This window comes from Streptomyces sp. H27-D2 (genome assembly GCF_035828615.1).
Classification (GTDB): domain Bacteria; phylum Actinomycetota; class Actinomycetes; order Streptomycetales; family Streptomycetaceae; genus Streptomyces.
On sequence record NZ_JAYMZR010000042.1, the window covers coordinates 1 to 57,027 of the forward strand.

Here is a 57,027-nt window from a genome sequence, read left to right on the forward strand (position 1 = left end):
GGCCCGAGGGGGGATGGCCCGAGGGGTGGGGATCTCCGGGACGAGCGTCGGCCAGGGTGGGCGGGGCGGTGGCTGCGGTCCGGCCGGGGGCAGGGCTCGCGCCGGCCCCGTTCCGGTCGGCCCCGCCCCGTTCCGGCCGGCGCTGACCGACCGGCCCCGCCCCGGCCGACAGCCCCCCGCCTCGACCGGCGAGCCCCGCCCCGCCCCGACCAGCCCCGATGCCCGGCTGAGAGATACTGGCGGGTGTGGCGAAGGGAAGCCGTGCGGCGAAAGAGAACCGCGGGGCGAAGGACAAGCGGCTCAGTGGCGGCGCGGCGGGGAAGAGCGGCCCCACGGCGGGGAAGCAGGGGCGCGCCCGTGGCGGCGGCCGGGAGACGGTGACGGCGGACGTCGACGGCGGGCTCGCCGAACTCCGGCCCGACCGTGACCGCCCGCAGGGCTGGTCGCTGCTGATCGACGGCGCGCCGCAGTCCCATGTGGACCTCGACGACCCCGGCTACCTCGACTTCGCCTACCAGCGCAGGCTCGGCCATGTCATCGACGTGGTGGCCCCGGCCGGCCGGCCGATCCAGGTCGTGCACCTCGGCGGCGGCGCTTTCACCCTCGCCCGCTACACCGCCGCGGGCCGCCCCCGCTCCACCCAGCAGATCCTCGAACTCGACGCCGCCCTCGTCCAGCTGGTCCGGCGCGAGCTGCCGTTGGACACCGGCTGGCGCATCAAGGTGCGGAGCGCGGACGCGCGGGCCGGGCTGGCCAAGGTGCCGGACGGCTGGGCGGACCTGATCATCGCGGACGTGTTCAGCGGCGCCCGCACCCCCGCGCATCTGACCAGCGGCGAGTTCCTGACCGAGGTACGGCGCGCGCTGCGCCCCGGCGGGATGTACGCGGCGAACCTCGCGGACGGGCCGCCGCTCGCGCATCTACGGGCTCAGATCGCCACGGCCCGTACGGTCTTCCCCGAACTCGGCCTGATCGCCGACCCCGCCGTGCTGCGCGGCCGGCGCTTCGGCAACGCCGTACTGGTGGCCGGAGACCGGGAACTGCCGCTGGCCGAACTGACCCGGCGGGCCGCCACCGACCCGCACCCCGCGCGGGTGGAGCACGGCCGGGCGCTGCTGGACTTCACGGGGGGCGCGGCAGCGGTGACGGACGCGAGTGCGACGGCGTCGCCGGCTCCGCCCGCCGACGTGTTCGAGTGAGCTGGGGGTCGGCTCCGGCCGGCCCTGGTGGCTCCAGTCCCTGCGGAGGCCCTGCGGAAAGCCCTTGCGGATCCGGTCCCCGTGGCTCCAGTCCCCGCGGATCTAATCCTTGTGGACTTCGACGACCGGCTCGTGGCCGTTCCACGTGCAGAACACCGAGACGCTCGCCGCGCCGCCGGTGAAGGTCACGCGAATCCACTGGTCCTGCTTCCAGACCTGCATCTGCCAGCCGTGATTCGGCGTGGCGGAGACCAGCCCCGCGGAGGTCCGCCCGAGGTCGAAGGTGACCCGGCCGCCCGCCACCGTGGTGGTCTTCACGCTGCTCGACGGGGGCTGCGGAGCGGTGCCCGGCGGGGCCTTCGGGGTGTTGCCGGTGGCACCGGGCGAGTCGCCGGAGTTCTTCGGCTCGCGGGACTTCGAGGGCGTGGCGGACAATGACGGCTTCGAGCGGTGCGTGGAGGAGACCCGGGGTTCGGCGCCGCCGTCGGGCTCGGTCCGCGAGGGCGCGTCGTCGGATATGGGGAGCGCGCGCGGCGGGTCGTACGCCGTACCGGCCATCACCGTGTGGACGCCGAACCACGACAGCGTGACCGCCGCGCCGGTGGCCAGCGTCCAAGCCGCGGCATGGACCAGTGCTCGTTGCATCCGGCCCATACTGCCCCACGCGTACCGCCCCCGTACCGTCTCCGCACGCGACTTGTACCTCATGCGCACTGTGCGAGCGAGACAGGACCCGGGTCTCCCGAATGGCGTACGGTGCCGCCCATGGCAAGTGTGCTGGTGGTCGAGGACGACCAATTCGTACGCTCCGCCCTCATCAGGCACCTGACCGAGGCATCCCACACCGTGCGCAGCGTGGGCACCGCGCTGGAGGCGCTGCGCGAGGTGGCCCACGTCGGATTCGACGTGGTGATCCTCGACCTCGGGCTGCCGGACCTGGATGGGGCCGAGGCGCTCAAGATGCTGCGCGGAATCACCGACGTGCCGGTGATTATCGCCACCGCGCGGGACGACGAGACGGAGATCGTCAAGCTCCTCAACGACGGCGCGGACGACTACCTCGTCAAACCGTTCTCCGTCGAGCACCTCTCCGCCCGGATGGCCGCCGTACTGCGCCGCTCGCGCGCCGCCGCCGGCGCGGAGCCGCCGTCCCGGACGCTCAGGGTCGGCGAGCTGCTCGTCGACCCGCTGCGGCGGCAGGCCCAGCTGGACGGCGCGGCCCTCGACCTCACCCGGCGCGAATTCGACCTGCTCGCCTACCTCGCCGGGCGGCCCGGCGTCGTCGTGCCGCGCCGGGAGCTGCTCGCCGAGGTCTGGCAGCAGTCGTACGGCGACGACCAGACCATCGACGTGCACCTGTCCTGGCTGCGCCGCAAGCTCGGCGAGACCGCCGCCCGGCCGCGCTATCTGCACACGCTGCGCGGCGTCGGCGTCAAGCTGGAGCCGCCCATGGCGCAGCCGCCGCTGATGGAGATGCCGCACGCGGGGCTTCCGCACGCAGGGCATCCACACGCAGGCCATCCGCACGCAGGGCTTCCACACCCGGGCTCGTCCGCATGAGATCGGCGTGAGATGGGCCCTGGTGAAGGTGTGCCTCGCCGTCACCGCCATGGTCGTCATCGCCTTCGCCGTCCCGCTGGGACTCGTCGTCAAGGAGATGGCCGGCGACCGGGCGTTCTCGAACGCCGAGCGGCAGGCCGCCGCCATCGGGCCGGTGCTCGCGATCACCACCGACCGCGAGAAGCTGACCCGCGCCGTCGCCAGCACGGCGGCGGGCGCGAGCGGCATGGCCGTCCATGTGCCGGGCGCCACGGAGGGCGAGGAGGCGGTCGAGATCGGCAACCGCCGCTCCTCGGACCGCGATCTGGCCACCGCCTCCCGCCGGGCCTCGATCGCGCCGGTCCCCGGCGGCTTCGCGCTGCTCCAGCCGACCGCCATCGCCTCCGGCCAGGTCGCGGTCGTCGAGGTGTACGTGCCCGACGACGCGGTCACCAACGGCGTGGCCACCGCCTGGCTGGTGCTGGCCGGCGTCGGCCTCGCGCTGATCGTCGGGTCGGTCGCCACCGCGGACCGGCTCGGCACCCGTATGGTGCGCCCCGCCGAGCAACTGGCCGGGGCCGCGCACGCGCTGGGCACCGGGAAGCTCGGGGTACGGGTTCCCGAGGAGGGCCCGACCGAACTGCGCTCGGCCGCCGTCGCCTTCAACTCCATGGCCGACCAGGTCGTCCAACTCCTCGCCAACGAACGCGAGCTGGCCGCCGACCTCTCCCACCGGCTGCGCACCCCGCTGACCGTGCTGCGGCTCAACGCCGCCTCGCTCGGCGACGGCCCCACCGCCGACCAGACCCGCGCGGCCGTCGCGCAACTGGAGCGCGAGGTCGACCAGATCATCCGCACCGCGCGCGAGCAGCGGACGCACAACCAGCCCGCGGCGGCAGCGGCGGCGGCCGGCTGCGACGTCTCCGAGGTGATCCGTCAGCGGATGGACTTCTGGTCGGCGCTGGCCGAGGACGAGGGGCGCGCGGTACGGCTCGCCGGGGTCGACCGGCCGGTACGGGTGCCCGTAGCGCGGCCCGAACTCGCCGCCGCCCTCGACGCGATGCTCGGCAACGTCTTCCGGCACACCCCGGAGGGCACCGCCTTCGCGGTGGACGTGCACAACGGCGAGGACGCGGTGATCGTGCTCGTCTCGGACGCGGGCCGCGGCATCGCCGACCCGGCCGCCGCGCTGCGCCGCGGGCACGGCGACGGCGGTCCCGGCTCCACCGGTCTCGGTCTCGACATCGTGCGCCGGGTGGCGGAGTCCACCGGCGGGGACGTGCGCATCGGGCGCTCGATGCTCGGCGGCACGGAGGTACGGGTCTGGCTCGGCCTCGACGGCGGGCCGGCCCTGGCCGGCGAGCGGCGGCGCGGCCACCGCGGGGTGGTCAGGCGACGCCGGCGTAAAACGACTGTCTGAAGCGCCGCTGAAGCGCCTGCTGAAGCGACGGTCCGAAGCCCGCCCCGGCCGCTCTGCGCCGCCCACCATTAATCGGCTCCCATGGCCCGCTTAAGAGCGCCATAAGAACTCCGCAAGCCGCACCGATCAAGCGTTTTGTCCGCTCCGGGGTCGCTAGCGTGCTGCTGCACCCACCCCCACAGGATTGAGGCAGTCAGCGATGACGTTCCAGGCCGAAGCCAGCGAAGCCCCGGCAGTCGAGCCGGGCGCCCACCGCCGCCGTCCGCGCGCCAAGGTGAAGCTCATCGGCGCCGCGGTGGCCGCGGTCGTCGTCGCGGGCGGCGCGTTCACCCTCGCGACTTCGGCGCAGGCCGGGCCGGAGAAGGCGAAGCCGGCCGCGAAGCCCGCCGCGGGCAAGGGTTCGGCGGCGACGGCCGGGTTCGCCCCGTACGTCGACACCTCGCTCGCCCCCTCCTACGACATGCTCGGCACCGCGAAGGCGACCGGCGTCAAGGAGTTCAACCTCGCCTTCGTCACCTCCGGCGGCGGCTGCACCCCGAAGTGGGGTGGCGTCACGGAGCTCGGCGACGGCGCGGTGGCCCAGCAGATATCCAAGCTGCGCGAGGCGGGCGGCGATGTGCGGGTGTCGTTCGGCGGCGCGGCCGGCTCCGAGCTCGGCCTCGCCTGTAAGTCCGCGGCGGAGCTGGAGAAGGCGTACGCCAAGGTCGTCGACCGGTTCAAGCTGACCAAGGTGGACTTCGACATCGAGGGCGGCGCCCTCCCGGACACCGCGGCCAACACCCGCCGCGCCCAGGCCATCGCGGGGTTGCAGAAGAGCCACAGCGGCCTGAACGCCTCCTTCACGCTGCCGGTGATGCCCGAAGGGCTGACCCAGGACGGCGTCAACCTGCTCGCCGACGCCAAGAAGAACGGCGTGAAGGTCTCCGCCGTCAACATCATGGCGATGGACTACGGGCCCGCGTACGCAGGCGACATGGGCCAGTACGCGATCGACGCCGCGACCGCGACGCACAAGCAGCTCAAGAGCGCGCTCGGGCTGGGGGACGCGGCGGCCTGGAAGGCGGTCGCCGTCACGCCGATGATCGGCGTCAACGACGTCAACGTCGAGATCTTCAAGGTCGACGACGCCAAGCAGCTGGTGAAGTTCGCCGCGTCGAAGAAGCTGGGCCGGCTGTCGATGTGGTCGGGCACCCGCGACAAGCAGTGCGCGGGCGGCGCCAACAATCAGGCGTCCCCCGTCTGCAGCAGCATCGTCCAGGGCTCGCTGGACTTCACCAAGGCATTCGGCGCCTACAAGGGCTGATCAGGACCATTTCCGACCCCCGCACAGGCGCGCCCCGGCCGGTCCACCCTCACCCTGGCCGGGGCGCGCCCCCTTCTGACTCCGCCCCCTCTCACTCCTGCGCGCCCCCCGGCCGCGGCTCCGGCAGCTCGCCCGTACGCGCCACCTCGGCATACCAGCGGGCGCTCGACTTGAGGGTGCGGGTCTGCGTCGCGTAGTCCACGTAGACCGCGCCGAAGCGCTTCTCGTAGCCGTACGCCCACTCGAAGTTGTCCATCAGGGACCAGAGGAAGTAGCCGCGCAGGTCGACGCCGTCCTCGATCGCGCGGCGCGCGGCGGACAGATGGGCGTGCAGATAGGCGATGCGCTCCGGGTCGTGCACCGCGCCGTCCGCGTCCGGCTCGTCCGCGTAGGCCGCGCCGTTCTCGGTGATGTAGAGCGGCACGCCGGGCGCCTCCTCGCTGAATCGCCGCAGCAGGTCGTAGAGCCCGCTGGGGTCGACCGACCAGCCCATCGCGGTCGGTTCGCCCGGCGGCTGGTGGAAGGCGATGTGCTCGGCGGCCGGCCAGGGAGAGTGCTCGCTGGCCCCGTGCCCGTCCCGGCGCGGGGGCTCGTTGTCAGTGGTGGCTGATACCAATGAAGGCGTGTAGTAGTTGATGCCGAGCGCGTCGAGGGGGTGCTTGATGACGGCCAGGTCGTTGTCGTGCACGAAGGACCAGTCGGTCAGCTCCGCCGTGTCCTTCAGCAGATCCTTCGGATACCGGCCGTGCAGGATCGGGTCGGTGAAGATACGGGTCGCGAGCGCGTCGATGCGCCGGGCCGCGTCGGCGTCCCGCGGCGATGCCGAACGGGGGCGTACGGCGGCCGGGTTGAGGCTGATACCGATCCCGGCGCGGGCGGGCAGCGTGGCGCGCAGCGCCTGAGCGCCCAGCCCGTGCGCGAGGTTGAGGTGATGGGCGGCGCGCAGCGCGGCGAGGGGGTCCGTACGGCCCGGCGCGTGCACCCCGGAGCCGTAGCCGAGGAAGGCGCTGCACCAGGGCTCGTTGAGCGTCGTCCACATCTCGACGCGGTCCCCGAGCGCCTCGCCGACGATCCTGGCGTACTCGGCGAACCGCTCGGCGGTCTCCCGCTGCGGCCAGCCGCCCGCCGCCTCCAACTCCTGCGGCAGGTCCCAGTGGTAGAGCGTCAGCATCGGCTGGATGCCGTGCGTGAGCAGCTCGTCCACCAGCGAGCGGTAGAAGTCGAGGCCGCGCTGCACGGCGGGACCCCGCCCGGTGGGCTGCACCCGAGGCCAGGAGACCGAGAAGCGGTAGGAGCCGAGCCCGAGGCCGGCCATCAGCCGGACGTCCTCGCGCCAGCGGTGGTAGTGGTCGATGGCCACGTCCCCGTTGTGGCCGCCGGCCACCTTGCCGGGGGTGTGGGAGAACGTGTCCCAGATGGACGGGGTCCGGCCGTCCTCCCGGGCGGCCCCCTCGATCTGGTAGGCGGCGGTCGCGGAGCCCCACAGGAAGCCGGGAGGAAAGCGGTGGGGCGCGGTTGCCTCCTGCGGGGCGGCCAGGGGGTCGGGGCTGGAATCGGCAGTGGGGCCGTTCGCGTGGGTGGACAAGGCGCCGGGGACGGGATGGGGGTTGGCGTTGGGGTCGGTATGGGGATTGGCCTGGGGGTTGGTCAGGGAAGTGGTCATGGAAGCGCTCCTGAATTGCGTCGGATCGCAGCGGAGGACCCGCGGCGGCGGGGCGGTCGCGGGCGATCGGGATAAAGAGTCGCGGGACGTCGCGAAGGCGGCGGGCATGGCCGGCCTGGCGGGCGTGCGCGCCGGAGGGGCCGGCCTCGGGTCAGCCCTTGACCGCCCCCTGCATGATCCCGCCCACGATCTGCTTGCCGAAGACCGTGAAGGCGAGCAGCAGCGGCAGCGTGCCGAGCAGCGCGCCGGCCATGATCACCGACTGGTCGGGGATATAGCCGCGGCCGAGTCCGGTCAGCGCGACCTGGACGGTCGGGTTGCCGTTCTGGGTCAAGGCGATGATGGGCCAGAAGAAGTCGTTCCACGCCTGCACGAAGGTGAGCATGCCCAGCACCGCCATCGCCGGTCTGGCCGCGGGGAACACGATGTGCCAGATGATCCGCAGGCTGCTCGCCCCGTCCATCCTGGCGGCCTCGACCAGCTCCGTCGGCAGCGCCTCGGTCAGGTACTGCCGCATGAAGAAGACACCGAAGGCGCTGACCAGGGTGGGCAGGATGACCGCCTGGAGCTGGTCGGTCCACTCCAGCTCGGCGATGGTCATGAACAGCGGCACGACGCTGAGCTGCGGCGGCACCATCATCGTGCCGATGGTGAGCACCAGCAGGATGTTCTTGAACCGGAACCGCAGCTTGGCGAAGGCGAATCCGGCGATGGTGGTGAACAGCACCGTGCCGGCCGCGATGGTGCCCGCCACGATGGTCGTGTTGAGCAGCGCCATGCCCATGTTGGCGTCGGTCCACGCCGTTTCGAGGTTCTTGAAGAGGTTCCCGCCGAACCAGAAGGGCGGCGGGGTCTGGGCGAGCCGGGTGTTGTCGCGGGAGGCCGCGACGGCCGTCCACAGCAGCGGGAAGAGCGAGCCCGCGGCGAAGAGGATCAGCACGGCGTACGTCACCCTGCCGCCGTGCAGGTGCCTGCCGGCGCGCTCACCGGTGCGCCTACCGGCACGTTCGCTGGTCATGCCGTCTCCTCACTGGCTTTTGCGCAGCCGTCGGGTCACCGCGTAGTTGACCGCGGCGATCAGCAGCAGGATCAGGAGCATCGTCCAGGCGATGGCGGAGGCCCGGCCCAGATGGAGGTTGGTCCAGCCCTGTTCGTACATGTAGAGGCCCAGCGTCTGGTACTGGTGGTCGCCGCCGCCGGTCGCTCCGCCGGAGCCGCCGAACAGCAGGGGTTCACCGAAGAGCTGGGTCGCGCCGATGGTCGAGACGACGACCGTGAAGAGGATCGTCGGCCGCAGCGAGGGGATCGTGACGTGGATGAACTGCTGCCATCGCGAGGCGCCGTCCAGCGCCGCCGACTCGTACAGGTCCGCCGGCACGGCCTGCATCGCGGCGAGGTAGATGAGCGTGTTGTAGCCCGTCCAGCGCCAGATCACGATGGTGGAGACCGCGAGCTGGGAGGTCCAGGCGCCGTTCTCCCAGTCGACGTTGTCGATGCCGACCAGGCCGAGGGCCCAGTTGATCATCCCGTAGTCGCGTCCGAAGAGCAGCACGAAGACCAGCGTCGCGGCGGCCACCGAGGTCGCGTACGGGGTGAGGATCGCGACCCGGAAGAACATGCTGCCGCGCAGCCGGTAGTTGAGCAGATGGGCCAGCCCGAGCGCCATCATCAGCTGCGGCACGGTGGAGATCACCCCGATGGTGAAGGTGTTGCCCAGCGCGTTCCAGAAGAAGTCGTCGTCCAGCAGCCGGGAGTAGTTGTGCAGCCCCGCCCACTCCATGTCGTTGGGAGCGGTCAGCTCCACCCGGTGCAGGGAGGCCCAGCCGGTGTAGATCAGCGGGAACAGCCCGAAGGCGGCGAAGAAGACGAAGAAGGGCGAGACGAAGAGGTACGGGCTCCAGCGCACGTCCCGCCGGTAGCGGCGGCTGCGCCGTTCCCGGCGGCGGTCCTCGGCGGCGCTGCCTCGGGGCGGTGGGGGCGGGGCCGCGCCCCCCGGGTGCTCGGAGGGCGCGGCGGTGCCGGACTGCCGGGCCATCCGGATCACTGGTCCAGCGCGTTGTCGATGGTCTTGACCGCTGCCTTCCAGCCCTCATCGGGTGACTTGCCCTGCTGGTCCACCTGGAGCAGGCCGATGTCGGTGAGGTTCTGCTGGATCGCCAGGTCCTTCGGACCGAGGATCTGGGTCGGGATGCCCTTCGCGGCGGCCGAGAAGATGTCACCGATCGGCGCGTTGTCGAAGTACGGGTGCTTGGCGTCGGCCACGGCCGGCAGGTCGTACGCGGCCGACGCGCTCGGCCAGCTGCCGCGCTTCTCGAACAGCTTCGCCTGCTGTTCGGGCGCGGTCAGCCAGGCGGCCAGCTTCACGGCCTCCTCCTTGTTCTTCGCGCCCTGCGGCACGCCGAGGAAGGAGCCGCCCCAGTTGCCGGGCTTGGGCGCGGCGGCGACGTCCCACTTGCCCTTGCCCTTGGCGCCGGCCTTGCTCTGGATATAGCCGAGCATCCACGGCGGGCAGGAGACGGTGGCGAACTTGCCGTTCGCGTACGCCTGGTCCCAGGACTTCTGGAACTGCTGGAGTCTGGCGGTCAGCTTGCCGGTCGCGGCCTTGGTCGCGATGCCCCAGGCGTCCTTGACGGCGGGGCTCTCCTTGTAGATGACCTTGCCGCTCTTGTCGTAGTAGCGCTCCGCGCTGCTGGAGATGACCGCGTTGAAGACGCCGCCGGCCGAGTCGACGAACGAGGTGCCCGAGGGCCCCTTGTCCATGTAGTCCTTGCCGGTGTCGAGGTACTTCTGCCAGTCGCCGGCCCACAGCTTGCCGACCGCCGCACGGCCGGTCGGCAGCCCCGCCTTCTTGAACAGGTCCTTTCGATAGCAGATCGCCATCGGCCCGATGTCGGTGCCGAGCCCGATGGTCCGGCCGTCCCCGGTGGTCGCCTGCTGCCATTTCCAGTCGATGAAGTCGGACTTCCGCACGCCGTCCGCCTTCGAGAGATCGACGAACTTGCCGGCCTGCTTCTCGGTGATCTCGGCGATGTTGTTGACCTCGATGCCCTGGATGTCGGCCAGGCCGCTGCCCGCCGCGAGGTGGGTCAACAACTGCGGGTAGTAGTTCTCGTTCCGCTCGATCACCGTCTGCTTGATGCTGATGTCCGGGTGGAGCTTCTCGTACTCCTTGTACAGCCCGGCCTCCTGGAGGCCGAAGGTGCCGAAGAGCCCGACCGTGACGGTGGTCTTTCCCTTGCCGCCACCCGCGCCGGACGACCCGGCGGCGTCGGAGTCGTCGCCGTCGTCGGCGCAACCGGCGAGGAGACCGGTGCCGAGTGCGGCGATGGCCGCGAAGGCCACCACCCTGCGGGACGTACGGGTTCTGCTGCGCATTGAGTCCTCCAAGTGCCCTGCTGCCAGGGGCCCTGATGACGGGTGCCGGGGAGACCCGGCCGTGGCTGGGGAATGTGCGGTGTACGGGTATCGCCGGCCTCGGGCCGGGCGGGTAGCGTGCGGGATGTGTACACGCCCAGTACTGTGGGAGCGCTCCCACCTTCGATGTGTTGAAGAGTTGCGGCTGGCTCGGGGAGTGTCAAGGCTACGGACGCCGCAACTTGCCCCGGGTCCCCTGTTGTTGAATGGCGCGACCGATGATGTGACGGATCGACGCGACTGGACGGCATGGCCGCATGACGCGACGGGTGATCGACGAAGGCTGGAGGCGGACATGGCGGTGAGCGGACGGCACGGCGGCAGGCCCACCCTGGAAGAGGTGGCGGCCCGCGCGGGCGTCGGCCGCGGGACCGCGTCCCGCGTGATCAACGGATCGCCGCGGGTCAGCGAGACGACCAGGGCGGCCGTCGAACAGGCCGTGGCCGAGCTGGGGTACGTGCCGAACCGGGCGGCCCGCGCGCTGGCGGCCAACCGTACCGACTCCATCGCGCTGGTGATCCCGGAGCCCGAGACCCGGCTGTTCGCCGAGCCCTACTTCTCCGGCATCATCCGCGGTGTCGGCGCGGAACTCGCCGACACCGAGATGCAGTTGCTGCTCACCCTGATCGGCACCCCGAAGGAGCGCCGGCGGCTCGCGGACTACCTCGGCGCGCACCGCGTAGACGGCGTCCTGCTGGTCTCCGTGCACGCCGACGACCCGCTGCCCGACCTGCTGGCCCGCATCGGGATGCCCGCGGTGCTCAGTGGCCGCCGCTCCGGCCACGAGCCCGTCCCGTACGTCGACTCGGACAACGTCGGCGGCGCGCGGACGGCCGTGCGGCACCTCATCGAGCGGGGCCGCCGTGAGGTCGCCACGATCACCGGCCCGCTGGACATGTACGTCGCCCAATGCCGCCTCGACGGCTACCGCCTGGCCCGCTCCGCCGCCGGACACGCCCCCGACGAACAGCTCGTCGCCCACGCCGACTTCACCGAGGAGGGCGGCCGGCGCGCGATGCGCGAGCTGCTGGAGCGGCGGCCGGGCGTGGACGCGGTCTTCGCCGCCTCCGACGTGATGGCCTCGGGCGCCCGCCAGGTGCTGCGCGAGAGCGGCCGCCGGGTGCCGGAGGACATCGCGCTCGTCGGCTTCGACGACTCGGCGGTGGCCCGGCACATGGACCCGCCGCTGACGAGCGTCCGGCAGCCGATCGAGGAGATGGGGCGCGCGATGGCCCGCGTGCTCCTGTCGGAGATATCCGCGCGCCGGGCGCCGGGGGCGGTGGCTGAGGCCGTGCCTGGGGCTGCGGTTACGGCCGGGGCCGGTGCTGCGGCGAGCCGTGCGGACAGCTCGCGGCTCGTCCTCCCCACGGAACTGATCTGCCGGGCGTCATCCTGATCGGAGCCCCGCCCGGTCGCGGCCCCCCTCAGCCCCCTCCACCGGCCGCGCCAGCCACGCTGTCCGCTCCGGCAGCCCGGACCGACGAGACGTAGCGGCCGGGCGTGATGCCCAGATGCCGCGAGAAGTGCCGGCTCAGGTGCGCCTGATCGTAGAACCCGGCCTCGGCGGCGACCTCCGCCGGCCGTCGGCCTTCCAACAGCAGCCGCCGGGCCCGGTCGACGCGCCTGCCGGTCAGGTAGGTGTGCGGCGGGAGTCCGTACGTCTGCTTGAAGCTGCGGATCAGGTGGGTGGGGTGGGCCTGCAGGATCGCGGTCGCCTCGCGCAGTGACATGCCGGCCGTGATCCGGGCGTCCAACAGCTCCCTGAGCTCCGCCGCGAGCCGCCCGGCCCCTCGGCCCGGCACGGCGGGCAACGCGTCGGCGAGCCGCACGAGCAGCCGCTCGCGGATGAACGCCAGCCGGGATTCGGCCTCGAACGCGTCTTCCTCATGCCCGAGAGCGGTGTGCAGCCGGTCGATCCGGCCGCGCAGCAGCGCGTCGTCCAGCACGGGCGCGCCGACGGCCGTCCCGACCAGCGACCCGGGCAGCACCGCCGCGTCGAGATACAGCACGCGCTTGCGGAACCCGGCCGGGGTGACGGTCCGCCCGTCGTGCGAGACGCCGGGAGGCAGCAGCAGGGTGCTGCGGGCCCCGGTGGCGCCGTGCCGGCGGCGGTCGAGCGCGAAGTCGACGCAGCCGTCGTCGACGATCATCAGCGTCCAGGTGTCATGGGTGTGCGCCGGATAGGCGTGGCCGACGAAGTGGGCGTGAAAGACCTCGGCGACCCCCGCGACTTGCGGTCGCCAGGCGGTGATCCGCGATCGTGATCGCTCTTCCGGCATGTCAGGAACGTACAAGACCGGGCGGATGCGGTCGCGGCAGAGTCATGCCGGTGGACCGGGAAACCGGCAACTCCTCGGTGTGCAGCGTCTGTCAGCGCCACCTGATGCCTGTCGGCACCCCTTCGGAAGGACCCGCATGACCCTAGGCACGCCTGCTGTCCCCGCCGCAGCTTCGTCCATCAACCTCGCCGAGAGACTGTCGCGGTTCAGCGAGCTCTGGATGCCCAAGAAGATCGCCGATCTCAACGACTACGAAGTGAAGATCACCAAGCTGAAGGGCGAGTTCATCTGGCACACCCACGAGGACACGGACGAACTCTTCATCGTCATCAGCGGTCTGCTGACCATCCAACTGCGTGACGGTGACGTCACTCTCGCGCCGGGTGAGCTGTACGTCGTCCCGAGAGGCGTGGAGCACTGCCCGAGGGCGGACGAGGAGACCGCGATTCTGCTGCTGGAGCCTGCCGGGGTCGCCAACACGGGTGATGCGGGCGGAGAACGGACTGCGGTGCTTGAGACGTTGCGTTGAGGGGGCCGGTCGTGGGCCTGCCCCCGTGGGCCTCGGCCGGGCGCTCAGGCCCGGACAGCGCGGGGCGATGCGGGCTTCGGGGTTGAGCGCGGCCCCCGAGACGAAAGCCAGGGCCTGGGTGATGATCCGGTCGGCCACCTCGATGGACAAGCCGGGGTTGTTGTCACGGACGGTTGCGGTGATTACGTCGAACTCTTCCGCGGTCAGTAGCGTTCGGGGGGCTCGGATGCTCATGGGTTCTCTTCGGGTGGGTGGCTGCCGCTACGTGGCTGGGGTAGGGCGCTGACGGCCTCAGGGCAGCCCGTCAGCGCACAGTCCGGCCGGCCGGGAGACTCAGCCACAGCAGGGCCGCGAGGCCGGCGCTGAGCACGAGTGCGCAGCCGTCACGCATCGGGGTGCTGTTCGAGGAGCCAGCGGCAGTCGCGGGCGAGCTGGTGGACCTGGCGCTGTGCGGAGAACAGCCCTGCGCCGAGGCCGTGGCCGACCTGGCGGCGGATGCCGCCCAGGCGGGCGCGGTGCCGGTACCATTCCCTGCCGCCGTGCCACATCCGGTCGACCTTCGCTTCGACCTCGGGGAGCAGCAGGTGGATGTGGTCGCGCAGCAGTTGCTCCAGTTCGGCGAGTTCCTCGCAGCGGAGCGGGGCGCTGCGCTCGGTCAGGCTGTGACTGATCGTCTTCTGAATGGCGTCCCGGTCGTGCCGGCCCGCGCCGCCGATGTCGATCACGCCCTCGGCAGACAGCCATGTCGGACGGATGGGCCGCTCTGCGTCGCTGCTCCACCTGGTCATGACCAGGACGGTAGAGATGGGCGCGGATCAGCCGCCAGGAAGTTGCGGGAAGTTGCGGAGAATCAGCCCAGCGAGTCGATCGCAGCCGTGATCAGCCTCCGCGCCCTCTCGCCGTAGACCGCCATCTGAGACATGCGCTCGAAGGTCTTGATGTACGCGGCGATCTCGCTGGGCTGTGTCACCGTCACCTTGGCCGTCAACAACTCGACGTGCACGCGCTGCGTGTCGAAGATGGTGAAGGTCTCCAGCGTCCACATCCGGCGCGGTGCCCGCCGGGGGAGAACGCCCAAGGACACCGAGGGCAGCGCCATATCGGCCAAGAGGTAGCCCAACTGGCCAGCCATGACCGTGGTGTTGCCGAACAGTCGGTAGAGGATGTCCTCCTCGATGAGCAGCGCGAACCGGTGGTCGCCTTCGCGGATGACGTGGGAGCGTGCGACCCGCGCGGCTGCTGCCTGAGCGGAGCCGTCCGGTGTTTGCTGGAACTCGCTGATCATGGTCAGCGGAGCGGCCGCGTACTCCTGGCTGGGCGAGGCCGGGCACCACGTTGGAGCGGTAGACGCGGAACTGCCGGGTCTGCTCGATAGGGGAACGAAGTCCTCCTGCGCCTTGCGCATCCCGGCCCGGTGCAGCTGCCGCCATTCCACGTACATCGAGTCAGCCGTACGGGAGGCCGCGATCAGATCCTCGATCTGGCCCTCGGCGCCGCACGCCGTGCACCACGCCCGGATGTCGTCATCGGACGGCGTGGCTCTGGCGTTCTCGATGCGGGAGGACTTCGCGGGATGCCAGCCACACCGCTGGGCGGCCTCGGGCCCGGTCGGCCGAGCGTCCAAGCGTGCCTCGCGCAGCCGGCGGGCGACGGCCTTGCGGGCTTCCTGGACGCTGGACGAGGGGGACAGGGGCATGGGTGGCTATCTGACCCTGCCCGACCGTGAGGCCGACAAGGGGCGAGGGTGCGTGGCGGGCGGCTCGACCAAATTCTTGAACTGGGCGACGCTTGCCTCGTCGCCGAACTTCGGGCTCTGCCGCTGTCCTTTGCGGCCCGTGGACCCGTCGGACCTGCCGGTCGGCCGTGCGGTTGGACATGAAGAAGGCCCGGCCTGCGTTCGCAGGCCGGGCCTTGATCACTTGGGGTGAGTAACGGGACTTGAACCCGCGACTTCCTGGACCACAACCAGGTGCTCTACCAGCTGAGCTATACCCACCATGTTCGATGTTGTGCGCACCGACGAGGAAAAGTGTACAGGGTCCGCGGGGGTGCTCGCGCCCGGTTTTCCCTGGCCGCTTTTTGGTCGGTGGCGGGGGTGGGAAAGGGGGAGCGAGCGGGGCCGCTAGTGCCCTCCCGGCAAGCTTTGCCCCGTCGCGCCGCCCAGCACGCACGCTCGCGGCGTTGGCCAAAAGCCCTGGTAGCTCCTCCCCCAAGGACTCCGACAAGCTCCGTCCAGGGGGGACCCCCACCAAGGACTTCCGGCCGCCTTGCGATCGCACGCACTGGACGACGCTCCTTACCGGGCAAACATTGCCGGTCGCGGCACTAGCCGGCCGGGAGCGCGTGTTTCGCCGCGATCGCCTTGGCCGTGTCGGAGTCGGGGCCGGGCTGCGGGACGAAGACCGCTTCGCGGTAGTACCGCAGCTCGGCGATGCTGTCCTTGATGTCGGCGAGTGCCCGGTGATTGCCGTTTTTGTCCGGGCTGTTGAAGTACGCCCGGGGGAACCAGCGCCGGGCCAGTTCCTTCACCGAGGAGACGTCGACGATCCGGTAGTGCAGGTAGCCCTCCAGGGACGGCATGTCCCGGAAGAGGAAGCCGCGGTCGGTGCTGACCGAGTTCCCGCACAGCGGGGCCTTGCCCGGCTCCTTCACCTGCTCGCGGACGTACGCCAGCACCTGCCGCTCGGCGTCCTCCAGTGTCGTGCCGCCCTCCAGCTCGTCGAGCAGCCCGGAGGCGGTGTGCATGGCGCGCACCACGTCGGGCATGGTGGTGAGCGCTTCGGCGGGGGGCCGGATGACGATGTCGACCCCCTCGCCCAGCACATTCAGCTCAGAGTCGGTCACGAGAGCGGCCACCTCGATGAGCGCGTCGTCGGTCAGCGAGAGACCGGTCATCTCGCAGTCGATCCAAACCATGCGGTCGTTCATGCGTCTCACCCTACGGGGCGCTCTCGCTGGCCGGGCAGCACAGGGCGTCCCGGAGCGCGTCCGCCCTGATCGGGCGAGCGTGGAGCGTACGGGTCGGTGTCCGGCCGTCCGGCCTCGCCGAGCGATTTCGCCCCGGTGGGACCGGCCGGTGTGACGGACCCCGCGGGACCGGCGCTCCCGGCGGGTCCGACGGACCCGGGCAGCCCCATGGCGCCGCTGACGCCCCCGACAGCGGTGATCGCCGCTGCGGCCGTCGTCGCGCGCTCGCCACGCTCCGGCGGCCCGGTCTGCGGCCTGCGGGCGCGGTAGGCGGCCCGGTAGGCGGCCGGGGAGGAGCCGAGCTGGCGGCGGAAGTGGCCGCGCAGCGCGACGGGCGAGCGGAAGCCGCAGCGGCCCGCGACCTCGTCGACCGAGTAGTCGGAGGTCTCCAGCAGCCGCTGCGCTTGCAGCACCCGCTGGGTGATCAGCCACTGCAGCGGCGCGCTGCCGGTGAGCGAGCGGAACCGCCGGTCGAAGGTGCGGCGGCTCATATAGGCGCGGGCGGCCAGAATCTCCACGTCGAACTGCTCGTGGAGATGCTCCAGCGCCCAGGCGACGACCTCGGCCAGCGGGTCGGCGCCGATCTCTTCCGGTAATGACCGGTCGAGATAGCGCTCCTGGCCGCCGTTGCGCCGGGGCGGTACGACCAGCCGGCGGGCCAACGCGTTGGCGGCGTCGGCGCCGTGGTCGGTCCGTACGACGTGCAGGCACAGGTCAATGCCCGCGGCCGTACCGGCCGAGGTGAGCACGTCGCCGTCGTCCACGAAGAGCTCTCGCGGGTCCACATGGACGGACGGGTAGCGCTTGGCGAGCGTCGGCGCGTACATCCAGTGCGTGGTCGCGGGGCGGCCGTCGAGCAGTCCGGCGGCCGCGAGCACGAAGGCGCCGGTGCACAGACCGACGATCCTGGCGCCCTCTTCATGGGCGCGCCGCAGCGCGTCCAGCGCGGCGCTGGGTGGTGGTTGGGTGATGGACCGCCAGGCGGGCACAACAACGGTGCCTGCCCTGGCCAGCGCCTCCAAACCATAGGGTGCGGAGAGTTCCAGCCCACCGGTGGTGCGCAGTGGTGAATCTTCGCCCGCGCACACGAGTAGTCGGTAGCGTGGGACGCCGGCGTCCTGGCGGTCGATGCCGAAGACGGAGAGCGGGATGGAACTCTCAAAAATAGGGCCGCCGCTGAAAAGCAGTACCGCGACAATTTCGCGGCGGCGGCGCGCGGAGAGTTTGCGCCCGGTCTCTGGTGCGGCAGTGGCGTCCTGGCTCATGGCACTAAGCCCCCCTCGGTCGTCTCGCCCTCTCGGTCCTGCACGTTTCCCCCGCCGTGATATCCAAGATCGAATCTACTGTGTTCCATGAGGTCGGCGTGACAAGTTCACCACCCGGCGCTATGTCGACATGACAACTTGGCGTGAAGCATTCGATCACGAAGCGTTCCACTCGTAGGCCCTGCTGGGAAGTACGCCTATCGCCCATGCCCGTTCCCCGTAGGGTGCACACGCCCGCAGCGCTCCTTTCCTCCCTGGTCCAGCGAGGATTGAGCGTCGCGTTTGCCAAGGGATGTTCCCGAGCCTGAAGTTGGCCGAAAAGGGACCGCGATCAGGCGTGTGAGCCCCTCACTCGCCCGGCGTGCGGTCCTCGTGACGCCGTCCGCCCCTGTGCGCTCCCGGGCAGGCTCCCTCCCGGTGGCCGCCGTGGGGTAGGCGCCGCGCGTCCGGGATGCGGGCTCCGGCGCGCTCGGACCGGCACAGCAGCGCGCGGCAGGCGGTGGTCACGGCGGCGAGCCCGAGGGCGACGGCCGACGCGGCTCCGACCGGCGATCCCCAGATGACCACGGCGAGCGGAAGCAGTCCGCAGCTGAATGCTCCCCAGCGCACCCCGTCGCTCACCGGGGCGGTGTGGGCGGTCGATGGTCCGTTCACGGCGTACTCCTTCCGGGTGGGCAGGTAGGACAACGCCGTCCGCGCCGCCGGGACACTGTGCGGCGGCGGAAGAGGTGCGTACGGGCGTACGCCGGGAGGGCGCGTGGGGGCATTGCGCTACCGGCGCGGCTCCGGCATGCTCCGTGGAGGCTCTGGGCAGGCGGGGAGTGCCGCCGTACCCTTGTGGGTAGGGCATTGGGAAGATGATTCCCGGTCGCATCCAAGAGCTGTGATCAGCCCGCAGGTACCCGCTCAGCCAACCGCACGATCCAGCCCACTGCCGTTCCCTCCGCAAGAGGACCTCCTTCGCCGAGAAATCGATGGCCGGTCACGAAATCCCAGAACCTGCGGACCGCAAGCAAGTCGCCGATCCGAGCGCGACTCCCGATGCGGCGACTCAGACACGCCATGCGTGCGATCCGGCGTTCCGCCACGGCGTCGTCGTCGGCTTCGACGGCTCGACGTCGAGCGAGCGGGCGCTGGCCTACGCGATCGGCATGGCCCTGCGCTCCGGCTCCGGCCTGATCATCGTCCATGTGGCCAACCGGCTGCCGACGACGGTCTGGGCGGGCTGCGAGCCCCCGGTCTTCGTGGACGTTCCCGATCACCGCACCGAGGTGCTGGGTCTGGAGCTGGCCTGTGCGGACTATCTCGCCGAGGTGCCCTGGATCCTGGTCGAGCGGGGCGGCGACATCTGCCACGAGTTGGAGGAGGTCGGCCGGGAGTACTCGGCCGACGCGATCGTGGTGGGCTCCACGCACGGGCTGGTCGGCCGGATCTTCGGCTCGGTCGCCGGGCGGCTGGCGCGGCGGGCGCAGCGGCCGGTGGTCGTCATCCCCTAGCGCGGCCTGCGGTCCTTACCGGGCGGCGCGTTCCGAACGTGATCCGCGTGCGCTCCGCAGTCTCGCGGGCACGTTCCGCGCATCTCAGGGTCACATTCCGGCCGCCCCCGTTTGTTTCTACTTTGGCAAGTCGTTGACGGGTCGCCGACGGACTTCTCCGGATTTCTGATGAAGCCTCAACAATCCCGTCGGTGCGCGCAGTCGATAAATCTACCCGCACGTAGGAAGTGGATTGGGCATTTATGACGGGTAGACACCAGTTACGGGCCGCCCGACGTGCTGCCGTCCGGGAGGTGACGGTTCCCGTACGGCAGCTGCGCAGCCGGCGTAATGGGCGACGCCGGCTCAGGGGAGGCGGTCTCCCACGCATGTGGTGGCAAGCGTGGGAGCACCGCCCTCCGGCCCGTCAGCGGCGCCGGTGTTCCCGATCGCGATCGTTCGGCACGGCGGCCCCCCGGCTCCCGGACGGCCGCCGCGGGACGGCTATTCGACCGTGACGGACTTCGCGAGGTTGCGCGGCTTGTCGATGTCGCGGCCCAGGGCCAGCGCCGAGTGGTAGGCGAGCAGTTGCAGCGGGATGCCCATCAGGATCGGGTCGAGCTCGACCTCGTTCTTCGGCACCAGCAGCGTGTGGTCGGCCTTCTCCTGCACCTGGTGCGCGACGGCGAGGATGCGGCCGCTGCGGGCCTTGATCTCCTCCAGCGTCGCGCGGTTCTTGTCCAGCAGGTCGTCGTCCGGCACGATCGCGACGGTCGGCACGTCGGGCTCGATCAGCGCGAGCGGCCCGTGCTTGAGCTCCGAGGCGGGGTACGCCTCCGCGTGCACGTAGCTGACCTCCTTGAGCTTCAAGGACGCCTCGCGGGCCACCGGGTAGCCGCGCACCCGGCCGACGAACATCATGCTCTTGGCGTTCGCGTACTCGGCGGCCAGCTTGGCGATCTCGTCCTCGCCGCGCAGCACCTCGGCGATCTGCGCGGGCAGCTTGCGCAGCCCGGCGATGATGCGCTTGCCGTCGGCCACCGACAGGTCGCGGATGCGGCCCAGGTGCAGGGCGAGCAGCGCGAAGGCGACAGCGGTGTTGGTGAAGCACTTGGTCGACACGACGCAGACCTCGGGGCCCGCGTGCACGTACACGCCGCCGTCCGTGGCGCGCGCGATGGCGCTGCCGACGACGTTCACCACGCCCAGCACGCGAGCGCCCTTGCGCTTCAGCTCCTGAACGGCCGCGAGCGTGTCGTAGGTCTCGCCGGACTGGCTGACGACGATGTACAGGGTCTCCGGGTCCACCACCGGGTTGCGGTAGCGGAACTCGCTCGCGGGCTCCGCGTCGGCGGGGATGCGGGCCAGCTCCTCGATGAGCTGCGCGCCGATCTGGCCCGCGTGATAGGCCGAGCCGCAGCCGAGGATCTTGACCCGGCGCACCCCGCGCGCCTCGCGGGCGTCGAGGTTGAGCCCGCCCAGGTGCACGGTCGCGAACCGGTCGTCGATGCGCCCGCGCAGCACGCGGTCCACGGCGTCCGCCTGCTCGCAGATCTCCTTGTGCATGTACGTGTCGTGGCCGCCCATGTCGTACGACTCGGCCGCCCACTCCACGGTGGTCGGCGAGGCGGAGGTGCGGCTGCCCTCGGTGGTGTACGTGCGGTAGTCGTCGGCCTTCAGCGTCGCCATCTCGCCGTCGTCCAGGGTGACGACCTGGCGGGTGTGGCTGACCAGGGCGGCGACGTCCGAGGCGATGAACATCTCGTGCTCGCCGATGCCCAGCACCACGGGGGAGCCGTTACGGGCGGCGACGATGCGGTCGGGGAAGTCGGCGTGCAGCACGGCGATGCCGTAGGTGCCCTCGACGCCGGTCAGCGCTTGGCGGACCTTCGCCTCCAGGGTGTCGGCCGTCGAGCGTCCGATGAGGTGGGCGAGCACCTCGGAGTCGGTCTCGGAGGCGAACTCGACGCCGTCGGCCTCCAGTTTGGCGCGCAGCTCCGAGGCGTTGTCGATGATGCCGTTGTGGACGATCGCGACCTTGCCGTCCGCGTCCAGGTGCGGGTGCGCGTTCTCGTCGTTGGGGGCGCCGTGGGTGGCCCAGCGGGTGTGCGCGATGCCGGTGGTGCCCGCGAAGCGCTTCGGCAGCCGGGCCTCCAGGTCACGGACCCGGCCCTTGGCCTTGGCGATCTTCAGGCCGCCCGACTTGCCGCCGGCGTGCAGCGCGATGCCGGCCGAGTCGTAGCCGCGGTACTCCAGCCGCTGCAAGCCCTCCAGCAGCAGTGGCGCGACATCCCGCTTGCCGATGTATCCAACGATTCCGCACATGTCTGAGGCCCTCCCGGGCGGTAGTCGTTCAGTGCTCAGTCGTTCAGTCGTTCAGTCGTTCAGTGCTCAGGCGTGGACGAGGTGCCCGGCGGGCCTGGGGTCCGGCGCGGGCGGTGTGCTCAGCCGTAGACGACGCGGCGCAGTTGCCGCAGCGAGAGATCCGGCGGCGCCACCGCGCGGTGCGGCAGCTCGGCCGCGATCCGCTCGAAGATGTCCGCGTTGACCAGCCCGCCGGACTGGAGCTCGCGGTGGCGGCGGCGGATGAACTCCTCGGTCGTCTCGTCGAAGTACGCCAGCACGTCCAGCACCACCCGGGCGGCCTCGCCGCGCTGCAGCGGCGTGCTGCGCATCAGATGGTCGATGAGGTCCTCATGGGACGAGCGGCGATCGGGCACCCGTCGATATTGCGGCGAGCGCGGGGTTTTTTGCAAGAATCCTGCCCGATATCGGGCAGGATTCGGCCGGAAGGGGCCTGTCTGCGTCTTCGGCGAGGGATGCGGCGAGTCCCGGCAGGGATAACAGTGGTCTACACCTTGACGGCCCTTGGGGCGCACGGTACTCAAGGTAAGCATTCGGTCGCTCCATGCCATGTGTCGCTCCATGCCGGCTCTGGTCATGTCTCGCACGAAGCACGCCGAAGGGAAGTTACGTGAAACGACGCAGACTCCTCTGTTCCCTGCTGCTGGTCTCGGCAGCGGGCCTCAGCACCGTCGCCGCCGCGCCCGCCGAGGAGGTTCCGGCCGACGACGCCGCCGCCTCCCACGCCGCGCCCGGCATCCGGCCGGCCGCCCCCGGCCCGCTCGGCCGGGTGGTGCCCGCACCGGCCTCGGTGAAGCCCGGCGGCAGCTCGTACACGATCAGCGGCAGCACCCCGATCCGGATCTCCGGCGACTCCGGCCGGGCCCGCGGCGTCGGCGACTACCTGGCGGGCCTGCTGCGCCCCGCCACCGGCTACGACCTGCCGGTGACCACCCGGGCCGGCGACGACGGCATCCTGCTCAAGCTCGGCGGGCAGCGCGCGCTCGGCGCCGAGGGATACCAGCTCGCCGTGCGCCGCGGCTCCGTCTCGATCACCGCGAACAAACCCGCCGGGCTCTTCCACGGCGTGCAGACGCTGCGCCAGCTGCTGCCCGCCTCGATAGAGCGGGAGAGCCGCCAACGCGGGCCCTGGACGCTGCCCGGCGGTTCGATAGCGGACTCGCCGCGCTACGGCTACCGCGGCGCGATGCTCGACGTCTCACGGCACTTCTTCAGCGTCGCCAAGGTCAAGCGCTATATCGACCAGCTCGCGCTGTACAAGGTCAACAAGCTGCACCTGCACCTCTCGGACGACCAGGGCTGGCGTATCGCCATCGACTCCTGGCCCCGGCTGACGACGTACGGCGGCAGCACCCAGGTCGGCGGCGGGCACGGCGGCTACTACACCAAGGGCGACTACCGGGAGATCCTGCGGTACGCCGCCGACCGCTATCTGGAGGTCGTGCCCGAGATCGACATGCCGGGCCACACCAACGCGGCGCTGGCCTCGTACGCCCAGCTGAACTGCGACGGGATCGCGCCGCCCCTCTACACCGGCACCGAGGTCGGCTTCAGCTCGTTCTGTGTGCCGAAGGCGATCACCTACGACTTCGTGGACGACGTGATCCGCGAACTGGCCGCCATGACGCCCGGCAAATATCTGCACATCGGCGGCGACGAGGCGCACTCGACCAGCCATGCGGACTACGTGAAGTTCATGGACCGGGTGCAGCCCGTGGTCGCGAAGTACGGCAAGACCGCGATCGGCTGGCACCAGCTGACCGGCGCCCACCCGGCCAAGGGCACGGTCGCGCAGTACTGGGGCCTGAACGGCAAGGAGAAGGAGGTCGCGGACGCGGCCAAGGCGGGCACCCCGCTGATCCTCTCGCCCGCCAACCGCGCGTACCTCGACATGAAATACACCAAGGACACCCCGCTGGGGCTGGACTGGGCGGGCCTGGTCGAGGTCAAGCAGTCGTACGACTGGAACCCGGCCGCCTACATCGAGGGCGCGCCCGCCTCCGCGGTGCTCGGCGTCGAGGCGCCGCTGTGGTCGGAGACCCTCTCGACCAGCGCCCACATCGAGTTCATGGCCTTCCCGCGGCTCCCGGGCATCGCGGAACTGGGCTGGTCGCCGCAGTCGACGCACGACTGGGATGCCTACAAGGTACGGCTCGCGACGCAGGGGCCGCGGTGGGATGCGATGGGCATGGACTACTACCGCTCGCCGCAGGTGCCTTGGCCGGCTGAGTAGCCGGCGTCGGGCGGGTCGGGTCTGTTGCGGTGACCGGCAGGGTTCTTTCCCCCCGGGGGAGACGCCCACCGGGGTTGCGCGCCCTTCGGGCTGCGCTGTCCTCAATCGCTGGGGGAGGGCTGAATTTTCAGCCCGTCCGGCGATTGAGGACACCCCCGTCCAGGGGCTGAGGACACCCGTCCACCTAGCTGTGGGCACACCCTCCACCGGGCCGGTGCCCCGGTCACGCCAGTGCGACCCGCACTAGAGCCCCAGCTCTCGTGCGATAAGCATCCGCTGCACCTCACTCGTGCCCTCGCCGATTTCGAGGATCTTGGAGTCCCGCCACATGCGGGCGACCGGGTACTCGTTCATGAAGCCGTAGCCGCCGTGGATCTGGGTGGCCTCGCGGGCGTTGTCCACCGCGATCGTGGATGAGTAGAGCTTCGCGAGCGCCGCCTGCTTCTTGAACGGCTCGCCGAGGACCAGCCGGGAGGCCGCGTCGCGCCAGGAGACGCGGGCGGTGTGGGCGCGCATCTCCATGTCGGCGATCTTGAACTGGATCGCCTGGTTGTCGCCGATCGGCCTGCCGAACGCCTTCCGGGTCTTCGCGTACGACAGGGACTCGTCGACGCAGCCCTGGGCGAGGCCGGTGGCCAGGGCGGAGATGGCCACCCGGCCCTCGTCGAGAATGCGCAGGAACTGGGCGTAGCCGCGGCCCTCCTCGCCGAGCAGGTTGGCGGCGGGCACCCGGCAGTCGGCGAAGGACAGCTCGCGGGTGTCCGAGGAGTTCCATCCGACCTTGGAGTACGGGGCGGCGACGGTGAAGCCGGGGGCGCCGGACGGCACGATGATCGTGGAGATCTTCGGGCGGCCGTCGGGCTTGCGGCCGGTGACGGCGGTGACGGTGACCAGGCCGGTGATGTCCGTGCCGGAGTTGGTGATGAAGCACTTGGAGCCGTTGATCACCCACTCGTCCGTCGCCTCGTCCAGCCGGGCGGTGGTGCGGGTGCCGCCGGCGTCCGAGCCGCACTCGGGCTCGGTCAGGCCGAACGCGCCGAGCACCTCGCCCGCGCACATCCGGGGCAGCCACTCGCGCTTCTGCTCCTCGGTGCCGAAGCGGAAGATCGGCATCGCGCCGAGCGAGACGCCCGCTTCGAGGGTGATCGCGACCGAGGAGTCCACCCGCGCGAGCTCTTCGAGGACCAGGCCGAGCGCGAGATAGTCGCCGCCCATGCCGCCGTACTCCTCGGGGAAGGGCAGCCCGAAGAGGCCCATCCGGCCCATCTCGGAGACGATCTCGTAGGGGAACTCGTGGCGCTCGTAGAGGTCGCCGATCTTGGGGGCGATGACGTCGTGGGCGAACTCCTGCACCGTGCGGCGGAGTTCCTCGTGCTCGGGGGACAGGCGGTGGTCGAGCGGCATGACTAGGACTCCTCGTGGGACAGCGCGCGTACGGTGCGGGAGGGGCTGGGGCGGCCCAGCCGGCCGGCCATCCAGACGCTGGTGGCGGTGAGCAGGCCGAGGTCGACTCCGGTCTCGATGCCGAGGCCATGGAGCATCCACACCAGGTCCTCGGTGGCGAGGTTGCCGGTGGCGCTCTTCGCGTACGGGCAGCCGCCGAGGCCGCCCGCGGAGGAGTCGACCGTGCGGATGCCGTGCTGGAGCGCGGCCAGGGTGTTGGACAGGGCCTGGCCGTAGGTGTCGTGGAAGTGCACGGCGAGCCGGTCGGCTCCGATGCCCGCCTCCCCGAGCGCGGTCAGCAGCGTGCCGACCTGGCCGGGGGTGGCGACGCCGATGGTGTCGCCGAGGCTCAGCTCGTCGCAGCCCAGGTCGATCAGCGCCCGGCAGACTCTGACCACCTGCGGGATGGGGACGGGCCCCTCCCACGGGTCGCCGAAGCACATGGACAGATAGCCGCGCACCGGGACGTTCGCGGCGGCGGCCTTGCCGACGACCGGCGCGAACATGGCGAGCGCCTCGTCCACGGTCCGGTTGAGGTTGGCCTTGGCGAAGGATTCGGTGGCGCTGCCGAAGACGGCGATCTCGCGCACGCCGAGCGCGAGCGCCCGGTCGAGACCGCGCTCGTTGGGCACCAGCACGGGCAGCCGTACGTCGAGGTCGGCGAGCAGCGGCATCAGCGCTTCGGCGTCGGCGAGCTGGGGCACCCATTTGGGGTGCACGAAGCTGGTCGCCTCGATCGTGCCGAGCCCGGCGGCGGCGAGCCGGTGGATGAACTCGGCCTTCACCTCGACCGGCACGACCGTCTTCTCGTTCTGCAGCCCGTCGCGGGCGCCCACCTCATGGATGCGCACGCGCGCGGGCAGACCGGGGGCCGGGACGGCCATCGGCAGGTTCAGGTCCAGCGGGCTGTCGGTCATGCGTCCTCCCGGGGGACGGCGGGGACGGCGGCTGCGGTGTCGGCGGGCGCGGTGTCGGCGGGCGCGACGGCGGGTGTGACGACGGCGAGCACCTGGTCCATGGCGACCGTGCTGCCGGGGGAGACGTCCAGCTCGGTGACGGTGCCGTCGTGCGGGGCGGCGATGACATGCTCCATCTTCATCGCCTCGACGACCAGCAGGCTCTGGCCGGCCCGCACCACGTCGCCGACAGCCGCCTTGACGACGGTGACCGTGCCGGGCATCGGCGCGGTGAGCGCGTCCACGCCGCCGGCCGCGCCCGCGCCGCGCAGCGCGGCCTCCACCGGGTCGTGATCCTGTACATGCCAGGTGTCGCCGTCCAGGCCGAGCCAGTGGCCCGCGCCGTCGGGGGCGTGGGTGAAGGGGTGCGTCACGCCCTCCCACTCCAGCAGGACGGTCCGGACGCCGCTCGCGTCGGCCGCCGGGCTCCCGGTCGCTCTCGCGCCGCCGGTGAGCGAGAGCCGGGCCGGTACCGCCTCGGCGTCGCCGATGCGGACCTCCGCGCCCTGGCCGCCGGTCGCCCGGCCGCGCACCCGTACCGTCACCGGCTCCTGGCCGGGCACCCGTACGTGGTGCACGCTCCAGGCGGCCTCGCCGCCGAGCCGCCAGCCGTCCGCCGCGGCGAAGGGGTCGGCCCAGCCGGCGGGCCCCGAGCGGGGCGCGGCACGGGCGGCGGACGCCGGGGCCTGCCCGCCGGCGGGCTGCAGCGCGGCCTGGCGCAGCAGCGCGGCGGTCGCGTATACGGCGGGCGGGACGGCGGCCGGGATCAGGGTGTGCGCGTCGCGGTCGACCAGGCCTGTGTCCAGCTCGCCGGAGACGACGGCCGGGTGGGCGAGCAGGCGGCGCAGGAAGCCGGTGTTGGTGTCCACGCCCAGGACGGTGTTCTCGGCGAGCGCGGCGCGCAGCCGGCGCAGCGCGGTCGCGCGGTCGGGGCCGTAGGCGATCACCTTGGCGAGCATCGGGTCGTAGGTCGTCCCGACCTCGGTGCCCTCGGCGAGGCCCGAGTCGACGCGGACGCCGGCGCCCGAAGGTTCGCGCAGCGCGCGCACCGTGCCGGCGGAGGGCAGGAAGTCGACGTGGTCGCCGGCCGCGCGGGCGGTCTCGGCGCAGATACGGGCCTCCACGGCGTGGCCGGTGAGGGTGATGTCGGCCTGGGCGTACGGGAGCGGCTCGCCCGCGGCGACCCTGAGCTGCCACTCGACCAGGTCCAGGCCGGTGATCAGCTCGGTGACCGGGTGCTCGACCTGGAGGCGGGTGTTCATCTCCATGAAGTAGTACGCGGCCGGGTCGTTGCCCGGGACGATGAACTCCACGGTGCCCGCGCCGGTGTAGCCGCAGGCGCGGGCGGCCTGCACCGCGGCCTCGCCCATCGAGGCGCGGGTGGCCTCGTCGAGCAGCGGGGAGGGCGCCTCCTCGATGATCTTCTGGTGGCGGCGCTGGAGCGAGCACTCGCGCTCGCCGAGGTGCACGACGTGGCCGTGGCCGTCGGCGAGCACCTGGATCTCGATGTGCCGGGGGCGGTCGATCCAGCGCTCGACGAGCAGGGTGTCGTCGCCGAAGGAGCCGCGCGCCTCGCGCCGGGCGGCGGCGATCTCCTCGGCGAGCAGCGCGGTGTCGTGCACCAGCCGCATGCCCTTGCCGCCGCCGCCGGCGGACGGCTTGAGCAGCACGGGCGTACCGATCTCCTCGGCCGCGGCGATGAGTTGGGCGTCGGTGAGCCCGCTGCCGGAGGAGCCAGGCACCACCGGGACGCCGGCGGCCCGCACCCGCTCCTTGGCGCGGATCTTGTCGCCCATCAGCTCGATCGCCCCGGCGGGCGGGCCGATGAAGGCGAGGCCGGCCGCCGCGCAGGCGCGGGCGAAGCCGGCGTTCTCGGCGAGGAAGCCGTAGCCGGGGTGCACGGCCTGCGCGCCGGTGCGGGCGGCGGCCTCCAGCAGCCGGTCGATGGAGAGGTAGCTCTCGGCGGCGGCGGCCGGGCCGATGCGCACGGCGGTGTCCGCCTCCCGGACATGGCGGGCGTCGGCGTCCGCGTCGCTGAACACGGCGACGGAGCGCACGCCCAGCTCGCGCAGGGTGCGGATGACCCGGACCGCGATCTCGCCCCGGTTGGCGACGAGCACTGTGTCGAACATCGTCACGTCTTTCAAGGTCACGCTTCCCACGGTCGCAGCTCTCAAGGTCCCGGCTCCCACGGTCGCGGCTCGCGAAGTGATGTCATGCACGGTCACGTCTCGCCCGCCCGCGTCCGGCTCGGGCACGTCTCGCTCGGTCACGTCTGGCTCGGTCACGGCGCCGCTCACATCCGGAAGACGCCGTAGCCGGGCGCCGCCGGATCCTTGTGGGGCAACGGCGCGTTGGCGCACGCGGTGAGCGCGAGGCCCAGCACCGTGCGCGTCTCCATCGGGTCGATGACGCCGTCGTCCCACAGCCGCGCCGTCGCGTAGTAGGCGTTGCCCTGGGATTCGTACTGCTCGCGGATGGGGGCCCGGAAGGCGTCCTCGTCGGCGCTGCTCCACTGCTCGCCGCGGCCCTCCGACTGGTCGCGTTTGACGGTCGCCAGCACCGCCGCCGCCTGCTCGCCGCCCATCACGGAGATCTTGGCGTTCGGCCACATCCACAGGAAGCGCGGTGAGTACGCCCGGCCGCACATCGAGTAGTTGCCCGCGCCGTACGACCCGCCGATGACCACGGTCAGTTTCGGCACCCGCGCGCAGGCCACCGCGGTGACCATCTTCGCGCCGTGCTTGGCGATGCCGCCGGCCTCGTATTTCTGGCCGACCATGAAGCCGGAGATGTTCTGCAGGAAGAGCAGCGGGATGCCGCGCTGGTCGCACAGCTCGATGAAGTGCGCGCCCTTCTGGGCGGATTCGGAGAACAGGATGCCGTTGTTGGCGATGATGCCGACCGGGTGGCCGTGGATCCGGGCGAAGCCGGTGACCAGCGTCTGGCCGAACTCGGCCTTGAACTCGGCGAAGTGCGAGCCGTCGACGACCCGCGAGATGACCTCGCGCACGTCGTAGGGAGTCCGGGAGTCGACCGGGACCGCCCCGTACAGCCCGGCGGGGTCGGCCGCGGGCTCCTCGACGGGCTCGACGGACCAGGGGAGTTCGCCGCGGTCGCCGAGGGTGGAGACGATGGTGCGCACGATCCGCAGGGCGTGCGCGTCGTCCTCGGCGAGGTGGTCGGTGACGCCGGAGACGCGGGAGTGCACATCGCCGCCGCCCAGCTCCTCGGCGGTGACGACCTCGCCCGTGGCGGCCTTCACCAGCGGCGGGCCGCCGAGGAAGATCGTGCCCTGCTCGCGGACGATGACGGCTTCGTCGCTCATCGCCGGGACGTACGCGCCGCCCGCCGTGCAGGACCCGAGCACGGCCGCGATCTGCGGAATCCCGGCGCCGGACATCCGGGCCTGGTTGTAGAAGATCCGCCCGAAGTGCTCGCGGTCGGGGAAGACCTCGTCCTGCATCGGCAGAAAGGCGCCGCCGGAGTCCACCAGATACAGGCAGGGGAGCCGGTTCTCCAGGGCGATCTCCTGGGCGCGCAGGTGCTTCTTGACGGTCATCGGGTAGTACGTGCCGCCCTTGACGGTGGCGTCGTTGGCGACGATCACCACTTCGCGGCCGGAGACCCGCCCGATGCCGGTGATCACACCGGCCGCGGGGGCCTGCCCGCCGTACATCCCCTCGGCGGCGAGCGGCGACAGCTCCAGGAAGGGCGAACCCGGGTCCAGCAGCGCGTCCACCCGGTCACGGGGGAGCAGTTTGCCGCGGCCTGTGTGCCGCACGCGGGCCTTCTCGCCGCCGCCGAGCCGGGCCGCGGCGAGCTTCTCGCGCAGAGCCGCCGTCAGCTCGCGGTGCGCGGCCTCGTTAGCCTGCCGGGCGTCGCCTGCCTGGTCGCCCTCCGGCCCCGGCGCGGGGCCGCTCCCGGCGCTCGCCGCGCTCGCCAGCGCTGCTGCCTGCTCCATGCGGGTCGCACCCCCTTGCTCGATGTGCTCGATGCCACTTCGTAACGCCCGGTCGCCGCTCAGCGCCGCTGCATGCCGCCCCACGCCGCTCGGGCGGCCCATGAGCCGGCGCGCAAGCCGGTTAATGAGCGTTAACGTCCTGCGTTCAGGTTAACGACCACTAACGCGGTTGTCTAGAATCAATTTCATGAGCCCGCAGAACGCACCGGCGCCCGCCGCGAGAGTCCCGGCCCCGACCCGTCGCGAGCAGATCCTCAAGGAGGCCGCGAGGCTCTTCGCCGAGCGCGGTTTCCACGGCGTGGGCGTCGACGAGATAGGCGCCGCGGTGGGGATCAGCGGCCCCGGCCTCTACCGCCACTTCGCGGGCAAGGACGCGATGCTCGCCGAACTGCTGGTCGGGATCAGCGGCCGGCTGCTCGCGGGCGGCAAGCGGCGGGTCGCCGAGGCGTCGGGGCCGCCGGGGGCCGTACTCGAATCGCTGATCGACGGCCATATCGACTTCGCCCTCGACGACCGGCCGCTCATCACGCTGCACGACCGCGAGCTGGACCGGCTGCGGGACAGCGACCGCAAGCTGGTGCGCCAGTTGCAGCGGCAGTACGTCGAGCTGTGGGTCGAGGTGGTCCGCGAGCTGTACCCGCGGGTCGCCGAGGCGGAGGTGCGGGCCGCCGTGCACGCCGTATTCGGGCTGCTCAACTCGACCCCGCACCTGAGCCGGCCCGGCGCGCTGCCGGGCAGGGCCGGGACCGCCGCGCTGCTGCGCCGGCTCGCGCACGGGGCGCTGAACGCGCTGTCGGAGGGCTGAGGCGGGGCCCGTCCGGCGTCCGGGGCGTGACTGCCCGACGCGCGGGACGCGGCCCGTCCGGGGCCTGAGCTGGGCCCCTTCGTCCCCTGAGCCCGAGCCGTCCGCTGCCCGAGCCCGAGCCGTCCGCCGCCCGAGCCGGACTCGGGAGCCTGGGGCAACCTCTGGACAGTTCGGCCAACCGCCGGGTAACTTCGCTGAGCAAGCGCTTAGGCGGGGGATCTCTCAGAGGAGGCGTCAGTGCGCCGTACGGTGTTCAACGAGGACCACGAGGCCTTCCGGGAGACGATCCGGGACTTCATCGCGGCCGAGGTGTCGCCCGTCTACGACGAGTGGACGGCTGCCGGGCAGGCCCCCCGCGAGTTCTACAAGAAGCTCGGCGAGCTGGGCATCTTCGGCATCGAGGTGCCCGAGGAGTTCGGCGGCGCGGGCGAGACCAGCTTCAAGTTCAACGCGGTCATCGCCGAGGAGTGCGCGCGGGCCGGCGTCAGCTTCGGCGGCAGCGGGGTGCACACCGGGCTCTGTCTTCCGTACCTGATGGAGTACGCAGACGACGAGCAGAAGAAGCGCTGGCTGCCGGCCTTCGTATCCGGCGACATGATGACCGCCATCGCCATGACCGAGCCCGGCACCGGCTCCGACCTGGCCGGCATGAAGACCACCGCGAAGCTGTCCGAGGACGGCACGCACTACGTCCTCAACGGCGCGAAGACCTTCATCACCGGCGGCGTGCTCGCCGACCGGGTGCTGGTCTGCTGCCGCACCGCCCCGCCCACCGCCGAGGACCGCCGCGGCGGCATCTCCATCCTCGTCGTGGACACCAAGAGCGCGGGCTACGCGGTCGGCCGCAAGCTGGAGAAGATCGGCCTCAAGACCTCCGACACGGCCGAGCTGTCGTTCAGCGACGTCAAGGTGCCGGTCGGGGACCTGCTCGGCGAGGAGGGCAAGGCGTTCGGCTACCTCGCGCACAACCTCCCGCAGGAGCGGCTGGGCATCGCGGTCGGCGCGTACGCCCAGGCTGCCGCGGCCGTGCGGTTCGCCACCGAGTACGTCAAGGAGCGGACCGTCTTCGGCAAGACGGTCGCCGAGTTCCAGAACACCAAGTTCGTGCTCGCCGACTGCAAGGCCGAGGTGGACGCGGCCCAGGCCGTCGTCGACCGGGCGCTGGACGCGCTCGACGCCGGCGAGCTGAGCGGCGCCGACGCGGCCTCCGCCAAGCTCTTCTGCACCGAAGTGGCCTCACGCGTCATCGACAAGTGCCTCCAGCTGCACGGCGGCTACGGCTACATGATGGAGTACCCGATCGCGCGCCTGTACGCGGACAACCGCGTCAACCGCATCTACGGCGGCACCAGCGAGGTCATGCGCTCCATCATCGCCAAGTCGATGGGTCTGTAGTCCATCGCCAGGTCGATGGGTGTGTAGAGAGTCGATGGGTCCGCAGAGGACCGCGAAAGTGAACGAAGCCCACGTATGAACGACGCGCTGCAGTCCCTCCTCGATCTGCTCGACCTCGAACGGATCGAGGAGGACATCTTCCGCGGCACCAGCCGCCCTTCCGTCGTGCCGCGCGTCTTCGGCGGCCAGGTAGCGGCACAGGCGCTGGTCGCGGCCGGCCGTACGGTGCCCGGCGACCGGACGCCGCACTCGCTGCACGCCTACTTCCTGCGCCCCGGCGACGCCGGCGCGCCGATCGTCTACACCGTGGACCGCATCCGCGACGGCCGGTCCTTCACGACCCGCCGGGTGGTCGCCGTCCAGCACGGGCAGCCGGTCTTCCACCTCTCCGCGTCCTTCCAGACGTACGAGGAGGGGCTGGAGCACCAGGAGCCGATGCCGGCCGCGCCCGACCCGCTGACGCTGCCGACCGCCGAGGAGATGCTGCCCCGCTACGCGCACCGCTTCCTCGACCCCGGCGTCGCCGAGCGGCTGCTGGAGGCGCGCGCGGCGGTCGATCTGCGCTACGTCGACGAGCCGCCGTTCGGCTCCGTCGGAGAGCCGCGCGAACCCAAGTCGCAGGTGTGGTTCCGCACCCGGGGCAAGCTGGACGGGGCCATCGACCAGCCGCTGCTGCACATCTGCCTGGTCACCTACGTCTCGGACATGACACTGCTCGACTCGGTGCTGCTCGCCCACGGGCGCGGCGGCTGGGCCACTGGGGACGTGGTCGGCGCGAGCCTGGACCACGCGATGTGGTTCCACCGGCCCTTCCGCGCCGACGAATGGCTGCTGTACGACCAGGAGAGCCCCTCCGCCTCCGGCGGCCGTGGGCTCGGCAAGGGGCGGATCTTCACCGCCGACGGGCGGCTCGCCGTCTCGGTGATCCAGGAGGGTGTGGTCCGGGTGCCGCGCTCCTAGCGGAGGCGGCAGTCGGCGGATACGGCTCTTGGGTCCGGGACGGCCTCGCGGCCGTCCCGAGCGGCGTGCGGCTCGTGTACGTGGTCCGGGCGCGGGGCGTCCGGGCGGTGCGCCGGGTTCAGGGCTGGGGCGTGAGTCCGGCGGCGGCCAGCAGGTAGGCGGTCATCGGGTCGTAGAAACGCGGGTCCACCACGTGGTCGTCCAGCGGGACGGTGACCGTGAGAGTGCCCTCCGCCTCGCCGAGGAAGAGCGCCGGGTCGTTGCTGTCCGCGTAACCGATCGAGTCGATGCCGCGCTGGCCCGCGCAGCCCGCCCAGCCGTGGTCGGCGATCACCAGGTCGGGCAGCGGCCGGCCCTCGCGGGCGAGGCCGTCCAGGATCGCGGCCATCGGCTCGGGGGAGTGGGTGTGCCACAGCGTCGCGCCCCGCTCCAGCACCGCGATGTCGCAGAACTGGAAGACGTAACCCTCGTCGGCCTGGAGACCGCTGGGGATGACGACGATCTCGCAACCCGCGGCACGCAGCGCGGAGGCGGTGCTCCGGTGCACGTCCAGCAGACCCCCCGGGTGACCGGTGGCGAACAGCACCCGCTGCTTGCCCTCGGCCGCCTTGCGCAGCACCACGGCCATCCGGTCCAGGGCGTCGACCGTCAGTTCCGGGTCGATGGTGTCCTGGCCGGCCCGGTGCTCCGGGTCGTCGACGACGCCGCAGCGCTCCGCCATGACCGCCAGCACGTCCTGCTCATCGGTCCAGCGGTCGCCCAGCTCCAGGCCCAGCCAGTAGTGGCGGTCCCCGTTCGCGAGCTTGCGGTAATGGGACAGGTTGTTGTCCCGGGGAGTGGCAACGTCGCCCGCGATGCGCGTTCGGACGAGATGGTCGATCAGTTCGGCACGGCTGGGGGCGGAGCTGAGTATCGGCATGCCGTCCATTGTGGCCCGTGACGACGCTTGCTGGACGTCGTGTCCAAATAGCGGGGGCCGCCCTTCGGAAACGTACATGTGCGGATTCCGTTGCTCTGCCTACGCTCGGGGAGGACCCCTGACCCAAAACCGCCGAGAGGCAGCAGCCGCATGAGCACCCGCGCAACACCCCGTGGCCCCGTCGACTCGTCCCGCGTCCCCCGGTACGCCGGACCCGCCACCTTCGCGCGGCTGCCGCGGCTCGACGAGGTCGGCACCGCCGATGTCGCCGTGGTCGGTGTGCCGTTCGACAGCGGCGTCTCCTACCGCCCGGGCGCCCGCTTCGGCGGCAACGCCATCCGCGAGGCGTCCCGACTGCTGCGCCCGTACAACCCGGCGCAGGACGCCTCTCCCTTCGCGCTCGCGCAGGTCGCCGACGCCGGCGACATCGCCGCGAACCCGTTCGACATCAACGAGGCCGTCGAGACGATCCAGGCCGCGGCCGACGACCTCCTCGACACCGGCGCCCGCCTGATGACCCTCGGCGGCGACCACACCATCGCGCTGCCGCTGCTGCGCTCGGTGGCCCGCAAGCACGGCCCGGTCGCGCTGCTGCACTTCGACGCGCACCTCGACACCTGGGACACCTACTTCGGGGCCGAGTACACCCACGGCACCCCGTTCCGGCGCGCCGTCGAGGAGGGCATCCTCGACACCGAGGCCCTCTCGCACGTCGGCACGCGCGGCCCGCTGTACGGCCGTAAGGACCTGGACGACGACGAGAAGATGGGCTTCGGCATCGTCACCTCGGCGGACGTCATGCGTCGCGGCGTGGACGAGGTGGCCGACCAGCTCCGCCAGCGCATCGGCGACCGTCCGCTCTACATCTCCATCGACATCGACGTCCTCGACCCGGCCCACGCCCCCGGCACGGGCACGCCCGAGGCGGGCGGCCTGACCTCCCGCGAGCTGCTGGAGATCCTGCGCGGGCTCTCCGACTGCCACCTCGTCTCGGCCGACCTGGTCGAGGTCGCCCCGGCGTACGACCACGCGGAGATCACGTCGGTGGCGGCGTCGCACACGGCGTACGAGCTGACGACGATCATGTCGCGGCAGATCGCGGCGGCGCGGAAGTAGCCTCGCGGCGGCCGGGGCCCGTGCCCGTGTCCTCAAGCGCCGGACGGGCTAAATTTAGCCCGTTGGGGGCACCCCCGGACGAAGTCTGGGGGAGATTGAGGACGCTCCGTCACTGGGCGGGCTGGTCAAACTCCACCGCCGCGAACCGCAACGCGAACCAGAGGTCCATCCGGACATCCGGATCGTGCAGGTCCGTGTCCAGCAGCGCGCCCGTACGGGCGATCCGCTGACGGACCGTATTGCGGTGCACGTCGAGCGCGACCGCCGTGCGGTCCCAACTGCCGTGCAGGGAGAGCCAGCTGCGGAGCGTCTCCAGCAGGGCGGGGTTGTCCGCGATCGGGGCGAGCCGGGCGCGGGCCAGGGCCGTCGCCTCGGCGGGGGAGACCAGGGACGCGAAGCCGCCCGGCTGCGCCGTGTCGTGGTGCCGGGCCAGCGCGTCGCGGTTCGCGGTCGCCCGGCGCAGCGCGCCCGCGGCTTCCGCGTCGGCGGCGCGCAGGTCCTCGGCGCGCGCCGGGGCGCTCACGCCCAGGGTCCACCCGACGTGAGCGGTGACCTCGCGGTCGGCGGGGACGACAGCCCGCAGTACGGGGGCGGGGTCCGGCGCGGAGGCGGGGATCGACTGCGGGCTGAGAGCCTCGCCCGGGTCCACCAGGGCGGTGCCCAGCGTCGCAGCCAGGGTCGCGGCGGCCAGCGGGTCGGTGGGGGCGGGCGCTGCACCAGCCCCGGCCCCGGATCGGGCTCCGGCTGAGCCCCCCGTCCCGGTTCCGGAGGCAGCCGTACCGCCGCCGCCCCCGGCCCCCGCCGCTCCGCCACGGCCCGCTCCGCCCCGGCGTCTCGCGTGGACGACGGTCCAGCGGGCCGCGCCCGGCTCAGCCGGTTCCTCCGGCGTCGCTCCCGGCGCGTTCTTTTCCTCAGACTTTTCCGCGGGCTTCTCCTCGGGCACGAGCGCCTCGCTCGCCCCGTTCGCCCGGGCCGGCTCCGCCGTCCTGGCAGGCCCGCCGGCCTCCCGTGTCCCGCTCCGCTCCGCGGCATCCCGTACCGGCTCCAGCAGCCGCGCCGCGTCCCCCGGGCTGCCGCCCAGCAGCAGCCGTACCAGCGCGGCCGAGCGCGCCGCGTCGCCCGCGCCCCGGTGGGGGCCGGTCAGCAGGGGCAGGAGTACGGCGGCCTGACGACGCCGGAGCGGCTGCGCGAGGACCTGGCCGCCGCGCTGGCCGCGCCGGGCCCGTCGGTGGTCGTCCTCCCGGCGCACCTGCGGATGTTCGCGCCGACCCACCTCGGCGACAGCGGACCGGCCCGGCCCGGGCTGGTCCGCAGTCCGGTCCGGCGTCCGTCCGCCGCCCGTCCGCCGTCCGACCCGGGAAGAGCCGGTGCCGGGCGGCGTACAACCTTCCACTACCACTGGTGAGTCTTCTGGGGCGCGCGTCTCGAACACCCGCGCCACCCGCGCCACCCACACGTCCGACCTGGAGACAGAGCCTCATGAAGCAACGCCGAGTCAGCCGCGCCCGCCAAGTCCTGCGAATACCCGGCCCCCGGCGCGCGCTGTCCGCCGCCGTCGCCGCAGGTGTGCTCCTGCCGCTCCTCGCCGGAGCCGGCGCCGGTCCCGCCGAGGCCGCGACGCCGAGGACGGTCTGCACGTCGGCCAAGCCGGAACTCGCGGTCAAACTGGCCAAGGACATCACCACGGCGCTGCGCGGCCGGCCCGCGACGACGGCCGTATCCCTCTACGACCGCAAGACGAAAACGAGTTGCACGCTGCGGGCGACGCAGAAGTTCGACTCCGCGAGCGTGGTCAAGGCCACCGTCCTAGCGACCCTGCTGTGGCACGTGAAGCGGTCCGGCCGGCACCTGACGACGCAGGAAGCGTCGCTGGCCAAGGCCATGATCACCAAGTCGGACAACGCGGCGACCAGCAAGCTGTGGAGACAGCTCGGCGTCACCCGCATCAAGAAGTTCCTGACCCTCGCCGGGATGACGCAGACGGTGCCGGGCCGGGACGGCTACTGGGGGCTGACCCGGATCACCGCCCGCGACGAGCAGAAGCTCCTCAAGCTGCTGACCTCGGAGAACACCGTCCTCAGCAAGAAGGCGCGCGCCTACGCCCTCGACCTGATGCACCGCGTCGTCACCTCCCAGCGCTGGGGCACCCCGGCCGGCGCGCCCCGCTCCGCGACCTTCCACGTCAAGAACGGCTGGCTCTCGCGCTCCACGCACGGCTGGCGCGTGCACAGCATCGGCGCGTTCACCGGCCACGGCCACGATTACGGGATCACCGTCCTCACCCAGGACAACCGGACGATGAACGCGGGCGTCGCGACCATCCAGGCCGTCGCCCGAGCCGTCCACCGCGACCTCAACCCGGCGGCGGCGAGCGCTCGCGCGGCGTATGTGCCGACAAGCAACCCGAGCGAGGCGACTCCGGCACTGCCGGCGGGCGTGCGGTAGTGCCGTGACCGGCAGGTTCTCGGCGGTACACGTCCCTTCGGGCTGCGCTGTCCGCAAACGCCTGGAGGCACCTCCCGGCCGAAGGCTGGAGGAGGGCTGAAAATTCAGCCCGTGGGGGCACCTACCGGACGAAGTCTGGGGGAGATTGAGGACACCAGTCCACCGGCGGACACGTCGACCATCGCGGTCACCACACGAGGAGATCCCGCCGACCAGGCACCCCCACTGCTACCGTTCGTCGCGGAAACATCCCTTTTCGTAACAAATGGGAGCGCCCGTGAAGGTCGCCTGCGTCGGCGGCGGGCCCGCCGGCCTGTACTTCTCGATCCTGATGAAGCGGCAGGACCCGTCCCACGAGATCACCGTCTACGAGCGGAACCCGGCCGGGTCGACGTACGGCTGGGGCGTGACCTACTGGGGCGGCCTCATCGAGAAGCTGCACGCCAACGACCCCGAGTCCGCGCTCGCCATCAGTGAGAAGTCGGTCCGCTGGAGCGACGGGGTCGCGCACATCCGCGACCGCACGACGAAGCACCACGGCGACGAGGGCTTCGGCATCAGCCGTCGCCGACTGCTCGACATCCTCGCCGCGCGGGCCGAATCCCTCGGCGTACGCCTGGAATACGAGCACGAGGTCGGCGGCGGGGCCGAGCTGCCGGAGGCCGACCTGCTCGTCGCAGGCGACGGCGTCAACAGCGCGCTGCGCGAGCGGCACGCCGACCACTTCGGCACCGAGGCCGCGGTCGGGCGGAACATCTACATCTGGCTCGGCACCACCAAGGTCTTCGACTCCTTCACCTTCGCCTTCGTGGAGACCGCGCACGGCTGGATCTGGTGCTACGCGTACGGGTTCAGCGCGGAGCAGAGCACCTTCATCGTCGAGTGTTCGACGGAGACCTGGACCGGCCTCGGGTTCGACCGGGCGAGCGAGGCCGACAGCCTGGACCGGCTGGAGGAGCTCTTCGCCGAGCCGCTGGACGGGCACCGGCTGATCGGCCGGGCGCACGCCGACGGCAGCGCGCAGTGGCTGAACTTCCGCACCCTGACGAACAGGACGTGGCACCGCGGCAACCTCGTCCTGCTCGGCGACGCCGCGCACGCCACGCACTACTCGATCGGCGCGGGCACCACACTCGCGCTGGAGGACGCCATCGCGCTGGCCGGCGCGCTGCGCGGGAGCGCGGACCTCCGGCCCGCGTTCGCCGCCTACGAGCGGGAGCGGCGCTCCGCCCTGCTCCCCGTCCAGAGCGCGGCCCGCTACAGCGCCCAGTGGTACGAGAACCTCCCGCGCTACGTCCGCCTCGCGCCGCCGCAGATGTTCGCGCTGCTCGGCCAGCGGCACTCCCCGCTGCTGCCGCACGTCCCGCCGCAGCTGTACTACCGGCTCGACAGGGCGGCCGAGCAACTGGAGGCGCTGCGCAAGCTCAAGCGCTGGCTGGGCCCGAGGGTCGCGCGGACCCTGCACGCCCGCTCGCGGGCTCCGCGCGGGTAGCCGCTCACGGTCCCGAACCGCTGCCGACCGCTGCCGCGCCCCGCTGCTCGGGGCTGTCGGCGTCCTGGGCGGCGGGGCCGTCAGGGCTGTCGTGGTTCGAGTGTTCCCGGTGTTGACGCTCGATGCGCTGGCCCCATCCAGCGCCTACGAGGACCAGCGCCGCGCCCGCGGCCCCGTACGCTCCCAGGCGGTCGCCGCCCAGCAGGATGCCCACGAGGAGTGCCCAGATGGGCTCGGTCCCCAGCAGCAGACTGACCCGGGACGGCGAGGTCGTGCGGACCGCCCACATCTGGACGAAGAAGGCGAAGACGGTGCCGATCAGCGCGAGGTAGAGCAGGATCGCCCACTGCCCGGGCCCGAGCCGGGGTGCCAGGGCCCCTACGGAGTCGCCGGCCAGCGGGCCGGCCAGGCAGAACAGCACTGCCGCTGTCGCCATTTGGACGTAGGTGAGGTTGAGGGTGTCGTACTGCTTCCGGGCGGACATCCGGTGCATCACCGTGACGTGCACGGCGCGCACCGCGGCGGCGGCGAGGACGAGCCAGTCCCCTGCGGACGGGGGACGAAAGCCGGAACCGGACGCCAGAAGGCTGACGCCGACGACTGCTATGACCGCCGCGACGAAGAAGTGCGGCGGGAGCCAGGAACGACTGACGGCGCTGTCCAGGAGCGGTGTCATCACGATCGTGAGACTGATGATGAGTCCGGCGTTCGTCGCACTGGTGTGGGCGATCCCGAACGTCTCCAAGAGCAGGATCACCGCCAGGATGACGCCGAGGAGCATTCCCGTGAGGACTTCGTTCCGCGTGGCGCTCTTCAGCCTGCGGACGCAAACCGGCAGCATCGCCACCGCCGTGAGCAGGAAGCGGAGCGCCAGGACGGCGATCACGGTGGAGGGCGTGACGAGTTCCTTCGCGGCCAGATAAGTGGAACCCCACGCTGCCGCCACCAGGAGCAGCAGTATGTCCACCAGCCCGGCAGGCGATTGTCTTCTGAACCTGAGCAAGGCTGAGTCTCTCTTCTCGCGGCTGCGATGAGCGATGAGGGCACGGCCGGGGCCGGTGCTCCACCGCCGCATCCCATCATGTGCTCGGTCGTGAGGGTGGGCCGATCGCGGCCGGGTGCTCTGGCGGTTTCCCGCCGGGAGTGCCGGGACGGTTCGCGACGGAGCCCAAGTCGTAGGGAAGGTCACACGGTTGGCGGGCGGCGAGATCCGTTCTGCGACCTTCCGCTGGGCGCGCCGGTCGTCTTGGGCGATTCGGGCAGCGCGCGCGGGCTGGGATGACGGCCCGGCGCCGCCACCGGCGGCCGAGGAGGCCGGCCCGGCGGCCGGACCGACGGTCACGATCACAGCGCTCATGGCAGGCGATGCCAGGTTCGGTGTGAATTCCAGGCGGAATCGGGGGTGATCAGGCCGGGCGGCGATATAGTTACTCGTGGGTATTCGCGAGTCAACCCCGAAAAGGGCCCGGATCGGCGATTGTGGCAGCAGCCAGCACTTGGGGTGGCGTGGGGATGTCTGCCTATTGCATGCGGTTGTGTTGCGGAGAAAATCGCTGGCGAAGAGGAATGCGCGATACTCGGTCAGGAACGCGAGGACAGCCTCATGTGGGATCAACTCACGCTGAATATAGCCTACTTAAGATAAAATCCGCTCGTCGGTCCACTCGTTCTGTGGGGACTCCGGGTCGTATGGTCCGGGACTGGACTCGCGACATATTCCATGGTTTTCCAACAGTTTTGAACCAGCCTTCTGGCGGCCTTGGTGAATTTTTGAAATTACCGTCCCAGAAAGCAACCGACTGCCGTGAAAATGCGTCCGCTTGCTCGCTGAAATCTGTTTTTATATCAACCATTAAGTTTTCCCGGAATTGGCGTAACCAAGTCAATTGCTATGAGAGCCTCATCCTCAACAGGCAGTGATCGCAGGCGCTTTCGGGCGGCAGACAGATGACGTTCAGTCATATCTCTGGCGATCGCTGTTCCCCCATGCGCAAGTTGAGAGGCACGAACATGAGGAACAACCGTGTGATGCGGCAGAGCGGCCGCGCGCTGGCGCTCGGCGCAGTCGCGCTCGGGATAATCGGGGCGATGGCTCAGCCCGCCGCTGCCGAGGAGTCCCTCCCCCGCGAGGAAATCATCGCTGACTGCGACTCCGGCCTCGGGAAGTGCACCTTCAACGACCCCGTGCTCGACGCGGCATATCTCGGCGACTTCAAGCAGGTCTCCGACTCGCTCCACAACTGCACCACTTCGCCCGCCACGCAGTCCATGACCTGGACCGACACGGTGGGCTCCACGGACGAGGCCGGTGTTTCGGTCAGCGTGGGCGGCAGCATCAAGGGCATCATCGACTTGAGCGTGACGGCCAGTTACAAGCACACGTGGACGGACACCCACGCCGAGTCCAGCGCGCTGAATATGACGGTGCAGCCCGGTGAGGTGGGCTGGGTCTCGCGTGCCCAGGTCATGCAGAAGGTCTCCGGCACCTGGCAGACCCACTACGACAACCAGAAGCTGGGCCACTACTTCTGGTTCGCGCCGGACACCATCACCGGTCCGGCCGCCAACGGCACCGAGGGCAAGAACAACGCGGTCGTCATGAAGACCCGCAAGCTGACCCCCGAGGAGCTGCAGTCCTGCACCGCACAATCCGCCGGCGCGGTCGTCGTACCGAACTGATCGGAGACGGCCGGCTCAACTGTCTCGTGGGGCGTCCCTGATCACGACGATTCCTACGAGGTGGGCCGGCATTCCGGTCGGCCCATAGCGGTTCAATCGACAGTGGGCTTCCCGGGAGAATTCTTGGGAAGCCCACCGAGAACGAGGCGCGAAAAGAAACTCAATTGCGCTGCATGCGCCTCCGGTGGCGGATATAACCCCCGGCCCCCGTCACTGGCCTACCCTTCCGTCGACGCACTCGCGCAACAGGTCGGCGTGCCCGCAGTGACGGGCGTACCCCTCGATCCTGTGCACCATCAGCTCCCGAGCTGCGATCCCGTCCTTCCCCAGACGCTCGCTCAGATCCGGGTGCTCGGCCAGCGCGGTGTCGGCGGCGGCCTGCTCGCGCGCCAGAGCGGAGTACGCGGCGTCGACCTCGGCCTGCTCGGCGACAGCTCCTTCGCTGTTGCGGGGGCCGTCATCCGGGTTGGACCACATGTCGGGGTAGACGGCTGCCCGGCTCCATCGTGCGGGTTGGTCGCTCATGCGTTCCATGCTCGTCCGTGAGCGCCCGAGTTCGCTAGTGTGATGCGCGGGCTCATCGCGCTAGCGACATGCGTCGAACAGCTCGAACCACACGCTCTTGCCGGTGGGCTGGAGCCCGCCGTGCCACACCGTGCCCCACGCGTCGGCGCACGCCTCGACCAGCAGCAGTCCGCGCCCGCCTTCCGCGTCGTCATCGGCGACGGCCTTCGTCGGCCACGGTCTGCTGCGCGGGTCGTCGTCCCGTACGGAGACCAGCAGCCGGCTGCCCTGGATCGTCGTCTCCAGCCTGAGCAGCGGCACCTTGGCGTGCAGGTGCACGTTCGTGACGACCTCGGACACGAGCAGCCGGGCCGTCTCCACGAGCCCGGTGTGCCCGGTGGCTTGGAGGAGGCCCGCGACCATCTCCCTTGCGACCTTGGCGGTTTCGGGGATGTTCGGCGCGTGCATGGTGTAGCGGTGGGCGGGGCCGGGTGGCTCGACGAGGGCGATGGGGGTTGGGGTGGGGGGTGGCGGTGGCGTCCAGCAGGTCATGTGTCCCTCTCCCTCTGTCGGGTCGGCGACCGCTTCCGTACACCACCGTGGCTCTGCCGGCCGTTGGCCCCGGAGGGCGAGGGGTGGCTGCACTGCGGGATTATCGGCGTGCGTAGCGGTACGACCACAGAACGTAGGGTACAGAGGTGTGCCGGTACAAGCATGTAGGTATTTTTCCCCTCGTGTGGGTGACCGTGGTGGACCGGCGGTGTCGCTTCGCGGCAGACTTGGCCGAGTCATAAGAAGGGAATGCTGGCGCTATGCCCCCGAGGGATGCCCCAACCGTCAGACAGGTGCGGCTGGGTGTCGAGCTGAGGAAGCTCCGTGAGTGTGCGGGGAGGACCGCCAGGGACGCCGCTGACCTACTCGGCGTCGATCAGGCGCGGGTGAGCAACATTGAGGCTGGCCGCATGGGGATCGGTGAGGAGCGCATCCGTCGGCTCGCAGTGTTCTATGACTGCCAGGACGCTGCGTTGGTCGATGCGCTCTGCGCCATCGCGCGCGAGCGCCGTGGGCAGTTCTGGTGGGACGAGTACCGTGGTGTTCTGCCGCCGGGTTTTCTGGATATCGCCGAGCTGGAGCAGCATGCCACGTATCTGCGCTCTATCCAGACCTTGTCACTGCCGGGCCTGTTGCAGACGGAAGAGTATGCGCGCGCTCTGTTTTCCAGTGTGGTGACCAGTCTGCCAACTGCTGAAATCGAAGCACGCATTGAGCACAGGCTGAAGCGGCAGGCGATCCTCGGCAGGCAAGCCCCTCCTCAGTTCGACGCGATCATCCACGAGGCTGCGTTGAGGATGCGCTTTGGCGGGCGCAAGGTGACTCGTGGCCAGCTCGAACAGGTGCTGGAAGCCTCCGAGCGGCCCGCAGTTGCGGTGCGCGTGCTCCCCTTCAGCAATGAGAGATTCATCGAGGTGACTCAACCTATTCTCTACGCGGGCGGGGTGGTTCCGCAGTTGGACACCGTTCAGATGGACAGCCATCTCGGCGGAAATTACTGGAACGGCGAGGCCGAACTCCAGATGCATCGCATGGTGCTCGACGTAGCGGAGGGCGTGTCCCTCGATGCGGAGAAGTCGAGGGACCTGATCCATCGCATTGCGCGAGAATTGTGAGAGTTTCAACATGCGTCCAAGGATTGAATGGCAGAAGTCCTCGTTCTCGGGAAACCAGGGCCCTAACTGCGTCGAGGTTGCTCGCGACGCCGATGCGGTCCTGCTGCGGGAGAGCGACGAGCCTCGGGCCGTCCTCGCGCTCACCCCCGCCCGCCTTGGCGCCTTCGTATCCGGTGTCAAAGCCGGCTCGCTCGACCACCTCATGGGCTGAGCCACACCCCCGCCCACCCCCCCGCCGTCCATCCACCGCCCCACGAGCCCCCTCGGGGACCGTCGTGTCACATCCGGGACGGACCCGCTGGGCCTAGGACCAGGGACCGACCAGCCTCGGACCAGGGACGGTCATTCGTTGCGACGGGATGAAATCCCCACTCCAGCGTGTTGGAGTCTTCCGTTAGCAGACGACAGGTGGAGGCAAAGCGTGGCGGGGAACGATCAGGGCTGGGCGAAACGGCTGACGGGCTACGCCTGGCATTACCGCCGTAACGTGCTGCTCGCGCTGGGCTCGTCGCTCGGCGGGATGGCGATCATGGCGCTGGTTCCGCTGGTGCCGAAGCTGATCATCGATGACGTGATCGTTTCGCATGACCGGGAGCTGGGGCCGTGGGCCGCGCTGCTGATCGTCGCCGCGCTCGGCGTGTACGTGCTGACGTACATCCGGCGGTTCTACGGGGGGCGGCTGGCGCTCGACGTTCAGCACGATCTGCGGACGCGGATGTTCCGGTCGATCGCCCGGCTGGACGGCAAGCGGCAGGACGATCTCAGCACCGGACAGGTCGTCGGCCGCGCGACCAGCGACCTTCAGCTGATCCAGGGCCTGCTCTTCATGCTGCCGATGATGATCGGCAACGTTCTGCTCTTCGTCATATCGCTGGTCGTGATGGCGAGCCTGTCGCCGCTGCTGACCGTCGTCGCGCTGGCCGTCGCGCCCGCGCTGTGGTTCATCGCCAAGCGCAGCCGGATCAGGCTGTTCCCCGCCACCTGGTACGCCCAGGGGCAGGCCGCGGCCGTCGCCGGGATCGTGGACGGTTCCGTCACCGGTGTCCGGGTGGTCAAGGGGTTCGGCCAGGAGGAGCAGGAGAGCGGCAAGCTGCGCGAGGTCAGCCGCAAGCTCTTCGCGGGGCGGCTGCGGACCGTACGGCTCAACTCCCGCTACACCCCCGCGCTGCAAGCCGTCCCCGCGCTCGGGCAGGTCGCGATGCTGGCGCTCGGCGGCTGGATGGCCACCCGCGGCCAGGTCACGCTGGGCACCTTCGTGGCCTTCTCCACCTACCTCGCGCAGCTCGTCGGGCCGGTGCGGATGCTCGCGATGATGCTGACCGTCGGGCAGCAGGCCCGCGCCGGCGTCGAGCGCGTCTTCGAGCTGATCGACACCGAGCCGCTGGTCGAGGACGGGCCGGACGCCCGCGAGCTGCCGCACGACGCGCCCGCGACCGTCGAGTTCGACTCCGTCACCTTCGGCTACGACCCCGAGCGGCCGGTGCTGGACGACTTCTCGCTGCGCATCGAGGCCGGTGAGACGGTCGCGGTGGTCGGCGCGTCCGGCAGCGGCAAGTCGACGGTGTCGCTGCTGCTGCCGCGCTTCTACGACGTGGCGGGCGGGGCGGTGAAGGTCGGCGGGCACGACGTGCGCGAGCTGACCCTCGAATCGCTGCGCGCCGCGATCGGGATGGTGCCGGAGGACAGCTTCCTGTTCTCCGACAGCGTCCGCGACAACATCGCCTACGGGTTCCCGGACGCCACCGACGAGCAGGTCGCCGAGGCGGCGCGGGCCGCGCAGGCCGACGGTTTCATCAGCGACCTGCCGCACGGCTACGACACCGAGGTCGGCGAGCAAGGGCTCACCCTCTCCGGCGGCCAGCGCCAGCGCATCGCGCTGGCCCGCGCCATCCTGACCGACCCCCGGCTGCTGCTGCTGGACGACGCGACCTCGGCGGTCGACGCCCGGGTCGAGCACGAGATCCACGAGGCGCTGCGCGGCGTCATGCGGGGCCGTACGACGCTGCTGATCGCACACCGGCAGTCGACGCTCGCGCTGGCCGACCGGATCGCCGTCCTGGAGGGCGGGCGGCTCGCGGACGTGGGCACGCACGAGGAACTGACCGAGCGCTGTCCGCTGTACCGCAGGCTGCTGACCGACCCCGACGAGCTGGCCGGGGTCGAGCGTGACCCGGCGGGTCTCGTGGCCGTGGCCGAGCGGATTGGCGGTGGTATCGGGCTGACCAAGATCGGCCAGAACGGCCAGAGCGGTAACGGGCAGAGCGGGAACGGCCAGAGCGGTAATGGCCAGAACGCCAACGGCCAGAACGCCAACGCGCGGACCGCCGCCCTCGCCGGAGCCTTCGGCGGCGAGTCCTCGGCCACCGGGCTGGTGGAGCCGGCCCCGATCGAGTCCGTTCCGGCCGGAGCCCGTGCCGACGACCCGCAGCGGTCCGGTGGGACGGGGACAGCGCGGGTGACCGCCGAGCTGTGGCTGCGGGCCGACGAAGAGCGCGACGAAGCCGCGCGAGCGGCCGGTACGGCCAAGCCGGGCACGGCAGGAGCCGCGAGCGGCGCGCCCGGCGCCGGAATGGCCGGGATGCTGGCGGGGATGCCCGCCACCCCCGAGCTGCTCGCCCAGGTCAACGCGCTGCCGCCGGCCACCGACACCCCGGGCGTCGACGAGGCCCAGGCCGCGCGCGCCGAGAGTTCGTACGGACTGCGGCGGCTGCTGCGCGGCTTCGGCAAGCCGCTCGCGATCAGCCTGCTGCTGCTCGGCGTCGACGCGGTCGCCGGACTACTGCTGCCGGTGCTCATCCGGCACGGCATCGACGACGGCGTGCAGCGCCAGGCGCTCAACGCGGTATGGGTGGCCTCCGGGCTCGCGCTGCTGGTCGTGCTCGGCCAGTGGGCCGCGCAGGTCGGCGAGACGCGGATGACCGGGCGGACCGGCGAGCGGGTGCTCTACTCGCTGCGCGTCAAGATCTTCGCGCAGTTGCAGCGGCTCGGACTCGACTACTACGAGCGCGAGTTGACCGGCAAGATCATGACCCGGATGACCACGGACGTGGACGCGCTGTCCACCTTCCTGCAAACCGGCCTGGTCACCGCCGTCGTCAGCCTGCTCACCTTCTTCGGCATCCTCGTCGCGCTCCTGGTCATCGACGTCGAACTGGCGCTGGTCGTCTTCGCGACGCTGCCGCTGCTGATCGTCGGCACGGTCTTCTTCCGGCGGCAGAGCGTCAAGGCGTACGAGCTGGCGCGCGAACGGATCAGCGTCGTCAACGGCGACCTCCAGGAGAGCGTCGCCGGGCTGCGCATCGTGCAGGCGTTCCGCCGCGAGGGCACCGGCGCGGCCAGGTTCGCGCAGCGCAGCGACGACTACCGGCAGGCGCGGGTGCGCGGCCAGTTCCTGATCTCGGTCTACTTCCCGTTCGTCCAACTGCTGTCCTCCGTGGCCGCCGCGCTGGTGCTGATCGTCGGCGCGGGCCGGGTGAGCGACGGGACGCTGACGGCGGGCGCGCTGGTCGCCTACCTGCTCTACATCGACCTCTTCTTCTCGCCCGTCCAGCAGCTCTCGCAGGTCTTCGACGGCTACCAGCAGGCGACCGTCTCGCTGGGCCGCATCCAGGAACTGCTGCGCGAGCCGACCAGCACACCGGCCGCCGAGAGCCCGCAGGACGTGGCGAGTCTGAGCGGCGAGATCCGCTTCGACAACGTGCACTTCCGCTACGGGGGCGCGGACGGCGAGGGCGAGGAGGCCCTCACCGGCGTCGACCTGCGCATCCCGGCGGGCCAGACCGTGGCCTTCGTCGGCGAGACCGGCGCGGGCAAGTCCACGCTGGTCAAGCTGGTCGCCCGGTTCTACGACCCGACCAGCGGCCGGGTCACCGTGGACGGCGACGACCTGCGCGGGCTGGACCTCACCGGCTACCGGAACCGGCTGGGCGTCGTACCGCAGGAGTCGTTCCTGTTCTCCGGCACGGTCCGCGACGCGATCGCTTACGGGCGGCCGGACGCGAGCGACGCCGAGGTCGAGACGGCCGCGCGGGCGGTCGGCGCGCACGACATGGTCGCCACGCTCGACGGCGGCTATCTGCACCTGGTCACCGAGCGCGGGCGCAACCTGTCCGCCGGACAGCGGCAGTTGATCGCGCTGGCCCGCGCGGAGCTGGTGGACCCGGACATCCTGCTGCTCGACGAGGCCACGGCCGCGCTGGACATGGCGACCGAGGGACTGGTCAACCACGCGACCGACCGGCTCGCGGGCAAGCGCACCACGCTGGTCGTCGCACACCGCCTGACGACCGCCGCCCGCGCGGACCGGGTCGTGGTCATGGACCACGGCCGGGTCGTCGAGGACGGCACGCACGCGGGGCTGTTGGCCCGCAACGGCTACTACGCGGAGCTGTGGCGCACGTTCGTCGGCGAGCCGGCGGGAGCGGTGGCTCAGTCGGCGGGCGTGGTGGTGTAAGGGGCGGGCGGGGCCGCAGGGCGGTTGCGGGACGGGTGGTAGAAAGGATCTTCGATCCCTACGGAGAGGCACCCCCTGATGACGCAGCCCCCGAGCGAGCCGCCCAACCAGCCGCCGCAGGGCGGGTTCGGCGCTCCACGGGAGCCGCGAGGCCCGCAACAGCCGCAGGGCGGACCGCCGTTGGGTCAGCCGAATCCGAATCCGAACCCGTACGCGCAGCCGCAGGGCCCGCCGCCGCAGGGCTCCCAGCCGCAGGGGCAGTCGCAGGGCCCGCCGCAGGGTCAGCCGAACCTGAACCCGTACGCCCAGCCCCCGGCGCCGCAGCCGCAGCAGCCGGGCCCGTACGGCTACCCGCAACAGCCGTACGGCGCCCAGCCGCCAGGCTTCCCCCCGCCCGCGTTCGCTCCGCCCCCGTCCGCGCCGCAGCGGCCCGGCGGCGGGGGCGGCAAGCGCAAGCCCGCGCTCATCGCCGGCGTCGCGGTGACGACGCTGCTCCTGATCGGCGCCGGGGTCCTCCTCGCCATCAGTGACGACGACGGCGGGAAAGCAGTGGCGGACAAGGGGAAGAGCACCGCCGCCCCCGCCGGGAAATCTTCGCCCGGCACGGACGACGCATCCCCGGGTGCCGGCGCCTCCGAGACCCCCGACGACACCGGCAGCGATGACGCGGACCCGCCCGCCCCGACCGGTACCGGCATAGAAGGGGTGTGGAAGTCCGACGGCGACGGCCGGATGCTGGCCATGGCCAAGAGCGGTAAGAACGTCGGTGGGAAGGGCCGTGACCGGGTGAACATGTCGAAGGGCTCGATCACCTGCGATGGTCTGCGCGCTGAGGTGAAGTCGGGCGCGGAGTACCGCATCGCGCTGATCTGCACGCGGAACGGGGGGAGCAGGGTGGGCCCGACCCGAGCCGCCGACGTCGCGCTGAGCGGCGACACCATCACGGTCGACTGGGACGAGGGCGAGGACTCCGGCGAATCCGAGACCTTCGAGCGCTTCAAGGACCTGGAGAGCTGAGCCCGCCCGCCTCCCGGCGCGGTACGGCTCCCGGCCCCGCCCCCTCCCTGCTCCGTACGCAAAACACCCAGTGCGGCGGAAAGCCGCCGCGACCGGTCGGCGCCGGCCGGCAGCAGTGGACACCCGTCCCAAATGGGTATGGCGGTCAGCCGAGTTGCCCGGCTAGGTTCGCAAGGTCATTTGTGAACCATGGGGAGGGTGTATGCGCAAGGCGCTCAGATGGCTGCTTTCGCTGGTCGTGCTCATAGGCACGATAGGGATAGGCAGCGCATCAGCCGGCTCGGCTACCGCCGCAGAGCCGGATATAAAGGACCGTATCCTGGCGATACCCGGGATGAGTCTCATCGAGGAGAAGCCGGCTGAGGGTTACCGGTACTTCGTCCTCAATTACACCCAGCCGATTGACCACCGGCACCCGTCCAAGGGGACTTTCAAGCAGCGGTTGACCCTGCTGCACAAGTCCGAGGACCGCCCGACGGTGTTCTTCACCTCGGGGTACAACCTCAACATCCCGGCCACTCCCTCGCGCAGTGAGCCGACGCGCATCGTGGACGGCAACCAGGTCTCGATGGAGTACCGCTTCTTCACCCCGTCCAGGCCGCAGCCGGCCGACTGGTCGAAGCTCGACATCTGGCAGGCCGCCAGCGACCAGCACCGGATCTACACGGCGCTGAAGACGATCTACAGCAAGAACTGGCTCGCCACCGGCGGCAGCAAGGGCGGTATGACGGCGACGTACTTCCGTCGCTTCTACCCCCACGACATGGACGGCACCGTCGCCTACGTCGCGCCCAACGACGTGGTGAACAAGGAGGACTCGGCCTACGACCGGTTCTTCGCCAAGGTCTCCACCAAGGAGTGCCGCACCAAGCTCAACGCCATCCAGCGCGAAGCCCTGGTGCGCCGCGACGGCATCGTCGACCGCTACAAGAAGTGGGCCTACAGCGAGGGCCAGACCTTCAAGACCATCGGCAGCGCGGACAAGGCGTTCGAGAACGTCGTCAACGACCTGGTCTGGGCGTTCTGGCAGTACAGCACCGAGGCGGACTGCGCCGACGTGCCCGCCACGACGGCCTCCACCGACGTCATCTACGACTACGTCGACGCCATCTCCGGCTTCTCGGCCTACACCGACCAGGGCCTTGAGCCGTACACCCCGTACTACTACCAGGCGGGCACCCAGCTCGGCTCGCCCACGGTCAAGACCCCGCACCTCAACGACCTGCTGCGCTACCGGGGCACCTACGTCCCGCGCAGCTACGTCCCCCGTGACATCCCGATGACGTGGCACAACAACACGATGCGGGACGTCGACCGCTGGGTGAACGAGCACGCCGAGCAGATGCTCTTCGTCTACGGCCAGAACGACCCGTGGGGCGCCGAGCCGTTCCGTCCCGGCAAGCACGCCGAGGACAGCTACGTGTTCACCGCCCCCGGCGGCAACCACGGTTCGAACATCGCCCAGTTGAAGGCGGGCCAGAAGGAGAAGGCCACCGCCGAGGTGCTCGAATGGGCGGGCGTCGCCCCGGCCGCCGTCCGCGAGGGCAAGGCGGAGGCGAAGCCGCTGGCTCCCTACGACGCGAAGATGGACAAGCGGGAGCTGGAGCGCGAGCCGCTGTTGCGGCCGTAACGCACCAGTGAGGTGACCGGCTATCGCCGGGCGGGCTGGATTCAGCCCGCCCGGCACCGTTCCACTGCGGCGACCGCTCAGGCGCTCCGCGCTACACGCGCCGCGCGCAGCCCACCGGCCTGTTCCCGCCCAACTGCACATACAACTGGGTCGAGGCCGGGCACCCCGGCCGGGCGCGGACCGCCGCCGTCACCGTGAACTCGGGCGCGCGCTCGCCCGATCCGTCGCAGGCGGTCTCCTTCACCTCGCCGAGCCGGGAGGTGTAGACGCAGTCGCCGACGATGGTGAGCGGCCCGCCGCCGCCTCCAGGATCGCCGGGGTGCGGGGGTTCGAGGTTGCGCATGCAGGCGTAGCCCTGCGGCTGTGCGGCGGGGCGCGGCCTCGCGGCGATGTGCAGGACGAAGTCCGTACGGTCGGGGCAGCGCGGCCCCTCGGACCGGCTGCCGTCGTGGCGCGCGATCACCCGGGCGGCGGCCCGCTCGCTGCCGCAGGCGATCTCCTGGAAGGCGGTACGCCCCCGGCTGCTGCAATCCCGTAGGCCCAGGAAGGTCTCGCCGTAGCCCGACGCGCTGGGGGAGGGCTGCTCGGAGCGGCTGTCGGAGCCGGTGCGGCCCGGCTGCTGCCGGCAGCCGCTCAGCGTGAGCAGCAGCGCGAGCAGGCTGGTCAGCGCGACCAGCAGTGCGACCGGCCGCGCGAGCGACGCGCGCGGCGACGCCCGGCCCGCCGGTATCGGCCACCGGATCAACCCCCCGCGCATGGCGGCCCCCTGTCCCGCTGCTCCGTGCACGCCCAGCGTGACCCTTGTCGACGGGTGCACGCCAGGTGTGCACGGCGCATTTCGCTCGTACGCGGGAGCGCGCGCCCCGGGGCGTACGGCCGACTCAGTACGCCGGCCCGGTCTCAGTACGCCGGCCCGGTCAGTACGTCAGACCGTGCCCGATCGGGTAGAGCACCTGGCCGGGATCGTCCGCGCGCTGGATCGAGACGGGCAGCTTGCCGGACGGGCCGACCCGTCCGGCGATCACCCGCGCGGCGGCCCGCAGTTCGACGTCCGTCCAGGAGTACGTCGCGATCGAGGCCCCGACGCCGGTCAGCCGGGCGATGTCGTACGGGTTGCGGATGGCCAGCTGGATGACCGGCTTTCCGGTCGCGGCCAGCGCCGAGACCAGGGTGCGCTGGCTGGAGTTCGCGCCGACGTTGTAGGTCGCCACCACCACCGCGTCCCGGTCGCCGAGCGCCGCGAGCGCCGCGTCGATCTGGGTCTGCGACGGGTTGGGCGTGCCGCCGGTGCCGGTGGGCAGCGCCGAGGCGGTGAAGCCCAGTTCGGTCAGCGCCTTGGCGAGGGTCGCGGTGGGCGGGCCGCCGATGCCGGAGGGGGCGGCCGGGTCCACCCCGACGACGAGGATGCGGCGATGGCCGCGCCGGGACAGCGGCAGCAGCTTCCGCTCGTTGGTCAGCAGGGTCGTGGTGCGGTCCGCGATCTTGTCGGCGGCGGCGAGGTGCTTGGCGATGCCGACGGTCCGCTCCACGTCGCGGCGGCTCACATACGGGTCCTTGAACAGGTCGCGCCGGGACTTCAGTTCGAGAATCCGCAGAATGGACTCGTCGATCCGGGCCTCGCTCAGCTCGCCCTCCCGTACCGCCTTGAGCACGGCGTTCCAGGCGACCGGCAGGTCCGGCGGGTTGAGCAGCTGGTCCACGCCCGCCTTGATCGCGAGCACCGGAACCCGGTTGTCGCCGTACTTCCTGCGGACACCCGCCATGCCGAGCGAGTCGGTGACGACCACCCCGCCGTAGCCGAGCTTCTCGCGCAGGATGCCGGTGAGGATCGGGTGCGAGAGCGTCGCCGGGTCGTCGTGCGAGTCGAACGCCGGGACCAGGATGTGCGCCGTCATGATCGAGTCGATGCCGGCCGCGATGGCGGCCCTGATGGGCGGCGCGTCCAGCCGCTCCCACTCGGCCTCGGTGTGCGTGATGACGGGCAGATCGACGTGGCTGTCGGTGCCGGTGTCGCCGTGACCGGGGAAGTGCTTGGAGGTCGCCGCGACCCCGGCGCTCTGATAACCCTTCACCTGGGCGGCGACCAAACGGGCTACGGCCTGTGGGTCGGCGCCGAAGGACCGGACGCCGATCACCGGGTTGGCGGGGTTCACATTGACGTCGGCGACCGGCGCGTAGTTCTGCCGGATGCCCATCGCGCGCAGCTCCGCCCCGGCGATCCTGGCGGCTTCGCGGGCGTCCACCCTGCTGCCGTTCGCGCCGAGCGCCATCGCCCCCGGCAGCAGCGTCGCGGGCGCCCCGACGCGGGCGACGACGCCGTGCTCCTGGTCGGTGGAGATGAGCAGCGGTACGGGCGTGGGCTGGGCCAGACCGGCCCGCTGGATGCCGTTGGAGAGCTCGGCGATCTGCTGCGGGTCGCGGGTGTTGTGCGCCCAGGTGAAGTAGATGATGCCGCCGACGTGGTACTTCGCGATCAGCTCGGCGGCGCTGGAGACGCCGATCTCCTTCTGGTTCGCGGTGACGTCGGCCGGGTCGGGGGCGGTCGCGGAGTGCCCGTACACCCGCATGACGAAGAGCTGGCCGACCTTCTCCTCAAGGCTCATCCGTTCGATGAGCTTGCGGAGCCGGCGGCGGCTCGGGCGCTTGGAGATGCTCGCGGCGCCGGCGGTGCTCGCCGTACCTCCGGGGCCGCCGGGGCCTTCGGGGGCGGAGCCGGTCGTCATGCCCGTCGTGATGCCCGTCGTGCAGGCGGCGGCCGCGGCTACGGCCGTGGCGGTGAGCAGGGTGCGTCTGGAGGTCTGGTGATGCACTTGCACTCCTTCGGGGAGAAGGCGGGGTGGCAAGCGCCGGACGCCGCTTCTGGACCGGCCCTGCGGCCGGACGGCGCCCGTGCTTCCTCGGCGAGGTGAAAGAAACTTCCAAGGAGTCACGGATATCCGGAAACTAAGTGCCAGTCAATGGGACGGACCCGGATGGGCGTGGCCGAATTGCCGGACGATCCGCGCGACCGGGCCGGACCGCCGGGGGAGGAGCCGTCACCGGCGCTGTTGGAGGGGGGTAGCGCCGGTGACGGCGTGCTGTCGGCCGCGGGCGACGGAGAGGGTGGTCAGCGACGCAGCCAGCAGCGAGGCTGATGGTCGTCCCACGGAGACTCGCCGAGAGCACGTCCATGGGACGGGCGGGGGGTGCTGTGGGTTCCCCGCTTCTTCATGGTTCTTCTTGATTTTTCCGGTTGCTCGGCCGGTTGTCCGGCGGGGTGTCCGGCGGGTTGCTCAGCCGGTTGATTCTCCGGCGGGCGCGCCCGTGGGGCGCGGGTGCGCTCAGGGTGTGGCGACGGCGCGCGGGGGCCAGAGTTCCTGGAGGGTGCGGACCGTCTCGGTGATCGCGGGCCGCCGCGCAGCTCCCGTACGCCAGAACGCGAACAGGCAGCGCACCGGCACCGGTTCGAGGGCGATGGCAAGCACGCCGTCCGGCAGCGGGCCGCGCCCCAGCCGGGGCATCAGGGCGATGCCGAGCCCGGCCGCGACCAGGGCGAGCTGGGTGTGGTTCTCGGCGGCCTGGTAGGCGAGATCCGGCTCGCAGCCGGACGCGCGCAGCGTCCGCACCAGCCAGTCGTGGCAGACCGTGCCGGGCGGCTGGCAGATCCAGCGCTGGTCGCGCAGGTCCTCGCGGCGCAGCCGGGTCCGGTTCGCCAGCGGGTGGCCGAACGGCACCAGGACGTCGCACAGATCGTCGCCGATCGGCGCCCGCTCCAGCCCGTCGGGGGCGGGCAGCGGGGCGATGTCCCAGTCGTGGGCCACCGCGACGTCGATCACGCCCTGCGCCACCAGGTCCACCGACAGATGCGGGTCCACCTCCACGAGCCGGGCGTCCAGGCCCGGGTGGTCCCGGCCGAGCCGCGCCAGCACCTGCGGCAGCAGCCCGCGCGCGGCGGACGCGAACGCGCCCACCGTCAGCCGCCCGGTCGGCAGCCCGCGCCGGGCCTCCAGCTCGGTCTCCGCCTGCTCCACGATCGCTAGCAACTGCTGAGCGGTGGAAGCCAGTTGATGAGCCGCGTCGGTCAGCGCGACGCCCCGGCCCTGCCGTTCCAGCAGTGTCGTGCGGGTCTCCCGCTCCAGCTTGGCGATCTGCTGCGACACGGCGGACGGGGTGTAGCCGAGCGCGATGGCGGCGGCGCTGACGGAGCCGTGCGCGGACACCGCGTGCAGCGCCCGCAGTCGGGACAGGTCGAGCATCGGGAGCCTCCCGGTGGGTGACGGGCGATGAGGTGACGGGGGGTGGGGGCAGGGCGGTTGTTCGGAGCGGTGATTGTTGAGCGTTGCTGCATTCAACCATGAAGGAATCGGCGCTGGTGCTTCATGGTTCGCTGCCCTCATGATCGTCCCATGGCTCGTCCGAACAGTCCCCAGATCAGTCCCCCGCACATCGCCCTCGCAGTCCTCGTCGCCGCCGTCTGGGGCGTCAACTTCGTCGTCGTGGAGATAGGTCTCGGCCACTTCCCGCCGCTGCTGTTCTCCGCGCTGCGCTTCCTCGTCGCGGCACTGCCCGCCGTGTTCTTCGTCGGCCGGCCGAAGGTCGCCCTGCGGTGGATCGTCGCGGTGGGACTGGTGCTGGGCGTCGGCAAGTTCGGGGCGCTCTTCATCGGCATGCAGGCCGGGATGCCCGCCGGGCTGTCGTCCCTCGTCCTCCAGGTCCAGGCGGTGTTCACCGCGCTGACGGCGGCTCTGGTGCTGGGCGAGCGTCCGGGCCGGGTCCGGGTGATCGGCATGGGCGTCGCCCTCGCCGGGATCGCGGTGGCCGCCGTCGACGAAGGGGCGTCAGGGCCGGTGCTCGGCTTCGTGCTCGTCGTCGCGGCGGCCGTCTTCTGGGGGATCTCCAACGTCGTCACCCGCAAGGCCGCCCCGCCGGACGCGCTGAACTTCATGGTCTGGGCCTGTGCGGTGCCCGTACTGCCGCTGCTGCTGCTCTCCCTGCTCTTCGAAGGCCCGGCCGCCGACCTGCGGGCGCTGCGCTCGCTCGACTGGAGCGGCGCGGGCGCCATCGCCTACGTCGCCTGGGCCTCGACCATCTTCGGGTTCGTCAGCTGGAGCTTCCTGCTGCGGAAGTACGACGCCTCCGCCGTCGCCCCCTTCTCGCTGCTGGTGCCGGTGTTCGGCATGTCCTCGGCGGCGCTGCTGCTGGGGGAGGGCGTCTCGCCGCTGCGCTGGGTGGCCGCCGCGCTGCTGGTCGGCGGCGTCGCGGTGACCTCGCTCGCGGGGGTCAGGAGGCCCCGGCGGCCCCGGTCCCGTCCGCGCGCGGAAGCTCCGCCCCTGCCCCCGCTGCCTCGGCCTTCGCCTCCGCGAGCAGCCGCAGCAGATGGTCCCTGGCCGGAGTCAGCAGCGCCGGAAGCTCCGCTGCCTGTGGATGCCAGCGCTTCTCGTACTCCCAGCACAGCCAGCCGTCCCAGCCGTCCCGGCTGAGCGCCCGCAGACACTCGGCGAGCGGCAGCGCGCCCGCGCCGAGCGGCAGCGGGGCGCTGTCCTCGGCCGACGCGATGTCCTTGACCTGCACATAGCCGAGCTGCGGGGCCAGCGCCGCATACGAGGCGGCGGGCTCCTCGCCGGCCAGCCAGGTGTGCATCACGTCCCAGAGCGCGCCCACGTTCCGGTGCCCGACCGGGCCGATGATCCGCGCCACGTCCGCCCCCCTGCGGTGCGAGTCGTGGGTCTCCAGGAGCACCCGCACGCCGAGGTCGGCGGCGTGCGGCGCGATGGCCCCGAGCCGGCGGGCCGCCGTCGCGTCGGCCTCCTCGGCGCTCTGGTCGCCGCCGCCGGGGAACACCCGGACGAACGGAGCGCCCAGGTCGCGGGCGAGCGCGAGCAGCGTCCGCAGCTCGGCGAGCACGGGCTCGTCCTCGCCGGCCTCGGCGACCCGTACGTACCCGGCGAGGCTG

General features: G+C 71.3%; 45 protein-coding genes, 1 tRNA gene and 3 pseudogenes (1 of these 49 only partly in view). 22 read left to right on the plus strand and 27 right to left on the minus strand.

The features are described 5' to 3' along the window. The first annotated feature begins 377 nt into the window (after window positions 1–377). Entirely contained in the window at window positions 378–1,199 is an 822-nt protein-coding gene (locus QMK28_RS17585; RefSeq protein ID WP_326439042.1) for a spermidine synthase, read from the plus strand. Between the two features lie 102 nt (window positions 1,200–1,301). Here QMK28_RS17585 and QMK28_RS17590 read toward each other — a convergent pair whose 3' ends face one another. Continuing rightward, a complete protein-coding gene (locus QMK28_RS17590) occupies window positions 1,302–1,853 on the minus strand; it encodes a hypothetical protein (RefSeq protein WP_326439044.1) in 552 nt (183 codons plus the stop codon). A gap of 111 nt (window positions 1,854–1,964) precedes the next feature. Between QMK28_RS17590 and QMK28_RS17595 the strand changes: the two genes are divergently transcribed. The 3 genes from QMK28_RS17595 to QMK28_RS17605 all read left to right on the plus strand — a co-directional run bounded on the left by QMK28_RS17595 (window position 1,965) and on the right by QMK28_RS17605 (window position 5,461). Continuing rightward, entirely contained in the window at window positions 1,965–2,759 is a 795-nt protein-coding gene (locus QMK28_RS17595; protein ID WP_326438958.1) for a response regulator transcription factor, read from the plus strand. Window positions 2,760–2,766: 7 nt separating this feature from the next. Next, entirely contained in the window at window positions 2,767–4,158 is a 1,392-nt protein-coding gene (locus QMK28_RS17600) for a sensor histidine kinase (protein WP_326438960.1), read from the plus strand. A gap of 199 nt (window positions 4,159–4,357) precedes the next feature. Further along, window positions 4,358–5,461 (plus strand): chitinase, encoded by a 1,104-nt coding sequence (locus tag QMK28_RS17605; protein ID WP_326438962.1) that lies wholly within the window; start codon window positions 4,358–4,360, stop codon window positions 5,459–5,461. Between the two features lie 91 nt (window positions 5,462–5,552). On the opposite strand, the gene QMK28_RS17610 is transcribed toward QMK28_RS17605, so the two are convergent. The 4 genes from QMK28_RS17610 to QMK28_RS17625 all read right to left on the minus strand — a co-directional run bounded on the left by QMK28_RS17610 (window position 5,553) and on the right by QMK28_RS17625 (window position 10,499). Next, window positions 5,553–7,124, minus strand: coding sequence for a GH1 family beta-glucosidase (locus QMK28_RS17610; protein WP_326438964.1), 1,572 nt, complete (start codon window positions 7,122–7,124; stop codon window positions 5,553–5,555). Window positions 7,125–7,275: 151 nt separating this feature from the next. Further along, window positions 7,276–8,142 carry a carbohydrate ABC transporter permease gene (locus tag QMK28_RS17615; protein WP_326438966.1) on the minus strand — a complete coding sequence of 289 codons (867 nt, stop codon included), beginning with the start codon at window positions 8,140–8,142 and terminating at the stop codon, window positions 7,276–7,278. A gap of 9 nt (window positions 8,143–8,151) precedes the next feature. Beyond that, window positions 8,152–9,159, minus strand: a complete 1,008-nt coding sequence (locus tag QMK28_RS17620) for a carbohydrate ABC transporter permease (protein ID WP_326438968.1) — start codon at window positions 9,157–9,159, stop codon at window positions 8,152–8,154. A gap of 5 nt (window positions 9,160–9,164) precedes the next feature. Beyond that, the gene (locus tag QMK28_RS17625; RefSeq protein ID WP_326438970.1) at window positions 9,165–10,499 is read right to left on the minus strand and encodes an ABC transporter substrate-binding protein; all 1,335 of its coding nucleotides are present in this window, start codon (window positions 10,497–10,499) and stop codon (window positions 9,165–9,167) included. Between the two features lie 334 nt (window positions 10,500–10,833). On the opposite strand from QMK28_RS17625, the gene QMK28_RS17630 reads away from it, so the two are divergent. Beyond that, a complete protein-coding gene (locus tag QMK28_RS17630) occupies window positions 10,834–11,934 on the plus strand; it encodes a LacI family DNA-binding transcriptional regulator (protein ID WP_326438972.1) in 1,101 nt (366 codons plus the stop codon). A 28-nt stretch (window positions 11,935–11,962) separates the two neighbouring features. Here QMK28_RS17630 and QMK28_RS17635 read toward each other — a convergent pair whose 3' ends face one another. Further along, a complete protein-coding gene (locus tag QMK28_RS17635; protein ID WP_326438974.1) occupies window positions 11,963–12,817 on the minus strand; it encodes an AraC family transcriptional regulator in 855 nt (284 codons plus the stop codon). Window positions 12,818–12,953: 136 nt separating this feature from the next. On the opposite strand from QMK28_RS17635, the gene QMK28_RS17640 reads away from it, so the two are divergent. Beyond that, a complete protein-coding gene (locus tag QMK28_RS17640; protein ID WP_326438976.1) occupies window positions 12,954–13,346 on the plus strand; it encodes a cupin domain-containing protein in 393 nt (130 codons plus the stop codon). Between the two features lie 383 nt (window positions 13,347–13,729). Here QMK28_RS17640 and QMK28_RS17645 read toward each other — a convergent pair whose 3' ends face one another. The 6 genes from QMK28_RS17645 to QMK28_RS17670 form a co-directional block, all read right to left on the minus strand. Continuing rightward, window positions 13,730–14,134 carry a DUF6415 family natural product biosynthesis protein gene (locus tag QMK28_RS17645; protein ID WP_326438977.1) on the minus strand — a complete coding sequence of 135 codons (405 nt, stop codon included), beginning with the start codon at window positions 14,132–14,134 and terminating at the stop codon, window positions 13,730–13,732. A 62-nt stretch (window positions 14,135–14,196) separates the two neighbouring features. Further along, entirely contained in the window at window positions 14,197–15,042 is an 846-nt protein-coding gene (locus QMK28_RS17650; RefSeq protein ID WP_326438979.1) for a Scr1 family TA system antitoxin-like transcriptional regulator, read from the minus strand. 224 nt (window positions 15,043–15,266) lie between these two features. Further along, window positions 15,267–15,342, minus strand: a tRNA-His gene (locus tag QMK28_RS17655). A 329-nt stretch (window positions 15,343–15,671) separates the two neighbouring features. Continuing rightward, window positions 15,672–16,274, minus strand: a complete 603-nt coding sequence (gene orn / locus QMK28_RS17660; RefSeq protein ID WP_326438981.1) for an oligoribonuclease — start codon at window positions 16,272–16,274, stop codon at window positions 15,672–15,674. A 5-nt stretch (window positions 16,275–16,279) separates the two neighbouring features. Further along, the gene (locus QMK28_RS17665; protein WP_326438983.1) at window positions 16,280–17,578 is read right to left on the minus strand and encodes a helix-turn-helix domain-containing protein; all 1,299 of its coding nucleotides are present in this window, start codon (window positions 17,576–17,578) and stop codon (window positions 16,280–16,282) included. 348 nt (window positions 17,579–17,926) lie between these two features. Continuing rightward, a complete protein-coding gene (locus QMK28_RS17670; protein WP_326438985.1) occupies window positions 17,927–18,232 on the minus strand; it encodes a hypothetical protein in 306 nt (101 codons plus the stop codon). Window positions 18,233–18,552: 320 nt separating this feature from the next. Here QMK28_RS17670 and QMK28_RS17675 point away from each other — a divergent pair, with 320 nt between their 5' ends. After that, window positions 18,553–19,074, plus strand: a complete 522-nt coding sequence (locus tag QMK28_RS17675) for a universal stress protein (RefSeq protein ID WP_326438987.1) — start codon at window positions 18,553–18,555, stop codon at window positions 19,072–19,074. Between the two features lie 483 nt (window positions 19,075–19,557). Here the strand turns inward: QMK28_RS17675 and glmS are convergent, their stop codons facing one another. Together glmS and QMK28_RS17685 are read right to left on the minus strand one after the other, a co-directional pair. Beyond that, window positions 19,558–21,378, minus strand: coding sequence for a glutamine--fructose-6-phosphate transaminase (isomerizing) (gene glmS / locus QMK28_RS17680; protein WP_326438989.1), 1,821 nt, complete (start codon window positions 21,376–21,378; stop codon window positions 19,558–19,560). A gap of 119 nt (window positions 21,379–21,497) precedes the next feature. Next, entirely contained in the window at window positions 21,498–21,773 is a 276-nt protein-coding gene (locus QMK28_RS17685; RefSeq protein WP_326438991.1) for a hypothetical protein, read from the minus strand. Window positions 21,774–22,027: 254 nt separating this feature from the next. Here QMK28_RS17685 and QMK28_RS17690 point away from each other — a divergent pair, with 254 nt between their 5' ends. Beyond that, complete coding sequence (locus QMK28_RS17690) at window positions 22,028–23,650, plus strand: beta-N-acetylhexosaminidase (protein WP_326438993.1); 1,623 nt, start codon at window positions 22,028–22,030, stop codon at window positions 23,648–23,650. A 243-nt stretch (window positions 23,651–23,893) separates the two neighbouring features. Here QMK28_RS17690 and QMK28_RS17695 read toward each other — a convergent pair whose 3' ends face one another. The 4 genes from QMK28_RS17695 to QMK28_RS17710 form a co-directional block, all read right to left on the minus strand. Then, window positions 23,894–25,054 (minus strand): acyl-CoA dehydrogenase family protein, encoded by a 1,161-nt coding sequence (locus QMK28_RS17695; RefSeq protein WP_326438995.1) that lies wholly within the window; start codon window positions 25,052–25,054, stop codon window positions 23,894–23,896. A 2-nt stretch (window positions 25,055–25,056) separates the two neighbouring features. After that, entirely contained in the window at window positions 25,057–26,010 is a 954-nt protein-coding gene (locus QMK28_RS17700; RefSeq protein ID WP_326438997.1) for a hydroxymethylglutaryl-CoA lyase, read from the minus strand. Continuing rightward, a complete protein-coding gene (locus QMK28_RS17705) occupies window positions 26,007–28,181 on the minus strand; it encodes an acetyl/propionyl/methylcrotonyl-CoA carboxylase subunit alpha (RefSeq protein WP_326439046.1) in 2,175 nt (724 codons plus the stop codon). The genes QMK28_RS17700 and QMK28_RS17705 overlap by 4 nt, the downstream gene beginning before the upstream one ends. A gap of 164 nt (window positions 28,182–28,345) precedes the next feature. After that, a complete protein-coding gene (locus QMK28_RS17710; protein ID WP_326439000.1) occupies window positions 28,346–30,013 on the minus strand; it encodes a carboxyl transferase domain-containing protein in 1,668 nt (555 codons plus the stop codon). Between the two features lie 187 nt (window positions 30,014–30,200). Here QMK28_RS17710 and QMK28_RS17715 point away from each other — a divergent pair, with 187 nt between their 5' ends. The 3 genes from QMK28_RS17715 to QMK28_RS17725 all read left to right on the plus strand — a co-directional run bounded on the left by QMK28_RS17715 (window position 30,201) and on the right by QMK28_RS17725 (window position 33,173). After that, entirely contained in the window at window positions 30,201–30,818 is a 618-nt protein-coding gene (locus QMK28_RS17715) for an SACE_7040 family transcriptional regulator (protein ID WP_326439002.1), read from the plus strand. Between the two features lie 237 nt (window positions 30,819–31,055). After that, window positions 31,056–32,213 (plus strand): acyl-CoA dehydrogenase family protein, encoded by a 1,158-nt coding sequence (locus tag QMK28_RS17720; protein ID WP_326439004.1) that lies wholly within the window; start codon window positions 31,056–31,058, stop codon window positions 32,211–32,213. Window positions 32,214–32,288: 75 nt separating this feature from the next. Continuing rightward, complete coding sequence (locus tag QMK28_RS17725) at window positions 32,289–33,173, plus strand: acyl-CoA thioesterase (protein WP_326439006.1); 885 nt, start codon at window positions 32,289–32,291, stop codon at window positions 33,171–33,173. A 118-nt stretch (window positions 33,174–33,291) separates the two neighbouring features. On the opposite strand, the gene QMK28_RS17730 is transcribed toward QMK28_RS17725, so the two are convergent. Then, window positions 33,292–34,101 (minus strand): phosphatase, encoded by an 810-nt coding sequence (locus QMK28_RS17730; RefSeq protein WP_443050755.1) that lies wholly within the window; start codon window positions 34,099–34,101, stop codon window positions 33,292–33,294. A 141-nt stretch (window positions 34,102–34,242) separates the two neighbouring features. On the opposite strand from QMK28_RS17730, the gene speB reads away from it, so the two are divergent. Next, entirely contained in the window at window positions 34,243–35,208 is a 966-nt protein-coding gene (gene speB, locus QMK28_RS17735; protein ID WP_326439010.1) for an agmatinase, read from the plus strand. Window positions 35,209–35,317: 109 nt separating this feature from the next. Here the strand turns inward: speB and QMK28_RS34310 are convergent. Continuing rightward, a pseudogene (locus QMK28_RS34310) lies at window positions 35,318–35,920 on the minus strand (helix-turn-helix domain-containing protein); the annotation flags it as partial. Between the two features lie 456 nt (window positions 35,921–36,376). Between QMK28_RS34310 and QMK28_RS17745 the strand changes: the two are divergent. From QMK28_RS17745 to QMK28_RS17755, 3 genes and pseudogenes are all read left to right on the plus strand, one after another. After that, window positions 36,377–36,487 (plus strand): annotated as a pseudogene (locus QMK28_RS17745) (thiamine pyrophosphate-dependent enzyme); the annotation flags it as partial. 200 nt (window positions 36,488–36,687) lie between these two features. Then, window positions 36,688–37,653 (plus strand): serine hydrolase, encoded by a 966-nt coding sequence (locus QMK28_RS17750; RefSeq protein ID WP_326439012.1) that lies wholly within the window; start codon window positions 36,688–36,690, stop codon window positions 37,651–37,653. 277 nt (window positions 37,654–37,930) lie between these two features. After that, window positions 37,931–39,145 (plus strand): FAD-dependent monooxygenase, encoded by a 1,215-nt coding sequence (locus QMK28_RS17755; RefSeq protein WP_326439014.1) that lies wholly within the window; start codon window positions 37,931–37,933, stop codon window positions 39,143–39,145. Window positions 39,146–39,149: 4 nt separating this feature from the next. Here the strand turns inward: QMK28_RS17755 and QMK28_RS17760 are convergent, their stop codons facing one another. Then, window positions 39,150–40,112: a DMT family transporter gene (locus tag QMK28_RS17760; RefSeq protein ID WP_326439016.1), complete on the minus strand. Its 963-nt coding sequence runs from the start codon at window positions 40,110–40,112 to the stop codon at window positions 39,150–39,152. A gap of 1,043 nt (window positions 40,113–41,155) precedes the next feature. Between QMK28_RS17760 and QMK28_RS17765 the strand changes: the two genes are divergently transcribed. Continuing rightward, a complete protein-coding gene (locus tag QMK28_RS17765; RefSeq protein WP_326439018.1) occupies window positions 41,156–41,824 on the plus strand; it encodes a hypothetical protein in 669 nt (222 codons plus the stop codon). A 210-nt stretch (window positions 41,825–42,034) separates the two neighbouring features. Here QMK28_RS17765 and QMK28_RS17770 read toward each other — a convergent pair whose 3' ends face one another. Both QMK28_RS17770 and QMK28_RS17775 read right to left on the minus strand, forming a co-directional pair. Beyond that, complete coding sequence (locus QMK28_RS17770; RefSeq protein WP_326439020.1) at window positions 42,035–42,349, minus strand: mycothiol transferase; 315 nt, start codon at window positions 42,347–42,349, stop codon at window positions 42,035–42,037. A 60-nt stretch (window positions 42,350–42,409) separates the two neighbouring features. Further along, window positions 42,410–42,880, minus strand: a complete 471-nt coding sequence (locus tag QMK28_RS17775) for an ATP-binding protein (RefSeq protein WP_326439022.1) — start codon at window positions 42,878–42,880, stop codon at window positions 42,410–42,412. A gap of 260 nt (window positions 42,881–43,140) precedes the next feature. Here QMK28_RS17775 and QMK28_RS17780 point away from each other — a divergent pair, with 260 nt between their 5' ends. The 5 genes from QMK28_RS17780 to QMK28_RS17800 all read left to right on the plus strand — a co-directional run bounded on the left by QMK28_RS17780 (window position 43,141) and on the right by QMK28_RS17800 (window position 51,095). Then, window positions 43,141–43,995 carry a helix-turn-helix domain-containing protein gene (locus QMK28_RS17780; protein WP_326439024.1) on the plus strand — a complete coding sequence of 285 codons (855 nt, stop codon included), beginning with the start codon at window positions 43,141–43,143 and terminating at the stop codon, window positions 43,993–43,995. A 10-nt stretch (window positions 43,996–44,005) separates the two neighbouring features. After that, window positions 44,006–44,206 (plus strand): DUF397 domain-containing protein, encoded by a 201-nt coding sequence (locus QMK28_RS17785; protein WP_326439026.1) that lies wholly within the window; start codon window positions 44,006–44,008, stop codon window positions 44,204–44,206. Window positions 44,207–44,416: 210 nt separating this feature from the next. Beyond that, window positions 44,417–48,448, plus strand: a complete 4,032-nt coding sequence (locus tag QMK28_RS17790; protein ID WP_326439028.1) for an ABC transporter ATP-binding protein — start codon at window positions 44,417–44,419, stop codon at window positions 48,446–48,448. 78 nt (window positions 48,449–48,526) lie between these two features. Further along, the gene (locus QMK28_RS17795) at window positions 48,527–49,465 is read left to right on the plus strand and encodes a hypothetical protein (RefSeq protein WP_326439030.1); all 939 of its coding nucleotides are present in this window, start codon (window positions 48,527–48,529) and stop codon (window positions 49,463–49,465) included. Window positions 49,466–49,667: 202 nt separating this feature from the next. Next, window positions 49,668–51,095, plus strand: a complete 1,428-nt coding sequence (locus tag QMK28_RS17800; protein WP_326439032.1) for a S28 family serine protease — start codon at window positions 49,668–49,670, stop codon at window positions 51,093–51,095. Between the two features lie 91 nt (window positions 51,096–51,186). Here the strand turns inward: QMK28_RS17800 and QMK28_RS17805 are convergent, their stop codons facing one another. The 3 genes from QMK28_RS17805 to QMK28_RS17815 all read right to left on the minus strand — a co-directional run bounded on the left by QMK28_RS17805 (window position 51,187) and on the right by QMK28_RS17815 (window position 55,330). Further along, the gene (locus QMK28_RS17805) at window positions 51,187–51,852 is read right to left on the minus strand and encodes a hypothetical protein (protein ID WP_326439034.1); all 666 of its coding nucleotides are present in this window, start codon (window positions 51,850–51,852) and stop codon (window positions 51,187–51,189) included. 160 nt (window positions 51,853–52,012) lie between these two features. After that, a complete protein-coding gene (locus tag QMK28_RS17810; protein ID WP_326439036.1) occupies window positions 52,013–53,905 on the minus strand; it encodes a glycoside hydrolase family 3 protein in 1,893 nt (630 codons plus the stop codon). 510 nt (window positions 53,906–54,415) lie between these two features. Further along, window positions 54,416–55,330: a LysR family transcriptional regulator gene (locus QMK28_RS17815; protein ID WP_326439038.1), complete on the minus strand. Its 915-nt coding sequence runs from the start codon at window positions 55,328–55,330 to the stop codon at window positions 54,416–54,418. 174 nt (window positions 55,331–55,504) lie between these two features. Between QMK28_RS17815 and QMK28_RS17820 the strand changes: the two genes are divergently transcribed. Then, complete coding sequence (locus QMK28_RS17820; RefSeq protein WP_443050756.1) at window positions 55,505–56,554, plus strand: EamA family transporter; 1,050 nt, start codon at window positions 55,505–55,507, stop codon at window positions 56,552–56,554. Here the strand turns inward: QMK28_RS17820 and QMK28_RS17825 are convergent. After that, window positions 56,547–57,027 (minus strand): annotated as a pseudogene (locus QMK28_RS17825) (sugar phosphate isomerase/epimerase family protein) (its annotated part continues 191 nt past the right edge of the window); the annotation flags it as partial. The gene QMK28_RS17820 and the pseudogene QMK28_RS17825 overlap by 8 nt on opposite strands.

Bases quoted from the DNA above. Each gene is read 5' to 3' on its own strand.
- QMK28_RS17590 (WP_326439044.1), bottom strand. From the start codon at position 1,853: ATGGGCCGGATGCAACGAGCACTGGTCCATGCCGCGGCTTGGACGCTG.
- QMK28_RS17595 (WP_326438958.1), top strand. From the start codon at position 1,965: ATGGCAAGTGTGCTGGTGGTCGAGGACGACCAATTCGTACGCTCCGCC.
- QMK28_RS17605 (WP_326438962.1), top strand. From the start codon at position 4,358: ATGACGTTCCAGGCCGAAGCCAGCGAAGCCCCGGCAGTCGAGCCGGGC.
- QMK28_RS17610 (WP_326438964.1), bottom strand. From the start codon at position 7,124: ATGACCACTTCCCTGACCAACCCCCAGGCCAATCCCCATACCGACCCC.
- QMK28_RS17615 (WP_326438966.1), bottom strand. From the start codon at position 8,142: ATGACCAGCGAACGTGCCGGTAGGCGCACCGGTGAGCGCGCCGGCAGG.
- QMK28_RS17620 (WP_326438968.1), bottom strand. From the start codon at position 9,159: ATGGCCCGGCAGTCCGGCACCGCCGCGCCCTCCGAGCACCCGGGGGGC.
- QMK28_RS17625 (WP_326438970.1), bottom strand. From the start codon at position 10,499: ATGCGCAGCAGAACCCGTACGTCCCGCAGGGTGGTGGCCTTCGCGGCC.
- QMK28_RS17630 (WP_326438972.1), top strand. From the start codon at position 10,834: ATGGCGGTGAGCGGACGGCACGGCGGCAGGCCCACCCTGGAAGAGGTG.
- QMK28_RS17635 (WP_326438974.1), bottom strand. From the start codon at position 12,817: ATGCCGGAAGAGCGATCACGATCGCGGATCACCGCCTGGCGACCGCAA.
- QMK28_RS17640 (WP_326438976.1), top strand. From the start codon at position 12,954: ATGACCCTAGGCACGCCTGCTGTCCCCGCCGCAGCTTCGTCCATCAAC.
- QMK28_RS17645 (WP_326438977.1), bottom strand. From the start codon at position 14,134: ATGACCAGGTGGAGCAGCGACGCAGAGCGGCCCATCCGTCCGACATGG.
- QMK28_RS17650 (WP_326438979.1), bottom strand. From the start codon at position 15,042: ATGCCCCTGTCCCCCTCGTCCAGCGTCCAGGAAGCCCGCAAGGCCGTC.
- orn (WP_326438981.1), bottom strand. From the start codon at position 16,274: ATGAACGACCGCATGGTTTGGATCGACTGCGAGATGACCGGTCTCTCG.
- QMK28_RS17665 (WP_326438983.1), bottom strand. From the start codon at position 17,578: ATGAGCCAGGACGCCACTGCCGCACCAGAGACCGGGCGCAAACTCTCC.
- QMK28_RS17675 (WP_326438987.1), top strand. From the start codon at position 18,553: ATGGCCGGTCACGAAATCCCAGAACCTGCGGACCGCAAGCAAGTCGCC.
- glmS (WP_326438989.1), bottom strand. From the start codon at position 21,378: ATGTGCGGAATCGTTGGATACATCGGCAAGCGGGATGTCGCGCCACTG.
- QMK28_RS17695 (WP_326438995.1), bottom strand. From the start codon at position 25,054: ATGCCGCTCGACCACCGCCTGTCCCCCGAGCACGAGGAACTCCGCCGC.
- QMK28_RS17700 (WP_326438997.1), bottom strand. From the start codon at position 26,010: ATGACCGACAGCCCGCTGGACCTGAACCTGCCGATGGCCGTCCCGGCC.
- QMK28_RS17705 (WP_326439046.1), bottom strand. From the start codon at position 28,181: ATGTTCGACACAGTGCTCGTCGCCAACCGGGGCGAGATCGCGGTCCGG.
- QMK28_RS17710 (WP_326439000.1), bottom strand. From the start codon at position 30,013: ATGGAGCAGGCAGCAGCGCTGGCGAGCGCGGCGAGCGCCGGGAGCGGC.
- QMK28_RS17715 (WP_326439002.1), top strand. From the start codon at position 30,201: ATGAGCCCGCAGAACGCACCGGCGCCCGCCGCGAGAGTCCCGGCCCCG.
- QMK28_RS17725 (WP_326439006.1), top strand. From the start codon at position 32,289: ATGAACGACGCGCTGCAGTCCCTCCTCGATCTGCTCGACCTCGAACGG.
- QMK28_RS17730 (WP_443050755.1), bottom strand. From the start codon at position 34,101: ATGGACGGCATGCCGATACTCAGCTCCGCCCCCAGCCGTGCCGAACTG.
- speB (WP_326439010.1), top strand. From the start codon at position 34,243: ATGAGCACCCGCGCAACACCCCGTGGCCCCGTCGACTCGTCCCGCGTC.
- QMK28_RS17750 (WP_326439012.1), top strand. From the start codon at position 36,688: ATGAAGCAACGCCGAGTCAGCCGCGCCCGCCAAGTCCTGCGAATACCC.
- QMK28_RS17765 (WP_326439018.1), top strand. From the start codon at position 41,156: ATGAGGAACAACCGTGTGATGCGGCAGAGCGGCCGCGCGCTGGCGCTC.
- QMK28_RS17770 (WP_326439020.1), bottom strand. From the start codon at position 42,349: ATGAGCGACCAACCCGCACGATGGAGCCGGGCAGCCGTCTACCCCGAC.
- QMK28_RS17775 (WP_326439022.1), bottom strand. From the start codon at position 42,880: ATGACCTGCTGGACGCCACCGCCACCCCCCACCCCAACCCCCATCGCC.
- QMK28_RS17780 (WP_326439024.1), top strand. From the start codon at position 43,141: ATGCCCCCGAGGGATGCCCCAACCGTCAGACAGGTGCGGCTGGGTGTC.
- QMK28_RS17785 (WP_326439026.1), top strand. From the start codon at position 44,006: ATGCGTCCAAGGATTGAATGGCAGAAGTCCTCGTTCTCGGGAAACCAG.
- QMK28_RS17795 (WP_326439030.1), top strand. From the start codon at position 48,527: ATGACGCAGCCCCCGAGCGAGCCGCCCAACCAGCCGCCGCAGGGCGGG.
- QMK28_RS17800 (WP_326439032.1), top strand. From the start codon at position 49,668: ATGCGCAAGGCGCTCAGATGGCTGCTTTCGCTGGTCGTGCTCATAGGC.
- QMK28_RS17805 (WP_326439034.1), bottom strand. From the start codon at position 51,852: ATGCGCGGGGGGTTGATCCGGTGGCCGATACCGGCGGGCCGGGCGTCG.
- QMK28_RS17815 (WP_326439038.1), bottom strand. From the start codon at position 55,330: ATGCTCGACCTGTCCCGACTGCGGGCGCTGCACGCGGTGTCCGCGCAC.